Source organism: Rhizobium sp. Nf11,1 (assembly GCF_050587665.1).
Lineage (GTDB): Bacteria > Pseudomonadota > Alphaproteobacteria > Rhizobiales > Rhizobiaceae > Rhizobium.
On record NZ_JBOBHU010000001.1, the window covers coordinates 54,101 to 107,802 of the forward strand.

The 53,702-nt window shown below is 61.0% G+C and carries 59 protein-coding genes, 2 tRNA genes and 1 pseudogene (2 of these 62 running past the window's edge); 31 read left to right on the plus strand and 31 right to left on the minus strand.

Features of this window, described 5'->3' with window-relative positions; translation table 11 throughout:
- Positions 1–6 carry the final stretch of a TetR/AcrR family transcriptional regulator gene (locus ACQ7C1_RS00275; RefSeq protein WP_183705953.1) on the plus strand. 552 nt of this gene lie to the left of the window's left edge, so only the last 6 of its 558 coding nucleotides appear in the window; its start codon lies beyond the left edge, outside the window; the stop codon is at positions 4–6.
- A 9-nt stretch (positions 7–15) separates the two neighbouring features.
- Here the strand turns inward: ACQ7C1_RS00275 and ACQ7C1_RS00280 are convergent, their stop codons facing one another.
- The gene (locus ACQ7C1_RS00280; RefSeq protein WP_430956901.1) at positions 16–3,519 is read right to left on the minus strand and encodes a PAS domain-containing hybrid sensor histidine kinase/response regulator; all 3,504 of its coding nucleotides are present in this window, start codon (positions 3,517–3,519) and stop codon (positions 16–18) included.
- A gap of 221 nt (positions 3,520–3,740) precedes the next feature.
- Between ACQ7C1_RS00280 and mscL the strand changes: the two genes are divergently transcribed.
- The 5 genes from mscL to ACQ7C1_RS00305 all read left to right on the plus strand — a co-directional run bounded on the left by mscL (position 3,741) and on the right by ACQ7C1_RS00305 (position 9,079).
- Positions 3,741–4,178: a large conductance mechanosensitive channel protein MscL gene (gene mscL / locus ACQ7C1_RS00285; RefSeq protein ID WP_183705949.1), complete on the plus strand. Its 438-nt coding sequence runs from the start codon at positions 3,741–3,743 to the stop codon at positions 4,176–4,178.
- Between the two features lie 120 nt (positions 4,179–4,298).
- A complete protein-coding gene (locus tag ACQ7C1_RS00290; RefSeq protein WP_183705947.1) occupies positions 4,299–5,465 on the plus strand; it encodes a pyridoxal phosphate-dependent aminotransferase in 1,167 nt (388 codons plus the stop codon).
- A gap of 202 nt (positions 5,466–5,667) precedes the next feature.
- Positions 5,668–6,702: a UDP-glucose 4-epimerase GalE gene (galE, locus tag ACQ7C1_RS00295; RefSeq protein WP_183705945.1), complete on the plus strand. Its 1,035-nt coding sequence runs from the start codon at positions 5,668–5,670 to the stop codon at positions 6,700–6,702.
- Positions 6,703–6,847: 145 nt separating this feature from the next.
- Entirely contained in the window at positions 6,848–7,900 is a 1,053-nt protein-coding gene (locus ACQ7C1_RS00300; protein WP_430956902.1) for an enoyl-CoA hydratase/isomerase family protein, read from the plus strand.
- 240 nt (positions 7,901–8,140) lie between these two features.
- Entirely contained in the window at positions 8,141–9,079 is a 939-nt protein-coding gene (locus tag ACQ7C1_RS00305; protein ID WP_430956903.1) for an MBL fold metallo-hydrolase, read from the plus strand.
- A 47-nt stretch (positions 9,080–9,126) separates the two neighbouring features.
- Here ACQ7C1_RS00305 and ACQ7C1_RS00310 read toward each other — a convergent pair whose 3' ends face one another.
- Entirely contained in the window at positions 9,127–11,187 is a 2,061-nt protein-coding gene (locus tag ACQ7C1_RS00310) for an ATP-dependent helicase (RefSeq protein WP_430956904.1), read from the minus strand.
- A 96-nt stretch (positions 11,188–11,283) separates the two neighbouring features.
- Positions 11,284–11,559, minus strand: coding sequence for a hypothetical protein (locus tag ACQ7C1_RS00315; RefSeq protein WP_430956905.1), 276 nt, complete (start codon positions 11,557–11,559; stop codon positions 11,284–11,286).
- A gap of 143 nt (positions 11,560–11,702) precedes the next feature.
- On the opposite strand from ACQ7C1_RS00315, the gene ACQ7C1_RS00320 reads away from it, so the two are divergent.
- Positions 11,703–11,966: a hypothetical protein gene (locus ACQ7C1_RS00320; RefSeq protein ID WP_430956906.1), complete on the plus strand. Its 264-nt coding sequence runs from the start codon at positions 11,703–11,705 to the stop codon at positions 11,964–11,966.
- A gap of 224 nt (positions 11,967–12,190) precedes the next feature.
- Here ACQ7C1_RS00320 and ACQ7C1_RS00325 read toward each other — a convergent pair whose 3' ends face one another.
- The gene (locus tag ACQ7C1_RS00325; protein ID WP_430956907.1) at positions 12,191–12,433 is read right to left on the minus strand and encodes a DUF982 domain-containing protein; all 243 of its coding nucleotides are present in this window, start codon (positions 12,431–12,433) and stop codon (positions 12,191–12,193) included.
- 260 nt (positions 12,434–12,693) lie between these two features.
- On the opposite strand from ACQ7C1_RS00325, the gene ACQ7C1_RS00330 reads away from it, so the two are divergent.
- Entirely contained in the window at positions 12,694–13,095 is a 402-nt protein-coding gene (locus ACQ7C1_RS00330) for a hypothetical protein (RefSeq protein ID WP_430956908.1), read from the plus strand.
- Between the two features lie 176 nt (positions 13,096–13,271).
- On the opposite strand, the gene ACQ7C1_RS00335 is transcribed toward ACQ7C1_RS00330, so the two are convergent.
- Positions 13,272–13,346 (minus strand) — tRNA-Thr (locus ACQ7C1_RS00335).
- 156 nt (positions 13,347–13,502) lie between these two features.
- Here ACQ7C1_RS00335 and ACQ7C1_RS00340 point away from each other — a divergent pair.
- The 10 genes from ACQ7C1_RS00340 (at position 13,503) to ACQ7C1_RS00385 (ending at position 19,589) form a co-directional block, all read left to right on the plus strand.
- Positions 13,503–13,697: a hypothetical protein gene (locus ACQ7C1_RS00340; RefSeq protein ID WP_085776872.1), complete on the plus strand. Its 195-nt coding sequence runs from the start codon at positions 13,503–13,505 to the stop codon at positions 13,695–13,697.
- Between the two features lie 92 nt (positions 13,698–13,789).
- On the plus strand, positions 13,790–15,082 hold the full coding sequence (gene murA / locus ACQ7C1_RS00345) for a UDP-N-acetylglucosamine 1-carboxyvinyltransferase (RefSeq protein ID WP_085776873.1): 1,293 nt from the start codon (positions 13,790–13,792) through the stop codon (positions 15,080–15,082).
- Between the two features lie 157 nt (positions 15,083–15,239).
- Positions 15,240–15,671 (plus strand): DUF2948 family protein, encoded by a 432-nt coding sequence (locus ACQ7C1_RS00350; protein ID WP_085776874.1) that lies wholly within the window; start codon positions 15,240–15,242, stop codon positions 15,669–15,671.
- 57 nt (positions 15,672–15,728) lie between these two features.
- Positions 15,729–17,024 (plus strand): histidinol dehydrogenase, encoded by a 1,296-nt coding sequence (hisD, locus tag ACQ7C1_RS00355; protein WP_430956909.1) that lies wholly within the window; start codon positions 15,729–15,731, stop codon positions 17,022–17,024.
- Positions 17,025–17,032: 8 nt separating this feature from the next.
- Positions 17,033–17,506 (plus strand): UPF0262 family protein, encoded by a 474-nt coding sequence (locus ACQ7C1_RS00360; RefSeq protein ID WP_085776876.1) that lies wholly within the window; start codon positions 17,033–17,035, stop codon positions 17,504–17,506.
- On the plus strand, positions 17,503–17,988 hold the full coding sequence (locus ACQ7C1_RS00365) for a low molecular weight phosphatase family protein (RefSeq protein ID WP_097600272.1): 486 nt from the start codon (positions 17,503–17,505) through the stop codon (positions 17,986–17,988). The genes ACQ7C1_RS00360 and ACQ7C1_RS00365 overlap by 4 nt, the downstream gene beginning before the upstream one ends.
- A 123-nt stretch (positions 17,989–18,111) precedes the next feature.
- Positions 18,112–18,330: a translation initiation factor IF-1 gene (gene infA, locus ACQ7C1_RS00370; RefSeq protein WP_003545338.1), complete on the plus strand. Its 219-nt coding sequence runs from the start codon at positions 18,112–18,114 to the stop codon at positions 18,328–18,330.
- A 36-nt stretch (positions 18,331–18,366) separates the two neighbouring features.
- Positions 18,367–18,987 carry a Maf-like protein gene (locus ACQ7C1_RS00375; protein ID WP_085776877.1) on the plus strand — a complete coding sequence of 207 codons (621 nt, stop codon included), beginning with the start codon at positions 18,367–18,369 and terminating at the stop codon, positions 18,985–18,987.
- 133 nt (positions 18,988–19,120) lie between these two features.
- The gene (gene yacG, locus ACQ7C1_RS00380; RefSeq protein ID WP_085776878.1) at positions 19,121–19,333 is read left to right on the plus strand and encodes a DNA gyrase inhibitor YacG; all 213 of its coding nucleotides are present in this window, start codon (positions 19,121–19,123) and stop codon (positions 19,331–19,333) included.
- Positions 19,334–19,513: 180 nt separating this feature from the next.
- Positions 19,514–19,589 (plus strand) — tRNA-Phe (locus ACQ7C1_RS00385).
- 453 nt (positions 19,590–20,042) lie between these two features.
- Here the strand turns inward: ACQ7C1_RS00385 and ACQ7C1_RS00390 are convergent.
- From ACQ7C1_RS00390 to ACQ7C1_RS00435, 10 genes are all read right to left on the minus strand, one after another.
- Positions 20,043–20,591 (minus strand): DUF1643 domain-containing protein, encoded by a 549-nt coding sequence (locus tag ACQ7C1_RS00390; protein WP_430956910.1) that lies wholly within the window; start codon positions 20,589–20,591, stop codon positions 20,043–20,045.
- Positions 20,588–20,740: a hypothetical protein gene (locus tag ACQ7C1_RS00395; protein WP_430956911.1), complete on the minus strand. Its 153-nt coding sequence runs from the start codon at positions 20,738–20,740 to the stop codon at positions 20,588–20,590. Before ACQ7C1_RS00395 ends, ACQ7C1_RS00390 begins: the two co-directional genes overlap by 4 nt.
- A gap of 67 nt (positions 20,741–20,807) precedes the next feature.
- Positions 20,808–21,749: an acyltransferase family protein gene (locus tag ACQ7C1_RS00400; protein WP_430956912.1), complete on the minus strand. Its 942-nt coding sequence runs from the start codon at positions 21,747–21,749 to the stop codon at positions 20,808–20,810.
- Between the two features lie 59 nt (positions 21,750–21,808).
- Entirely contained in the window at positions 21,809–22,492 is a 684-nt protein-coding gene (locus tag ACQ7C1_RS00405; protein WP_176536332.1) for a methyltransferase family protein, read from the minus strand.
- Between the two features lie 113 nt (positions 22,493–22,605).
- Complete coding sequence (locus ACQ7C1_RS00410; protein ID WP_430956913.1) at positions 22,606–23,139, minus strand: hypothetical protein; 534 nt, start codon at positions 23,137–23,139, stop codon at positions 22,606–22,608.
- A gap of 340 nt (positions 23,140–23,479) precedes the next feature.
- Positions 23,480–24,301 (minus strand): hypothetical protein, encoded by an 822-nt coding sequence (locus ACQ7C1_RS00415; protein ID WP_430956914.1) that lies wholly within the window; start codon positions 24,299–24,301, stop codon positions 23,480–23,482.
- A 286-nt stretch (positions 24,302–24,587) separates the two neighbouring features.
- Complete coding sequence (gene nhaA / locus ACQ7C1_RS00420; RefSeq protein ID WP_430956915.1) at positions 24,588–25,769, minus strand: Na+/H+ antiporter NhaA; 1,182 nt, start codon at positions 25,767–25,769, stop codon at positions 24,588–24,590.
- Positions 25,770–25,957: 188 nt separating this feature from the next.
- Positions 25,958–26,578: a YceI family protein gene (locus tag ACQ7C1_RS00425; RefSeq protein WP_430956916.1), complete on the minus strand. Its 621-nt coding sequence runs from the start codon at positions 26,576–26,578 to the stop codon at positions 25,958–25,960.
- 38 nt (positions 26,579–26,616) lie between these two features.
- Positions 26,617–27,462, minus strand: coding sequence for an arylamine N-acetyltransferase family protein (locus ACQ7C1_RS00430; RefSeq protein WP_430956917.1), 846 nt, complete (start codon positions 27,460–27,462; stop codon positions 26,617–26,619).
- Positions 27,463–27,519: 57 nt separating this feature from the next.
- Entirely contained in the window at positions 27,520–27,981 is a 462-nt protein-coding gene (locus ACQ7C1_RS00435; RefSeq protein WP_430956918.1) for a cupin domain-containing protein, read from the minus strand.
- Between the two features lie 99 nt (positions 27,982–28,080).
- Here ACQ7C1_RS00435 and ACQ7C1_RS00440 point away from each other — a divergent pair, with 99 nt between their 5' ends.
- The 6 genes from ACQ7C1_RS00440 to ACQ7C1_RS00465 all read left to right on the plus strand — a co-directional run bounded on the left by ACQ7C1_RS00440 (position 28,081) and on the right by ACQ7C1_RS00465 (position 32,039).
- The gene (locus tag ACQ7C1_RS00440; RefSeq protein ID WP_430956919.1) at positions 28,081–28,974 is read left to right on the plus strand and encodes a LysR family transcriptional regulator; all 894 of its coding nucleotides are present in this window, start codon (positions 28,081–28,083) and stop codon (positions 28,972–28,974) included.
- 84 nt (positions 28,975–29,058) lie between these two features.
- A complete protein-coding gene (locus tag ACQ7C1_RS00445; RefSeq protein ID WP_430956920.1) occupies positions 29,059–29,289 on the plus strand; it encodes a hypothetical protein in 231 nt (76 codons plus the stop codon).
- 241 nt (positions 29,290–29,530) lie between these two features.
- Positions 29,531–29,818, plus strand: coding sequence for a BufA1 family periplasmic bufferin-type metallophore (locus ACQ7C1_RS00450; RefSeq protein ID WP_085776890.1), 288 nt, complete (start codon positions 29,531–29,533; stop codon positions 29,816–29,818).
- Between the two features lie 60 nt (positions 29,819–29,878).
- Complete coding sequence (bufB, locus tag ACQ7C1_RS00455; RefSeq protein ID WP_430956921.1) at positions 29,879–30,766, plus strand: MNIO family bufferin maturase; 888 nt, start codon at positions 29,879–29,881, stop codon at positions 30,764–30,766.
- A gap of 2 nt (positions 30,767–30,768) precedes the next feature.
- Positions 30,769–31,545, plus strand: coding sequence for a DNA-binding domain-containing protein (locus ACQ7C1_RS00460; RefSeq protein WP_430956922.1), 777 nt, complete (start codon positions 30,769–30,771; stop codon positions 31,543–31,545).
- Positions 31,542–32,039 (plus strand): DoxX family protein, encoded by a 498-nt coding sequence (locus ACQ7C1_RS00465; protein WP_430956923.1) that lies wholly within the window; start codon positions 31,542–31,544, stop codon positions 32,037–32,039. Before ACQ7C1_RS00460 ends, ACQ7C1_RS00465 begins: the two co-directional genes overlap by 4 nt.
- 244 nt (positions 32,040–32,283) lie before the next feature.
- Here ACQ7C1_RS00465 and ACQ7C1_RS00470 read toward each other — a convergent pair whose 3' ends face one another.
- From ACQ7C1_RS00470 to adhP, 3 genes are all read right to left on the minus strand, one after another.
- Positions 32,284–33,252, minus strand: a complete 969-nt coding sequence (locus ACQ7C1_RS00470) for an ABC transporter transmembrane domain-containing protein (protein WP_430956924.1) — start codon at positions 33,250–33,252, stop codon at positions 32,284–32,286.
- A gap of 130 nt (positions 33,253–33,382) precedes the next feature.
- The gene (locus tag ACQ7C1_RS00475) at positions 33,383–34,105 is read right to left on the minus strand and encodes a CBS domain-containing protein (protein ID WP_430956925.1); all 723 of its coding nucleotides are present in this window, start codon (positions 34,103–34,105) and stop codon (positions 33,383–33,385) included.
- A 371-nt stretch (positions 34,106–34,476) separates the two neighbouring features.
- Entirely contained in the window at positions 34,477–35,550 is a 1,074-nt protein-coding gene (gene adhP, locus ACQ7C1_RS00480) for an alcohol dehydrogenase AdhP (protein ID WP_430957241.1), read from the minus strand.
- Positions 35,551–35,768: 218 nt separating this feature from the next.
- On the opposite strand from adhP, the pseudogene ACQ7C1_RS00485 reads away from it, so the two are divergent.
- Positions 35,769–36,751 (plus strand): annotated as a pseudogene (locus ACQ7C1_RS00485) (zinc-dependent alcohol dehydrogenase family protein).
- Here the strand turns inward: ACQ7C1_RS00485 and ACQ7C1_RS00490 are convergent.
- The gene (locus ACQ7C1_RS00490) at positions 36,708–37,052 is read right to left on the minus strand and encodes a hypothetical protein (RefSeq protein ID WP_430957255.1); all 345 of its coding nucleotides are present in this window, start codon (positions 37,050–37,052) and stop codon (positions 36,708–36,710) included. The pseudogene ACQ7C1_RS00485 and the gene ACQ7C1_RS00490 overlap by 44 nt on opposite strands.
- Before the next feature lie 176 nt (positions 37,053–37,228).
- Here ACQ7C1_RS00490 and ACQ7C1_RS00495 point away from each other — a divergent pair, with 176 nt between their 5' ends.
- Positions 37,229–37,528: a hypothetical protein gene (locus tag ACQ7C1_RS00495; RefSeq protein ID WP_430956926.1), complete on the plus strand. Its 300-nt coding sequence runs from the start codon at positions 37,229–37,231 to the stop codon at positions 37,526–37,528.
- Positions 37,529–37,645: 117 nt separating this feature from the next.
- Here the strand turns inward: ACQ7C1_RS00495 and ACQ7C1_RS00500 are convergent, their stop codons facing one another.
- Positions 37,646–37,966, minus strand: a complete 321-nt coding sequence (locus ACQ7C1_RS00500) for an ATPase inhibitor subunit zeta (RefSeq protein WP_430956927.1) — start codon at positions 37,964–37,966, stop codon at positions 37,646–37,648.
- Between the two features lie 165 nt (positions 37,967–38,131).
- Positions 38,132–39,388: an arsenic transporter gene (locus tag ACQ7C1_RS00505; RefSeq protein WP_430956928.1), complete on the minus strand. Its 1,257-nt coding sequence runs from the start codon at positions 39,386–39,388 to the stop codon at positions 38,132–38,134.
- Positions 39,389–39,600: 212 nt separating this feature from the next.
- On the opposite strand from ACQ7C1_RS00505, the gene ACQ7C1_RS00510 reads away from it, so the two are divergent.
- Positions 39,601–39,828, plus strand: coding sequence for a hypothetical protein (locus tag ACQ7C1_RS00510; RefSeq protein WP_430956929.1), 228 nt, complete (start codon positions 39,601–39,603; stop codon positions 39,826–39,828).
- A 76-nt stretch (positions 39,829–39,904) separates the two neighbouring features.
- Here ACQ7C1_RS00510 and ACQ7C1_RS00515 read toward each other — a convergent pair whose 3' ends face one another.
- Positions 39,905–40,498, minus strand: a complete 594-nt coding sequence (locus ACQ7C1_RS00515; protein WP_430956930.1) for a TetR/AcrR family transcriptional regulator — start codon at positions 40,496–40,498, stop codon at positions 39,905–39,907.
- 132 nt (positions 40,499–40,630) lie between these two features.
- Between ACQ7C1_RS00515 and ACQ7C1_RS00520 the strand changes: the two genes are divergently transcribed.
- Positions 40,631–41,023, plus strand: coding sequence for a RidA family protein (locus ACQ7C1_RS00520; protein WP_430956931.1), 393 nt, complete (start codon positions 40,631–40,633; stop codon positions 41,021–41,023).
- A gap of 40 nt (positions 41,024–41,063) precedes the next feature.
- Here ACQ7C1_RS00520 and ACQ7C1_RS00525 read toward each other — a convergent pair whose 3' ends face one another.
- The 9 genes from ACQ7C1_RS00525 to ACQ7C1_RS00565 all read right to left on the minus strand — a co-directional run bounded on the left by ACQ7C1_RS00525 (position 41,064) and on the right by ACQ7C1_RS00565 (position 50,383).
- Positions 41,064–42,002, minus strand: coding sequence for a dihydrodipicolinate synthase family protein (locus ACQ7C1_RS00525; RefSeq protein ID WP_430956932.1), 939 nt, complete (start codon positions 42,000–42,002; stop codon positions 41,064–41,066).
- 10 nt (positions 42,003–42,012) lie between these two features.
- Positions 42,013–42,966 carry an ABC transporter ATP-binding protein gene (locus tag ACQ7C1_RS00530; RefSeq protein ID WP_430956933.1) on the minus strand — a complete coding sequence of 318 codons (954 nt, stop codon included), beginning with the start codon at positions 42,964–42,966 and terminating at the stop codon, positions 42,013–42,015.
- A complete protein-coding gene (locus tag ACQ7C1_RS00535) occupies positions 42,963–43,982 on the minus strand; it encodes an ABC transporter ATP-binding protein (RefSeq protein ID WP_430956934.1) in 1,020 nt (339 codons plus the stop codon). The genes ACQ7C1_RS00530 and ACQ7C1_RS00535 overlap by 4 nt, the downstream gene beginning before the upstream one ends.
- 8 nt (positions 43,983–43,990) lie before the next feature.
- Positions 43,991–44,908, minus strand: a complete 918-nt coding sequence (locus ACQ7C1_RS00540) for a dihydrodipicolinate synthase family protein (protein ID WP_430956935.1) — start codon at positions 44,906–44,908, stop codon at positions 43,991–43,993.
- Positions 44,909–44,927: 19 nt separating this feature from the next.
- Complete coding sequence (locus ACQ7C1_RS00545) at positions 44,928–45,803, minus strand: ABC transporter permease (RefSeq protein ID WP_430956936.1); 876 nt, start codon at positions 45,801–45,803, stop codon at positions 44,928–44,930.
- 3 nt (positions 45,804–45,806) lie between these two features.
- Positions 45,807–46,766, minus strand: a complete 960-nt coding sequence (locus ACQ7C1_RS00550) for an ABC transporter permease (RefSeq protein ID WP_430956937.1) — start codon at positions 46,764–46,766, stop codon at positions 45,807–45,809.
- Positions 46,767–46,862: 96 nt separating this feature from the next.
- Positions 46,863–48,449, minus strand: coding sequence for an ABC transporter substrate-binding protein (locus tag ACQ7C1_RS00555; RefSeq protein ID WP_430956938.1), 1,587 nt, complete (start codon positions 48,447–48,449; stop codon positions 46,863–46,865).
- Positions 48,446–49,177 (minus strand): FadR/GntR family transcriptional regulator, encoded by a 732-nt coding sequence (locus ACQ7C1_RS00560; RefSeq protein WP_285193419.1) that lies wholly within the window; start codon positions 49,175–49,177, stop codon positions 48,446–48,448. Before ACQ7C1_RS00560 ends, ACQ7C1_RS00555 begins: the two co-directional genes overlap by 4 nt.
- Positions 49,178–49,375: 198 nt before the next feature.
- Complete coding sequence (locus tag ACQ7C1_RS00565; protein ID WP_430956939.1) at positions 49,376–50,383, minus strand: LacI family DNA-binding transcriptional regulator; 1,008 nt, start codon at positions 50,381–50,383, stop codon at positions 49,376–49,378.
- A gap of 325 nt (positions 50,384–50,708) precedes the next feature.
- Between ACQ7C1_RS00565 and ACQ7C1_RS00570 the strand changes: the two genes are divergently transcribed.
- From ACQ7C1_RS00570 to ACQ7C1_RS00580, 3 genes are all read left to right on the plus strand, one after another.
- Complete coding sequence (locus ACQ7C1_RS00570) at positions 50,709–51,695, plus strand: sugar ABC transporter substrate-binding protein (protein ID WP_430956940.1); 987 nt, start codon at positions 50,709–50,711, stop codon at positions 51,693–51,695.
- 153 nt (positions 51,696–51,848) lie between these two features.
- Positions 51,849–53,384, plus strand: a complete 1,536-nt coding sequence (locus ACQ7C1_RS00575; protein WP_430957242.1) for a sugar ABC transporter ATP-binding protein — start codon at positions 51,849–51,851, stop codon at positions 53,382–53,384.
- A protein-coding gene (locus tag ACQ7C1_RS00580) for an ABC transporter permease (protein ID WP_097600296.1) crosses the window boundary here: on the plus strand, positions 53,368–53,702 show its 5' portion. 688 nt of this gene lie beyond the right edge of the window; 335 of the gene's 1,023 nt are visible here — the first part of the coding sequence; the start codon lies at positions 53,368–53,370; the stop codon falls past the right edge of the window. The genes ACQ7C1_RS00575 and ACQ7C1_RS00580 overlap by 17 nt, the downstream gene beginning before the upstream one ends.

Sequence of the window (53,702 nt, forward strand, 5' to 3'; positions counted from 1 at the left end):
GGCTGAGCTTGCCGGCTATTCCGCAGCCGCGCGTTTGACGCCGGATATCTGGGTGATATAGGCGCGCAGCGCCGCCGGCCGTACCGGTTTGTGCTGAACGGCGATATCGTGCCGCTCCGCCTCGCTGCGCACTTCAGGCGTGCGGTCGGCAGTAACAAGCAAGGCGGGGATGTCGATGCCGAACTGCCGGCGCAGATGCAGTATTGCGGCAAGGCCGGTGCCGTCGTCGAGATGATAATCGGCGATGGCAAGATCCGGCGGCCCGTCCCGGCCGTCCATGGCGATCACGTCGGCAAGGCAATCAAGCGCCGTCACCTCGCAACCCCAGCCGCTGAGCAGCAGCCGCATGCCTTCGAGGATATTCGGCTCGTTGTCGATACAGAGGATTTTCAGTCCCTTGAGCGGCTGCCCCGGGCGGTCGGCGGGGGTGACGGCTACCGCAGCCTCGGCCGGGCGTGAGACGTCGAGCGGCATGGAGATGCGAAATTCAGTGCCCCTGCCATGCGTCGAGAGCAGCTCGACCGGATGGTTGAGCACGCGGGCGATGCGGTCGACGATCGAAAGGCCGAGCCCGAGGCCGGAGGCAGTCTTGGCGCCTTCATCCAGCCGCGCGAATTCCTTGAATACGGTGCGGAATTTCGATGGCGGAATACCGATGCCGGAATCGATCACCTGAATGATCACCTGGTTGCCGCGCCGCCGCGCCCCGACCAGCACCTTGCCGGTGATCGTGTATTTTATGGCGTTGGAAACGAGGTTCTGCACCAGGCGGCGCAGGAGGTTCGGGTCTGAGCGGACCCTGAGCGATGTCGGCATGACCACCAGCTTCAGCTGTTTCTCACGGGCGATCGGGGCAAAATCGGTCTCGATTCGCTCCAGGAGGTCGGAAAGCGCGACCGAAGCGAGCCGCGGCCGCATGGCGCCGGTATCGAGCCTGGAGATGTCGAGCACCGCGCCTAGGATGGTTTCGACCGATTCTAGTGCCGAATCGATATTGCGCACGATCGGGCTGTTGTCGGATTGCGCCATGCGCTCGACCAGCGCCGAGGAATAGAGCCGGGCGGCGTTGAGCGGCTGCAGAATGTCGTGGCCGGCGGCGGCGAAGAAGCGGGTCTTGCCGATATTCGCCTCGTCGGCGGCCGCCCGCGCCTCGGCAAGTTCGCGGTTGACGCGGGTGAGTTCCGCCGTCCGTTCGGCGACGCGCTGCTCCAGCGTTTCATTCGCCTGCTTCAATGCCTGGTCGGCGCTGACGCGCTGGGTGATATCGGTGAAGGTGGCGACGATGCCCTTATCGGGCATGGCGTTGGAGCGCACCTCGATGATCCGCTCGCCGCCGCCGAGCACCAGGGCGAAGGGTTTGTCGAGCGTCAGGAAATGCCGCACCGTCTGGTTGAGATCGCCGGGCGCGATGTCCCCGCGCTGGCTGAGTGTGGTAACGATCTCCGACAGGGGAAAGCCGACCTGGCCGGCACTCTCGGGCAGCTCAAGCAGTTGCCGGAAGCGTCGGTTCCAGATCGTCAGCCGGTTGGAACTGTCGAAGACGGCAATGCCCTGATCCATCTGCGACAGCGCCGTCTGCAGCATGTCCTGGTTATATTGCAGCGCTTCGCTTGCCTGGTCGAGCAGCCATGCGGTGTCGGACGAGGCGTCCTCGATCTTCTGCAGAATCAGCGATAGCACCAGCCTTGCCGAGGACGAGCCGATGGCGCTGCCGAGCAACTGTTCGCTGAAATGGATCAGCGCCATATCGGCCTGCTGTTCGTCCTCCAGCTTGCGGCCGGAACTTTGCTCATAGGTCGTGAACGAGCGCTGCATGCGCTCTTCACCGAGATAACGCGAGATTGCCGCCTTGAGATCGCCGACGCTGATGCGGGTCTTCCAGCCGCGCGTTGCAAATTGCGATCGCGAATGCCGCTTGACGAAGATGCCGGCCTGGATGCGCTCCAGCGGTCGGGCATTGCGAGTGAGCGAGCCGACGATGAAGAAGGCGGTATTGACGAGCAGGCTCATGACCGTCGCATTGACCAGCGGGTCGGCGTCGGGCGCGGTAAACAGCGTCGCGCCCGGAAAGATGAAGCCGAGCACGGCGCTCGCCACATAGGAATAGTCGGGACCGCCGAGCGACGGCAGGAACAACAGATAGACCCAAATGGTGAAGCCGGAGGTCAGGCCGAGGACGGCGCCGCGCGCATTCGCCCGCCGCCAGATCAGCCCACCAAACAGCGCAGGCGCGATCTGCGCGATCGCCGCAAAGGACAGCAAGCCGATCGAGGCGAGCCCGGCGGTGCTGTCGGTCGAGCGGTAATAGGCATAGCCGAACAGCAGCACGGCGAAGATGGCGCTGCGGCGGATGTTGAGCAGCGTCTTGGCGAAATCGTCGCGCTGGCCGGCGCGGCCGGCAAGTTTGCGCCGAAGGAAGATCGGCATGATGATGTCGTTCGACACCATGATCGACAGCGCCACAGAATCGACGATGACCATTGCCGTTGCGGCGGAGAAGCCGCCGATGAAGGTGATGAGCGAAACCACCGGCATCTGGCCGGCAAGCGGCAGCGACAGCATGTAGAAGTCGGCATTGCCAGTGCCGCCGAAGGTCAGGAGGCCGCCGATCGCCACCGGGAGCACGAAGAGATTGATGGCGACGAGGTAGCTGGGAAACAGGAAGCCCGCGAGTTTCAGCTGCTTTGCCGTTCGGTTTTCGACGACGGTGACGTGGAATTGCCGCGGCAGCATGATGATCGCGAAGGCCGACAGCACGATCAGCGTGATCCAGCGGCTGATCGGCGTATGATAGCTAAGCGCCGACATGACTAGGTCGTTCTCGACGGTTTTGCTCCAGAGGTCCGCCGGGCCATCGAAGAGAAACCAGATGACGCAGACGCCGGCTGTCAGGAAGGCGACGAGCTTGACGACCGATTCCATCGAGACGGCGAGGATGAGGCCGTCCTGATGTTCCGTCGCATCCGTATGCCGCGTGCCGAACATGATGGCGAAGCAGGCAAGCACCAGGGTGGCTATGAGCGGCAGGTCGAGGAAATAGAGATTACCGCTGCCGATGCCGTAGTCGGACGGATTGACCATCGCGCTGACGGTGCTCGAGATCGCTTTCAACTGCAAGGCTATATAGGGAATGGTGCCGATCAGCGAGATCAGCGCCACGATCGTCGCGACCGTCGGATTCTTGCCGTAACGCGCGGCAACGAAATCGGCGACGGAGGTGAGCTTCTCCGCCTTGGCAAGCTCGATGATGCGGCGAAGCAGCGGCATGCCGAAGGTGAAGACGAGGATGGGGCCGATATAGATGCCGGCAAATTCCAGGCCGCGTTGGGCGGCAAGCCCGACACTGCCGAAATAGGTCCAGGAGGTGCAATAGATCGCAAGGCTGAGCGCATAGACGACGGGCCATCCGCCTTCGAGCGCGTCAGGACCGCGGTTCTTGCGGTCGCCGTAGCTTGCCACGGCGAAAAGCAGGAGCAGATAGCCGAAGGCAGACGCGAATATGACCCAGCCTGGAAGCATTAGTCCTCCGCCGGCGAAAAGCCGCCGGCACCTCCCGCAACGAAGTCAGCTTAAGGCATTTCAGGTGCCTTGAAAATTCCCGTCCATCTACACCTTAAGTCAAAGGCCTGGTGGCGACTTCACCAGATAATTGCGATTTCCAATTGATTAATTGCAACGAAAATGTAGCTAATCGAAACAACGGCATATCTCTGAAATGGGATCGAAGGGAGACGGATCCGATGCTCAATGAGTTCAAGGCCTTTATCGCCCGCGGCAATGTCATGGATCTTGCGGTCGGCGTCATCATCGGCGGTGCCTTCGGCGGCATCGTCAAATCGCTGGTCGACGACCTTATCATGCCGATCGTCGGCGCCATTTTCGGGGGCTTCGATTTTTCCAATTATTTCCTGCCGCTCTCGTCGGCCGTCAACGCGCCGACACTTGCCGCCGCCCGCGCCCAAGGGGCGGTCTTCGCCTATGGCAGCTTCCTCACCGTTCTCATCAACTTCCTGATCCTTGCCTGGATTATCTTCCTGATGGTCAAGGCAGTGAACTATCTGCGCCAGCAGGTCGAGCGTCAGGAAAAGCAGGAGCCGGAACAATTGCCGCCGCCGCCGGCCGACGTCCAGCTGCTGACCGAGATCCGCGATCTGCTGGCCAAACGCCCGGCCCTCTGATCGGTCTTCGGCCCGCTGTCGGGCGGGCCGCCATTCATCACGAAAATCGATATGCGATCACTTGTTATCATGGGATTTGCCGGCGCAAATCCGCTATGAAGGCGGAAACCGGAGATATGCATGTCGATTGTGAAAAGCCTCAGCCCGCGCGCCATAGCGGCGCCCGAAAGCGGGATCGTCGAAGTCGTCAATTATGCACGCGGCCGCGAAGGCCTGTTGCCGCTCTGGGTCGGTGAAGGCGATCTGCCGACCCCCGATTTCATCAGCAGGGCGGCGATGGAAGCGCTTGCATCAGGCGAGACCTTCTATACCTGGCAGCGCGGCATTCCGGAGCTTCGCCGGGCGCTGTCGGATTATTACGACAGGCATTTCGCCGTCCGTCTTCCGGCCGAGCATTTCTATGTCACCGGCTCCGGCATGCAGGCGATCCAGATCTGCGTGCAGGCGCTGACTTCGCCTGGCGACGAATTCGTTTATCTCACCCCCGCCTGGCCGAATATTGCCGCAGCCCTCGAAATAGCAGGTGCCCGCTCCGTCGGCGTCCCGCTGCAGTTCGAAGGCGGCAAATGGACGGTCGATCTCGGGCGTGTCGAAGCCGCCATCACATCCGGGACCAGAGGCATCTTCATCAACACCCCTTCCAACCCGACGGGTTGGACCGCGACGAAGAAAGATCTCGGCGATATCCTGGCGCTCGCCCGCAAGCATGATCTCTGGATCATGGCGGATGAAATCTACGCGCGCTATTACTTCGCCGGCGGCCGCGCCGCCTCGTTCCTCGACGTGATGGAGCCGGACGACAAGATCGTCTTCGTCAATTCCTTCTCGAAAAACTGGTCGATGACGGGTTGGCGCGTCGGCTGGATCGTGGCACCCCCCGAAATGGGCCAGGTGCTCGAAAATCTCATCCAGTATTCGACCTCAGGCGTGGCGCAGTTCATGCAGAAGGGCGCCGTCGCAGCCCTTGATCAAGGCGATGATTTCGTCGCCGCCAACATCGCCAAGGCGGCGCGGTCGCGCGATACCCTCTGCGATGCGCTGATTGCCACCAATCGCGTCGAGACGCTGAAGCCCGACGGCGCGATCTATGCGTTCCTGAAGATCGACGGCGTTGCCGACAGCCGCAGCGCCGCCATCGATATCGTCGACAAGACAGGCGTCGGCCTTGCTCCCGGGGCTGCCTTCGGCGCCGGCGGCGAACTCTTCCTGCGTGCCTGTTTCCTGCGCGACCCCGCCCAGGTGGCGATCGCGGCCGAGCGGCTCTGCGACTATATCGTCAAGCGCTGAGAGGGCGCGGGGCACACCGTGCGGGATGATTTCGTGCCGGAATCGGCCGATCGATAAAACTGTAGCGAAGAGCGAAATCGGCCTCTAACCACGACTCCAAACATACCCGTTCAAAAGACTAACAACGGCGCCGTGATAAGAAAATTGGAAAGAAAACCGGCGCCTGATGCCCCTGCTTATAAATTGAAGCGGGGTGTGGGGCATGGCGGTTTTGGTGACGGGCGGCGCCGGATATATCGGCAGTCACATGGTTTGGGCGCTCATCGATGCCGGCGAGGATGTGGTCGTGCTCGACCGTCTCTCCACCGGCTTCCGCTGGGCGGTGGCGCCGGAGGCGCGTTTTTATCTCGGCGACGTCGCCGACCCCGACATCCTGAAGAAGATCTTCATCGAAAACGACATCGAGGCGATCATCCATTTCGCCGGCTCCGCCGTCGTGCCGGTGTCTGTCGCCGATCCGCTCTCTTATTACGACAACAATTCCGGCAGGACCCGTGCGCTTCTTTCCGCCTCGATCAGGGCCGGCATCCGCAACTTCGTCTTCTCCTCGACGGCCGCCGTTTACGGCCAGCAGCAGAGCGATCTGCCGGTGAAGGAGACGGCTCCCCTCAACCCGGAAAATCCGTACGGTCAGTCGAAGCTGATGACCGAAATCATGCTGCGCGATGCCGCCGCCGCTTACGATTTCAACTACGTCGCCCTCCGCTACTTCAACGTCGCCGGCGCTGACCCGCACCACCGCACCGGCCAGTCGACCTCCGGCGCCACGCACCTCATCAAGGTTGCCTGCGAGGCAGCGCTCGGCAAGCGCGACAGCGTCCATGTCTACGGTATCGACTATCCCACCCATGACGGCACCGGCGTGCGCGACTACATCCATGTCAGCGATCTCGCCGATGCGCATCTGAAAGCGCTGCAGCACCTGCGTAGAGACAAGGGCCCGCTCGTCGCCAATTGCGGTTATGGCAGCGGCTATTCCGTGCTCGACGTCTTGAACATGGTCACCCGCCTGCACGGGCATTCCTTCAAGATCCACATGGCGCCGCGGCGCGCCGGCGATTCGGCAAGCGTCGTCGCCGACGCTTCGCTCGCCCGGCAGGTGCTCGACTGGAAGCCCCGATACGACTCGCTTGAGACCATCGTCCAGAGTTCGCTCGATTGGGAACTCTTCCTGTCGAACAGAAACGTCGACGACCTGAACAGCATCCACCGCGCACTTGCCGCCGCATCCTTCTGAGCGGTGTCTATGCGAGCCGCTGCGAAGCCGCAGCGTCAGCCCGAGGGTCCCTGTCGGCCTGAGCAGTCGATCGGTGCCGGGCCTGAAATGCTCTGGAGCGATGGCGCATCCTCGTCTATGCATGGTGCAGCAGATGAGGTGAACCATGCAGCACGGCGAAGTGATCATCGAACGGCGGGGCACTGCCGGCATCATCCGGCTCAACCGGCCGCGGGCGCTGAACAGTCTGACGCTGCCGATGATCCGCGCGCTCACGGAGGCCCTTCATGACTTTGCCTCCGAATCCGATGTGGCAAGCGTCGTAATCACCGGCGAAGGCGAACGCGGCTTCTGTGCCGGCGGTGATATCCGTGCCTTGCATGAAAGCGCCCGCGCCGGTGATGATCTCGCCGGAACCTTCTGGCGCGAGGAATTCCGCCTCAACCATAAGATTGCCGTCTATCCCAAACCCTATGTCGCGCTGATGGACGGCATCACCATGGGCGGCGGCGTCGGTCTGTCCTCACACGGCCGCCATCGCATCGTCACCGAGCGTACGCGGCTTGCCATGCCCGAAACCGGCATCGGCTATGTCCCCGATGTCGGCGCCACATGGCTGCTGCCCAAGGCACCCGGCGAAGCCGGAACATGGCTCGGCCTGACCGGACTCGACATTGGTGCTGCGGATGCGATCTATGCCGGTCTTGCCGATGTTCAGATCGCTTCGTCGCGGCTCGACGCGGTGATCGATGCTCTTTGCGACCTGCCGCGCGCCAGCGCGTCGACTGAAGTCGATGCCCTGCTGCAGGGATTTTCCGAGCCACTGGGGGAAAGCCGGTTGCGGCAGAACGCCGATATGATCGACCACACATTTTCCTTCGACAGCGTCGAGGAAATCCTCGGGGCTCTCGCCAAGGAAGAGGGCGAGTTTGCCGCCGAGACGCGCCGGGTGCTGCTCAGCCGGTCGCCGACCAGCCTGAAACTCGCTCTGCGGCTGCTGAGGGCCGGCCGGCGCAGCGCTTCGCTCGCTGAATGTCTTCGCCGCGAACTCGGCGCCTGCCTGCAGATGCTGGATAATCCCGATTTCTTCGAAGGCATCCGCGCCGCTGTCATCGACAAGGACCGCAATCCGAAATGGTCACCGGCATCAGTCGAGGCCGTGAAGACGGAAACGGTCGAACGTTTCTTGGAACCGGCCGACCCGCCGCTTTCACTCTGACGCTGTCATCCTCTGAATGCCCAATGCGCGGCACCGTGCGGCTGGTGAGAGCCTTTTGCTTCCTGTTGCCAGTCTCTTCAATACCAAATCTCCGGCGCGACACGCCGAAACCATAGGCCGCCCTGTCCTAAAGCCTAGCTTTCTCTCTCCCTTGACCTGATCGACCGCCAGATACGCTTCGGCATAGTGTCCGCGACGTGACCCATAACGGACATCTCTCGATCAAAACAGGAGCGCATCATGTCGCAGGCAGAAGCAAGAACCCGAACGACTGGTCAGCAGGAGCCTGGCAGTCCGAAACATGAAGAATTGGTTCCGTCGCGCTACGCGGTACGGATCGGCGAAATCGAAGTGCTGATCATCAGCGATGGTGTGCTGCCGCTTCCAACCGCGATGCTGGGACACAACGCCGACGCGGCCGAACGGGCGGTCTGGCTGGATGATATGTTCCTGCCGCAGGACGCTTTCGACTGGGCGCTGAACGTGGTCCTGGTGCGCAGCGGCGGCCAGACCATCCTCATCGACGCAGGCTTGGGGCTGGATCCGGACTTGAACTTGCCGCGCGCGGGTCAGTTGATCAAGCGACTGGAAGGCGCCGGCATCGATCTGGCATCCGTGACCGACGTGGTGCTGACGCACCTGCACATGGACCATATCGGCGGGCTGCTGGTCGAAGGGGTCAAGGACCGACTGCGCCCGGACCTCAGGATTCACGTGGCGGCTGCCGAGGCGAAGTTCTGGGAAGCGCCCGATTTCAGCCACGTGTCCATGCCGCCCGGCTTCCCTGATGCGCTTCGGGCGATGGCAAAACGTTTCCTGAGCGAGTACGGCAGTCATCTGACGCTGTTCGACGAGCAATCCGAGGTGGCGCCTGGTGTGGTGGCCCAACGCACCGGCGGCCATACTCCCGGACATAGCGTGGTCCGCCTGGCGTCCGGCGGCGACAGGTTGACATTCGCCGGCGATGCCGTGTTCGCGGTCGGGTTCGAGCACCCCGACTGGTACAATGGTTTCGAACATGATCCCGAAGAAGCGGCTCGCGTTCGCCTCGATCTTTTGCAAGAGCTGGCCGCGACCGGTGAACAGCTGGTGGCCACGCACCTGCCGTTCCCGTCCGTCGGCCGGGTGGCGGTGGACGGCGAAGCCTTCCGTTGGGTGCCGGTCTTCTGGGACTATTGAGCGCCGATCCAAAAAGCGTTGCATAGAGCCGATCTATGCAACGCACTCTATCGCCACATGCCGCGCATGCGGGCGCCGACGTCGATGCGCACCTGGCGCGCTTGCGCCTGTGCGGCGGCTTCCGACTTCACCTGCGGCCAGCTGCAGGCCTCGAAAAACTGCAGCAGCGTCGCGGGAATGAAGCGGCTGCGCGAGGCATAGACGTGCCGGTCGCCCTGGGCGTTCTGCCCATAGGTGAAGAAGCGTTGCGGCACGACAAGGTCGAGACCGTCGCGGGCGCGCGTCATCGCCACATAGAGCAGCCGGCGTTCTTCCTCGATTTCGGCGGTGGCGCCGACGGCGAGATCGCTGGGGATGCAGCCGTCGACGACGTTCAGCATGAAGACTTTCGTCCATTCCTGGCCCTTGGCGGAATGGATGGTCGACAGGATGAGATAGTCCTCGTCGAGAAGCGGCACGCCGGCCTGATCGCTGGTCGCATCCGGCGGATCGAGCGTGAGCTCGGTGAGGAAACGTTCGCGGGAGGCATAACCCTCGGCGATCTGCTCCAACTGCAACAGATCGGCCTGCCGTGTCGAAGCGTCCTCGTGCAGCCGCTCCAGATGCGGCGCATACCATTGCCGCGCCAGCCCAATTTCCGCCGGCCAGCCGGCCTTGCCGGATTTCAGCTGCTGCAGCATCGAAACGAAGGCGGTCCAGTCCTCGCCGGAGCGTGGCGGCGCCGGCATAGACGCCAGAGCAGACAACGGGCTCGCATCCTCGGCCATCAGATCGAGCGCCTTCTGCGCCGTCGACGGCCCGACCCCCGGCAGGATCTGCATCAGCCGGAATCCCGCCACCCGGTCGCGCGGATTTTGCGCAAAGCGAAGGGCGGCGAGCATATCCTTGACATGCGCGCTATCAAGAAACTTCAAGCCACCGAACTTGACGAAGGGAATGTTGCGCCGGGTCAGCTCGACCTCCAGCGGCCCGCTGTGATGGGCGGCGCGGAAGAGCACGGCCTGCTGCTTGAGCTTCAGGCCTTCCTCGCGATTGTCGAGCACCTTGTCGGCGACATAACGCGCCTGCTCGGCCTCGTCCCGCACAGAAACCAGGCGCGGCCGCTCCGCCGATTGCCGCTCGGTCCAGAGATTCTTGGTGAAGCGCTCGGAGGCGAGATCGATGACGGCATTGGCAGCCGCCAGGATCGGCTGCGTCGAGCGGTAATTGCGATCGAGTGTGACGATATCGGCGGCCGGGCTGAAGGCGGCGGGAAAATCAAGGATATTGCGCACCGTCGCCGCGCGGAAGGAGTAGATCGACTGCGCGTCGTCACCGACGACCGTCAGCCCCTGTCCCTGCGGCTTGAGTGCTAGCAGGATCGAGGCCTGCAGCCTGTTGGTGTCCTGATATTCATCGACGAGCACATGGTCAAAGCGGCTGCCGATATCCTCGGCAATCACGCTCTCGCCGACCATCTGCGCCCAGTAGAGCAGGAGGTCGTCGTAATCGAGCACGTTCTGAGCCTGCTTCGCCTCGACATAGCAGGCGAAAAGCTCACGCAGCTGTTGCTCCCATGTCGCGCACCAGGGAAAGGCGTCGCGCAGCACCTGATCGAGCGCGGTCTCCGAATTCACCGTCCGGCTATAGATGGCAAGGCAGGTGCCCTTGGACGGAAAGCGGCTTTCCGTCTTCGAGAAGCCGAGATCGTGCCGGATGAGGTTCATCAGATCGGCGCTGTCTTCGCGGTCGTGAATGGTGAAATCGGCATCGAGGCCGATCTGTTGGGCATAATCGCGCAGCAGCCGCGCGCCGATGCCGTGGAATGTGCCGGACCAGTTGAGCGCATCGGCCATGATGCCGGCATTCGAACCCAGCACATCACGGCAGATGCGCTCGACGCGCCGCGCCATCTCGGCGGCTGCCCGGCGCGAGAAGGTCATCAGCAGGATGCGGCGCGGATCGGCGCCCTTGACGATCAGATGGGCGACGCGATGTGCCAGCGTGTTCGTCTTGCCGGAGCCGGCGCCGGCAATGACCAGCAGCGGCCCGGCAATATGACTGCCGTCGGTGAGCGTGCCGTGCTCGACGGCCATGCGCTGCTGGGGATTGAGCTTTTCGAGATACATCCAGCCGTCCGGTCGGGCTCCCGCAGAATCACTGCGAGAAGATTAGATGTTCCTTGAATGTTCGCGATTTCAGCCGCTGTCAAGCGGCACGGGACCTCAATCGGGGAAATCCGGGCCGATCACGCGCCGCACCAGTTTCAGGCTGCGGTCCGGCTGGAGAATATAGGTTTCCTCCACACGCTGGCCCGTCTCATTGTAGAACTGGTTGTAGACGGCGCTGCCGACCGGCGACTTGGTGAGTTTGGTACGCGGCTGGCCGCCATAGGTGATGCTGCCGGGAATGGGTTCGAGCGCGGCCGTATCGGCCGAGGAGCAGCCGGCCAGCAATGCCCCGGCAAACAAGGCGGACAGAAACGCTTTCATCGCAGTCATCCCTCTTCAGACTGCCGATAGATATGGAAAGCGCGGCCTCTTTCGCCAAGGGCTGCCCGATGCGCAGTCGCCTGCTGTGGCGCTGAGGGAACCAAAGCGCCCTCCAGGTGTTGAAATGCCGGACCTGAACGCTGGAGACCATCATGCAGACGCTTCTTCGCCTCTGGGCGTCCACCCTGATCATCGGCTGCGGCGTCTTTGCCGGCCCAGCCTATGCCTCGCTCGAAACCGGCATGGATTATTCCGCTTTGCCGAAGGATCAGATCGCCCTTAACGAATATACCGGCAGCGTCGCTTGTGAGCCGGCAGAACCGCACTACCTGCCGTCCTTCATCCGCGCGGCTGACGGCACGATCATCGGTGTGGGATATATCGAGATGGAGAATGAGGCTGGCGCGGATTGCTGAAACCGATCCGCTCAAACGAGGCTCGCCTGCGTTTCCGGATGACGAGCCTCTGACCGTCATCATGACGGCTGGATGTTTTCTATCGAAACAGCTGCCTCAGGCGCAACGCCCTTTGCGCCCAAACCCGGCGCCTGCTCGATGCAGGGTTAAGTGAAAATTAAACAATGTATCGTCCCGGCACAGTTTTACTGACCAAACTGAAAAAGGCCGGACGCCCTGCCGCGTCAATGCAGCTTCAGCTTCGCCTCTTCGGCCGCTGCCAGGAACTCGGCTCTTGCCTCCTCCACACTTTTGCGACCGTCCAACGCTGCCCGGCAGGTGCTGCGGGCCTTGATGTACCGAAGCCCGCGCGAACTCGGCCAGAAATCTGCCAGGCATTTCAGGGCATCGAACGGCCCGTTGACCGTTCGCGCATCGGCTCCCTCGAAACCGACCGTGACCGGGCTGTTCCATCGTTCAGTTGCCATCGATACTCCTCCACGATTGTCGACAGAAACAGGGTGCGACGCCTCCCATTCGCAGGACGGTCGCCGCCATCATAGGCATTCTAGCGCGATTTTTGCCGTCAACAATGGTGAATCGTCTGTTGCTGATAGGCGGAATGCCGACTTGAGTGAGGCGAATCGCCTGGGTGTGCACGCCCGGAGGAATTTTTGAGCAGTCGCAGATAAGTTGTATGGCGCTTGCGCGCTGCTACCGCTACCATGCTCGGGAAAGCTGACTCGATATGGGGTTAGATGGAAATTTGATCCAGGCTGCTTTGCTCTGCGGGGCGCTGGCAATGCCGGTTTTAGCCTACGGCGCAGAGAGGGCCGCTGAAGAGGCTTTCCTGGCGCGCCCTTCCACTGAAGTCGTCCCAAGAATGCAGCGGGAATATATGCGGGTTAGGCTGCCATCATTGGGAATCGATATCGCTTCCTATTACGCACGGATAAGTCTCAATCGATGGTACGTCGAGGGCATATTCGAGCCAGATGAAGATCTCGTGATAACTGCCGAACGGATGGAACGCTGGGAATTATCCCCGTTCCTGCCTTATTATCTCGAAGAGGCTGAAATTCCCGATTGTGCTGCAATGCTGTCCTCTTCGTGCAGATGGCTGCCCCTCACCCTCACCCTCTCCCCGTAAACGGGGCGAGGGGACGTGCCACGCGAGAGCTTCGCGAGGGACGGAGGTTGCGGCATATCCTCTCCGCCCGGCAAGCGGGCCGAAGGACGGGTCGAGACCGTTGGCTCGACCAGCTCGGTGGCGGCAGCCGGATGAGGGCAGTCAGGCGCGTAAGAAAATGGTGTCCGAAAGAAAACTGGTGCTGCCGAGTGGGATTGAACCACCGACCTCACCCTTACCAAGGGTGTGCTCTACCACTGAGCTACGGCAGCAGGACCAGATCCGCGCGGAGCCGGGCGGCTCAATTGCGGGAACGGGGCGGCTATTGCCACAGCTTGACGACAAGCGCAAGCCGCAAAATCCAACTTCGCGTGGATAGAGATGCAAGGGACTTTTGGATCGGCGCGAATTCGGCTAATTCTGTTGACATGAACGACAAGACCGAAGCCGGCCAGAAGAGCCGTAAAGAGGCGATCGAGGCACAGGCGAAACTGCGCCGCGAGCGCGCCGCCGAAAAGCTCAGGGAAAATCTTTCCAGACGCAAACAGCAGGTGCGCGCCCGCCGTTCCGGCCAGGCCGACGAAACTAATGGGCTGCCCGCCGCAAAAATGGACGAATCGTAATGTTCCGTCCCGGGCGAATTGAAGCCTCTTCATAAATCCCCTAAACACCTCACTCCTTCTTTCAAGGCAGAACTTTCAGGAAGTAAGCGCACATGGATCGTATCAGAATTGTCGGCGGTAATGAGCTGAATGGCATCATTCCGATTTCCGGCGCCAAGAATGCCGCACTGCCGCTGATGATCGCCTCGCTTCTGACCAGTGACACGCTGACGCTGGAAAACGTGCCGCATTTGGCAGACGTCGAGCTTCTGATGCGCATCCTCGGCAATCACGGCGTCGATGTCGCCGTCAACGGCCGCCGCGAGCGCCAGGAGGATTCCTACGCCCGCACGATCCATTTCACCTGCCGCACCATCGTCGATACCACCGCTTCTTACGAACTGGTCTCGAAGATGCGCGCCTCCTTCTGGGTTATTGGGCCGCTCTTGGCGCGTGAGGGCCATTGCCGTGTTTCGCTGCCGGGCGGTTGCGCCATCGGCACGCGCCCCGTCGATCTCTTCATCGACGGCCTGACGGCACTCGGTGCGACCATGGAGATCGATGCCGGCTATATCAATGCCCGGGCGCCCGACGGCGGGCTGATCGGTGCGCGCTACACCTTCCCGAAGGTCTCCGTCGGCGCCACCCATGTGTTGATGATGGCCGCGACCCTTGCCCGCGGCACTACTGTCATCGGCAACGCCGCCCGTGAACCCGAAGTCGCCGACCTCGCCAACTGCCTGAACGCCATGGGCGCCAAGATATCAGGCGCCGGCACCTCGACCATCACCATCGAAGGCGTCACCTCGCTGTCGGGCGCGCGTCATCGCGTCCTGCCGGACCGCATCGAGACCGGCACCTACGCCATGGCCGTCGCCATGGCCGGCGGTGACGTCGTGCTCGAAAATACCGATGTGGCGCTGCTCGAAACCGCGCTGGAAACCTTGCGCCGGACTGGCGCTGACATCTCCGCGACCAATAACGGCATGCGCATCAGGCGCAACGGCGCCGGCATCAAGCCGGTCGATATTGTCACCGATCCTTTCCCGGGGTTCCCCACGGATCTGCAGGCACAGTTCATGGCGCTGATGACCCGCTCCTCCGGCATCTCGCATGTCACCGAGACGATCTTCGAAAACCGCTTCATGCACGTGCAGGAGCTTGCCCGGCTCGGCGCCAGGATCACGCTCTCCGGCCAGACCGCGAAGATCGAGGGTGTCAAGCGCCTGCGCGGCGCGCCCGTCATGGCGACCGATTTGCGCGCCTCCGTCTCGCTCGTCATCGCCGGCCTCGCCGCCGAGGGCGAAACCACAGTCTCCCGCGTTTACCACCTCGACCGCGGCTTCGAGCGGCTCGAAGCGAAGCTGACCCGCTGCGGCGCCGTCGTCGAGCGCATCAGCGAGTAAGAGAGACCTTCATTCCGGTTGCGTAATCGGTCGCAGCATCTTATTTCCCTTGTCTGACGCATCGCCATTCCGGCGATGCCCGTTAAATAGCAAAAGCATGATGTCGCCCGAAAACTGCTCGCACTTTTCGGCATCCTGCTCTGGGGATTGAGACTGAATGACCGACCTGAAGCTTGTTGCGCTTGATGACGAGGACCTCGCGATCATTTCTGCGCATATGCAGGATAGCGTCTTCAAGGTCGGCGACATCGACTGGTCGCCGCGCGGTGCCCAGTTCGCGCTTGCCGCCAATCGTTTCGTCTGGGAAAGTGCCGCGCGCAAGCGCAAGGGTTTTGAGCGCCGCCGCGCCGCCCTGGTGTTCAAGCGCGTGCTTGCCGTCCGTTCGCTCGGCGTCGATCGCGGCAAACGCGATGAGGTGCTGTCGCTGCTGGCGCTGCGTTTCGAGAAGAAGGGCGAGGGGCCGGATGGCACGATCGAGCTGGCGCTGTCTGGAACGGCCTCGATTGCGCTCGACGTCGAATGTATCGAGGTGCAGATGGCCGATATCGGCGGCGCATGGCAGGCGGCTTCCAAACCCCGGCACCCCTAAAGGGCTTGATGCCTGAAGTTTGAACATCGCGGTTCGAGTTGAGAAGGAATATAGCTCTTGGCAATCTGGCTGGATCAGGCATCGGAAGGTTTCGAGCAGCATTTTGCCGCCTTTCTGACGACGAAGCGCGAAGTGTCCGAGGATGTGAATTCAGTCGCCCGTGCTATCATCGATGATGTCAGGGCGCGCGGCGATGTGGCGCTGGCCGAATATTCGCTGAAATTCGACGGCATCGATTTTGCCACCGTGCCGATGCGCGTCACGCCTGAGGAGATTGACGCCGCAATCGAGGCGGTGCCTGCCGAAGTGCTGGGCGCGCTGAAGCTCGCGGCCTTGCGCATCGAGAGCCACCATCGCCGCCAACTGCCGAAGGACGATATTTACGAGGACGACATGGGCGTCGGTCTCGGCTCGCGCTGGACGGCGATCGAGGCGGTCGGGCTCTATGTTCCGGGCGGCACCGCGAGCTATCCGAGCTCGGTGCTGATGAATGCGGTGCCGGCCAAGGTCGCCGGGGTCGACCGCATCGTCATCGCCGTTCCCGCCACCGGCGGCGCTGTCAATCCGGCGGTGCTCGCCGCCGCCAGGCTTGCCGGCGTCACCGAGATCTACCGTGTCGGCGGCGCTCAGGCGATCGCCGCTCTCGCTTATGGCACCGAGACGATCGCACCGGTCGCAAAGATCACCGGCCCCGGCAATGCCTATGTCGCCGCCGCCAAGCGCCACGTCTTCGGCACCGTCGGCATCGATATGATCGCCGGCCCCTCCGAGGTGCTGGTGATTGCCGACAAGGACAACAATCCCGATTGGATCGCTGCCGACCTTTTGGCGCAGGCCGAGCACGATGCCAGCGCCCAGGCGATCCTCATCACCGACGATGCCCTATTCGGCAAGGCGGTGGAGCAGGCGGTGGAACGCCAGCTGAAGACGTTGAACCGCGCCGAGACGGCAGCGCCAAGCTGGCGCGATTTTGGCGCGGTCATTCTCGTTGCCGATCTGAAGCAGGCCATTCCGCTTGCCAATCGCATCGCAGCCGAACATCTCGAGCTCGCCGTCGCCGATCCCGACCGGCTGCTCGACGGCATCCGCAATGCCGGCGCGATCTTCGTCGGCGCTCATACGCCCGAGGTCATCGGCGATTATGTCGGCGGTTCGAACCATGTGCTGCCGACGGCGCGTTCGGCCCGCTTTTCCTCCGGTCTATCAGTGCTCGATTTCGTCAAGCGCACCTCGATCCTGCGCCTTGGGCCGCAGCAGTTGCGCACCCTGGGCCCGGCGGCGATCGCGCTTGCGGTCTCCGAAGGCCTCGATGCCCATGCGCGGTCGGTCGCGATCCGCCTCAACCTCGATTAGGTGAGGGGATGGCGGCGGGCGAATTCCGGCTTTGCGACGTCGTCCTGGACGATACGATCGGCCGTTCGACGCCCGATGTCGAGCATGAGCGCGCCGTCGCCATCTTCGATCTGATCGAGGAGAACAGCTTCGAGCCGCTCGGCCATTCCGGCGGCCCTTATCGGCTGAACATCTCGCTGGTCGATTCGAAGCTGGTCTTTGCCATCAAGACGGAAGAAGGCGGCGATGTCGCCACTCACATTCTGTCGCTTACCCCCTTCCGGCGGATCGTCAAGGATTACTTCATGATCTGCGAAAGCTATTACGAAGCGATCCGATCGGCGACGCCAAGCCGTATCGAGGCGATCGACATGGGCCGGCGGGGCATCCACAATGAAGGCTCGCAGACGCTGAAAGACAGGCTGGCCGGCAAGATCGAGGTCGATTTCGACACCGCCCGGCGGCTTTTCACGCTGGTCTGCGTGCTCTACTGGCGTGGATGACGGCGATGGAGCTTGCCGGCGATGTCGAAGACGCGAAGAGGCCGGGCGCGATCCTCTTCATGTGCGGTCTGAACGCCATCCGCTCGCCGATGGCCGAAGCGATCGCCCGTAGCATTCTGCCGTCCAATACCTATATAAGGTCGGCCGGCGTTCGCGCCGGCGAGCGCGATCCCTTCGTCGATGTCGTGCTTGAGGAAATCGGGCTTTCCCTTGGGCGCCGCCAGCCGCAGACGCTTGATGAACTCGAGGACGATTATTTCGATCTGATCATCACGCTTTCGCCGCAGGCCCATCATGCTGCGCTGGAACTGACGCGGTCGAACGCGGTCGACGTCGTCTATTGGCCGACCATGGATCCGACGGTCGTCAGCGGGACGCGCGAACAGATATTGGACAGCTATCGCGAGGTCCGCGACCACCTGGCCGGTCTCATCGAAAGCCGGCTGCTCAGACGAAATGGCATTGCCGCGCAATCGGCATGAAAACAAATAAAGGAAAGCCTGATCAACAAGGTTCACAAACCTGCGTTGATTGTGTAGTTTCCGCCCAAATTTTAAAGGCGCGCTCTGCGCTGCCTCTGCAACACACAGGAAGAAAACCACTATATGCCGAAAGAAGAAGTCCTCGAATTCCCGGGAATCGTCACCGAACTTCTGCCGAATGCGACGTTTCGCGTGAAGCTTGAAAACGAACACGAGATCATCGCCCATACCGCTGGCCGCATGCGCAAGAACCGCATCCGCGTTCTGGCGGGCGACAAGGTGCTTGTGGAAATGACGCCCTACGATCTGACCAAGGGCCGCATCACCTATCGTTTCAAGTAAGTCTGCCCGCTCCCGTCCGCCGATGGTCGAGGTTTCATGGCGCTGAAATACAAGCTCATTCTGGCCTCGGGCTCGCCCCGTCGCGTCGACCTGCTCAACCAGGCCGGCATCGAGCCTTCGCGCCTGATGCCGATGGATATCGACGAGACGCCGAAGAAGTCGGAGCACCCGCGTTCGCTCGCCCGAAGGCTGTCGGCCGAGAAGGCCGAGGCCGCACTTGCCGCCATCAAGGGTGATATCACCTGGAAGGGCAGCTATATCCTCTCCGCCGATACGGTGGTCGCCGTGGGTCGGCGCATTCTCGGCAAGGCTGAATTCGCCGACGAGGCGCTGAGTTCGCTGCACCTCCTCTCGGGACGCAACCATCTCGTCTATACCGGCGTTTGCCTGGTGACGCCCGAACGCAAGATCCGCCAGAAGATCGTCGAGACCAAGGTGCGCTTCAAGCGGCTGTCCGGCTTCGAGATCGAGAACTACCTGGCCTCCGGCCAGTGGCGCGGCAAGGCGGGCGCCTACGGCATCCAGGGTCTCGCCGGCACCTTCGTGCAGAAGATGGTGGGCTCCTACACCAATGTCGTCGGCCTGCCGCTTTATGAAACCATTCTGCTTCTGACCGGCGAGGGCTTCGATGTGCATAGCCGGTGGCCGGAGGGCTGACCGACGGCCGACGCTTAAAGCGCGTCACGATCTCTCAGATCTCCGTGTCGCCCTTTAAGGCTTTGTTTTTATTCATGTTGCAGTCGCAAAGCCGCTGACACTTTTGCGCGCCATGCTATAGGACGGACCGATCATGCCCGAAGACAAGAAAGCCGCCGCCAAGGTCGAACCGCTGCGCAAGACGCGCCCTTGCCCGGAATGCGGCAAACCATCGAACCGCGAACATTACCCCTTCTGCTCCAACCGCTGCCGCGAGCTCGATCTCTCCCGCTGGCTGACCGGCTCTTATGCCATTCCGGTGGCCGACGACGAAACGAAAGCCGATTATCCTGACGAGGAAAACTAGGAGATTTCCTCTCCGAAGTTCTTATTTTTCCACATGAATCCGCAAAACCGGCAAGACCGTCAAAAAAGAGTCATTTGACGCTTGCCATGGCCGAACAAGATGCTATAACCCCGCTCGCTTCCGGGGCGAACCAAGGCCCCGCGGTTCTTTTCATCAAGAACACCGTAGCGAAGCGGGTTGGCCCAGGTAGCTCAGTTGGTAGAGCAGCGGATTGAAAATCCGCGTGTCGGTGGTTCGATTCCGCCCCTGGGCACCATCACGATAATCAGCATTGATACTGTTTGATTTTCCAGCCTCAGTGTCCTGATATTATGCATGAACGAAAATCTCCGGACACATTTGTTCACGCTGCATGCCGAATTTAGCTCTCGTCATCGCCCTTCGAAACCAGCTCGATCGCACCTTTCGCAAGCCGCCTCTGATTGGCGGCTTTAGGCTCTGGAGATTGCATTGCCGCGCGGGCCGCAGACCCTTCGGGCTGGACGCCAACACCTACTGCGACAAGACCGCTCCAATCTATTGGCGTGAATTAGGGAATGAATTGCGCCCCGAGGGATGCGCCGATCAGGACGCTGCTTACTGGCCATGACGACCCCTCAATTGTGAAATGCGAGCGGGGCTTCCGGCAATCGCTCCACGAACATGTTTCCACAAACCACAAACGTCCGCCCGCGGCCGTTTGTCGAGGTTATCGGATGTCCGCTGCTCATCACGCGACCTCCATCGCTCTCTGGAATATGACCGGCTGCTGGTCGCGCGGAATGCGGTGTTGGCCGCGCGCCATCGGGTGTTTGGGGAAGCCGTCTTTTGTCAGGCCAAGGCAGATGATGTCGACGAGCTGCTGGCGGGCGCGGTGCTTGAACCACGTGTCACGGCTGAGGTAATCGCCACCATTGCCCCATGCTGCCAGCACCGGCGTGTTCTGGTGACGGGCAATGATAAGGGCGTGATCGATGAAGTTGTCGCAGCGCGGACCGATCGAGTCCTTAGCCTTCATCATTTCCTTCGGGGATGGCGAGCGCCAGGCGTGAAGGTTGACGATCAGAATGCCGCCATAGCCCCAGAGCTTGGCAAACCAGATGAGCACGAGCACCGTCGGGTCATTGCGTCGGTGATCGGCGTCGGAGGGGTTGAGCATGCAAACGACGAGGATGGGCTTGCCCGCATCCCAAACGCGGCGCAGCTCGTCACGGTAGAAGGTGCAGTCGGAGATGGCAGCGCTCATCCGCATCTCGGTTTTGAAGAGATCGAGGCTCATCGGCGCTGCTTCCCAGTGATGACGAAGAGGGTGCCGCTCTGCATGTTCAGCTGGACCGGATCGCCGCGTCCGATGCGGGTGAAGATCGCCTCGAGGTCGCCCTCGGCGGTATCCGCAGCTGAGCGATACTGAAGCACCGACTTGTACAATGCGCTTAACACCTATCTGACAGCGATCGCCCCGTAACTACGCCGCGGGGCAATCGGTTGAATAGTCTCAGGAGCGGCTTTTCGACCTTCTCGTGAATGCGCCAGCAGAACAGCAGGGAGACCGCGACACCGATCGCGATGATGATATCGGGCGGCAAGGGATAGAAATCCACAGCGTCAGCAGTGCCGAAATCGGGACGGTGTGAAAGAGATAGAGCGTGTAGGAGGCCTCTCCGAGGTAAGCCCAGACGCTCTTTCCGACATTGATCTGCATCGTGCCGAAAACGATCAATCCGGCAGGAATGCCATAAACTGCCACGCGCTGCATAGCATCCTGACCGATCAGGAAGTCCAGCGTATCGCCGTGGGGTGCCATGCCGAGCGAGCCGGCGGCGAGAATTGCGATTGCGCCAACCGGTATGCCCCATCTCGCGCCTTTGACTGCCGGCGCGTACACCAAGGCGACACCTATCATGAATTCGAGGATGATGGGGTTGCCGAGGAATTGGAACACCGGCGCTGTCGATCGGAACGTCAGCGACACCGCGAAGATCCCGAGGATCGCCGGCAAGTAACGCCGGTCGAGGAGGACAAGCGTCGCCGCCCCATAGAAGAGCATTTCGAAACAGAGCGTCCATGCGGCAGGCAGGACGGGCGCTGCCATCTGATCCAACGCCGGCCACAGGGTTAGCGTCGCGATTGTCTCCCGCCAGCCGAAGCCGGATTTTGCGGCGATGAATGCTGCCGGGATAGATGCGAGATAGTACATCGGGAGAATGCGACGAATTCGTTTCCACGCGAATTGCTGCCATGTCAGGCCGCGCGCTGTCCGGGTGATGATGACCCCGGAAATGACGAAGAAAATATCGACGCCGGCGGTGCCCGCAACCTGGATCATCGGCGGGAAAATCCCGCTTGATCCGGTGGCTTGGTAGGCCGTCAGCGCCGCATGCAGGTAGACGACCATCAATGCGGCGATGAAACGCAGTACCTGTAGCGACCAGACCATGATTGTCCGTCAACCCCTCGATCACCAAGCCTGGGCGAGAAAAGAGCATTCACAAGCCGTCACGCAGTGGTCGTGGCGCGTTTGCCGCGCATGGGCAGAAACGGAACCACCCTGGGGACGCGCTCGGCATATGATCGGTAGTCTGGAAATGCCGCCCGGAGAACCGTCTCTTCGTTAATCATCCGGCGAAGTTGCAGGCACCAATGCACGATTCCGAGAAATACCGTCCACGGAGAAAAGCTGAACAGGATCATCCCGATAACGAATATCTCCTCGGTCAGATAGAGCGGGTGGCGGACGATAGAATATGGCCCCGTTGTGACCAGAGCTCTTGCACCCGGTGCTATGCTGAAACTGCGGCCGAGGATCGCAAGCATATATGCCGATGAAAGGCAGCCAGTGATCATCAAAACCGTTGCGGCAAGACGCACAGTATCTGGCAATACCATTGGCGGCGGCAGGAAGGCGATCAGCAGGAAGAGGAAGGTGCCTGCCATTGCCGTCAGGTATGGTTCAACGCCGCGCGCAGACCGCACTTGGGGCATTCTCGTTAGGGTCACGACACACATCATGCCGATAAATAAGATCGCAGCGATCTCAGCTATTAGGAATACGACGCCCCTGGACGGATAGTCGCCGGTCGTCATCATCCGTGTGATCTTCGTCCACACACCTAGTATTGAATAGGAGCAGATTCCAATACGGCCGATAATGTCTGCAATAATCAAGTGTCGATTGCTCATTGGTACCCCCGCGTTGTTTGAACGCATCTTCGCACGGTTGCGAGAAATGGCAATCGCAACTGATTAAATCGGTAAATACCAACTATTGGGGATGTGACTTACACCGGCGTCCGTCAATGCAAGGACACGCGATGCTCCAGCAGCCGATCAATGCAGGCCCGGATCCGGATGCCTCGGATGATTTCGGCATGAGTAGAAAGGCACGCGAGGGCGGCCAGGATGATCAACGCGGTTCCGAGGAGCGCGGTAGGCAACGGCAGTGACCAGTCGACATAACCGGGGAGTGACGTCCCGATGCGACCTGCTTCAGCTGTGCTTGCAGCCGCATTGGCAAGCACCAAACCGATCAGCGCAATATGAGCATGAACGAAGCGTGCCCTAAGAAACCGTTTCGGATGAAAAGAAAGATAGACGCCGAAAATCGCCATCGATGCAAACGCCGCGAGAAGCTCCCACGCTCCCATCCCCGCCACGCTAAGTAACATAAGGGGTAGGCGCAACACCGGCAGCAAAGTCAGGTAAAGCGCCCAAGCAAACGGGCGTGATGGATACATCGCCAGCAGTAGCATGCTGGCGGCAAATATTGCGCCGATGGCATAGACCAAAGCAGGTCCGAGACGAACAACAGTCAGAACCAAGACACGCATTCGCTTTTCTCCTTCGGCAGGCATCGTGGTTCTGGGCAGAATATTCGCAGCTGCTTGAGCAGGGCTTGCCGCTCGATCGGCGCCCGCATGAATGACTCCGGCTGCGGAGATTTGCAATCTTCTACAAAACTTATCCACCTTAACGAGGCGATTTCATGGACATCGACGACACGCCGCTGCGGCCGTCGCCGTCCGCGGCGTTCGGAACCTGATCGCGGCTTAACCTCAGCCACGCGGGCACCCTAGCATATCACATGAAGCGTGTAGGTCCGGGCAGGGCGGCCGAGACTATCTGTGCCGTTCTTCAAAAACATTCGCCGGCGCGATCACAGGCACGCATCTACTCGATACTCGCCAAAACCTCGGAGATAACCGAGAATTTCGTGGCCTGCCAGCGTCTGTAGTCGAGGACGAATCGCGCGGAAATCCAGCAATCTCCGCTCATTTGGGTAGCCTGCCATCCCAGCAATCCTTGAGTTCGCGCGGCCGCCAGCAATCTGCTGGCATGACTGCGGGAAATGACATATTCGGCTGCGGTCAATTGAGCGGAGACATCGCCCACCCAGGTTCGTTCACCTACGACCGGTGCCAGTGGCACACGCGACATGAGGTCGTGCAATATGTTGCTTCCGGATTCGGACCTCACGAACAGCGCAATGCTTTCGGGCGGGCTGTACCAATCCGGATGGTTAAACAGTCGACGTGCAATACGCGGCTGAGCGCGATACAGAATTGTCTCATCCGCTTCCGACCACCGACAGCGATCTCCCGCATCCATGCCGTCGAGCGAACGAAGGTGCCCCTCGAACCATTGCCGGATCAAGGCTTCAGCATAGGCGCTCGCTTGTAACGGTTTGGCGCGCCGATCCGTCGTCTCCACCGGCTCGAATAATTTGTAATACGCCATCTCCTTCATATGCGAGACGACGGTGTTGTGGCTGGCGATGTGGTTCTCAACGAGAAACTTTGCGAGGTTGGAAGCGGTCAAAGGGGGGCAGGACGGGTTGAGTTTCCGCTCAAAATGCAACGCCAATGCCGCCTGGCTGAGCAGCCACTTCTGCAGATCGGCCACATAACGCACTATTCTGGGAGCTCTGCGATGAATTGCCAGTAACTCGGATGCGGATTCGCGCAGAGCTGCAGCAAAGGAGGCGTGCGCCATGAGATCTTCAACACTGTAGCTGCGGCATCTATTCTGCAGTGAGGTTGAACGTAAAGGTACCGACATTTAAAACCGAAGTGTAATCGATGCTGGCTCGGGATAATAAAATAGCGAATAGACAAAAGTCACGGCTAGGCCAGCGACGGGCCGACCTTATCCAAAATTTGCGCACAATTCGAGCAGGCTTTTCTTGTAGATGTTTGATTCCAAAACGGGACGTCTCTTCCGGCCGAAACAAAGGACGCCATCGGCCGGGTTCTTCATGGAGACCTGCAGCCCCGCTCTCTCAGGATCGGCGATTGAATGTTGCGAGCATCGCCGCGCCGACCAGACCGGACAGCAGAGACCCCAGCAGGATACCCATCTTCACATGGTCCTGGACGTCGGGATCGTTGAATGCAAGCAGCCCGATGAAAAGGCTCATGGTGAAGCCTATGCCGCAGAGGGCGGCCACACCGGTCATCTGCCCCCAGCTCGCCTTTGCCGGGAGGTCGGTGAGACCGAGTTTGACGAGCAGGAAGACGGTGCCGAGAACGCCGACCAGTTTTCCAAGCAACAGGCCTGCCGCTACGCCGAGCGTCAATGGCTCCGTCAGCGTGGCTGCCGAGACGCCGGAGAAGGAGACACCGGCATTGGCGAAGCCGAAGATCGGAACGACGATGAAGGCAACGGGTTTGTAGAGGACGTGCTCGAGATGGTGCAACGGCGACTGGTCGTGGCTTGCTTCGGGTGTTCCTGGCGTCACCTTCAGCGGAATCGCAAGAGCGAGAAGAACGCCGGCCAGTGTTGCGTGGATGCCGGATGCGAAGACGAGCACCCAGAGCACGGCGCCGAGCAGCAGATACGGCCAGAGCTTCAGAATACGGGCACGGTTCATGCCGTAAAGCGCCCCGAGCACCGCCGCGGCCCCGGCAAGCGCCAGAAGATTGAGATCGTTGGTGTAGAACAGCGCAATCACCACGACCGCCCCCAGGTCGTCGATGATCGCCAGTGCCGCTAGGAAGATCTTCAACGAGGCAGGCACGCGCGGGCCGAACAGCGAGATGACGCCGAGCGCGAACGCGATGTCCGTCGCCGTCGGTATCGCCCAGCCACGCAGGGCGGCCGGGTTTTCCCGGTTGAACAAGATATAGAAGAGGGCGGGGAACAGCATGCCTCCCAGTGCCGCCGCACCCGGCAGAATGCGGCGGCTCCAGCTGGAGAGTTGGCCGTCCAGCATTTCGCGCTTGATCTCGAGCCCGACGAGGAGAAAGAACAGCGCCATCAGCGCGTCATTGATCCAGTGCAGCAGGCTGAGCGGCCCCAGATAGATGTGAAGAGCGTGGAAGTAACCCTCTGCAAGCGGTGAGTTCGCCGTCACGATTGCCGCCAAGGCGACTGCCATCAACACGAGACCGCCCGACGCTTCGCTATCGAGGAACTGGCGAAGGGTGGATCGGATGAGACCTGGAGAGATAGGCTGCGACACCGGTCAGCGCTCCCTGTGTTTTGGAAGGTTGATCTTCAGTCTCCGTCGATTTCGGGAAAGCCCGCGGCGCACGCAGCACACGCCATCGTGTGCAAGATAAAGGGGTCGCGTCGCCATTTCCAGCGAAATCGGCTCCGATCCACCGCAGGCGGCGCAGGTCCGGTTGGACCTGCCGCTCGCCTTGCTTCTCACTGGAATGAGTAATCAGCCGGCACCATCTGCGTTTCTATCGCGAAGGTGACGATGTCGCCGAGTTCGGGGATTGCAAAATCCAGCCCCCAATCGCTGCGACGGATGCTGCCGGTCGCCGAGAAACCGATCTTCGGGACGCCCATCATCGGGTGCTCCGCCATCGAGCCGTTGAAGGTGACGTCGAGTTTTGCCGGGTGCGTCTCGCCGCGCAAGGTCAGGAGGCCTTCGACGGTGCCGGTCTTCTCGCCCGTCACATGGATTGCCCTGGAAACGAAGGTGATCCGCTTGGCTGCAAGGAAGCTCTCGTCTCCGCCGATCTCCGCATCGAAGTTGACCTTGTCAGGCCATGGATAATCGGTGCGGACCGAAAGCGGATCGATGGTGACCAAAAGCGTGGAGGCTTCAGGTTTTTCGGGCTTCCAGTCGAGCCGCGCATCGACCCCGGTAAAGCGCGCGGTGTAGTGGGACAGGCCGGAATGGTCGAATGACCAATTGAAGCTCGAATGCGAGGGATCGGTCTTGTAGGCCCCACCCGGCGCAGGATCGGTTGCGGTGGCAAGGGCAGCGAAGGTCGTGCTCAAGGTAAGAGCAAGGGCGAGTGCAGTTGTGCGAAGCATTGATGGTTCCTCGGATGGGAAATGATGAGGTTGTCTGCTCAAGCAGCCTTGTCGCGGCGGATCGTCTGGAGGCGCTCCCAGACGCGGTCGGACCGGGGAATGTCGAGATCGAAGACTGTCTCGAACGTGTCGCCGAGATGGGCGGCGCTCGTAATGGGCTCCTCGCTGAGGCCGTTCGCCGTCACGCGGCGCAGACGGTCGTTCTGGAGGGCGACGTAGCCGTCCGCCGTATGCCGCAACACCGCGAGCGCATTGGTGAAAGGAGAACCGGGATCTTGCATCAGCCAGCCATGTGTTGCGGCCATCGCGGCTTCGTCGCTGTGGTCGAGCCGGAAATCGAAGCTTTTCGCGATGCCGAGAACATGATTATTGAAACGCAGCCAGCTCCCGTCGGCCGGCATGATGGAGAAATCGAAGCCGCGTTGGCTGATCGGCCCGGCCACAAGCGGCACCGGCTCGATGATGGCGTCCGCTATGCCGACCTCGGCGAGATAGGGACGGTCGAGATCGACACGCAGCGTCAGATGATTGCCGATGGCGATGTCGCCAAGCTTCTCCCGGTCCACCGCGCCGCAAAGGCGCGTCACACGGAAGCCCAGTGCAGCAAGCGCGGCGCCGAAGAGGCCGTTCATCTCATAACACCAGCCGCCGCGCCGCCTCTCGACCATCTTGGCGAATGCCGCAGCCGGGCTGACCGCGGAGGGCCATCCCATGAAAGCGTCCAACGCCTCCCATGTGAAACTCAGGAGATGGGCGCGATGCAAGTCGGACAAGCTGTCGATATCTAGGCGGGATGGCCGCTCGACGCCTATCCGGGCCAGATAGGCATCGAGCTGCGGGGCTGTCAGGGGCATTGCGTTTTCGTTCGAAGGTGCATGTGTCATCGTTCGGTCTCCTTTCAAGTGGACCGTTGCTCATTATCGAGACGTGGTTGCGTTGGTTCAGGCGACCTTGCGATCGTCCTCGGGTGGGAAGGTCAGGCCGAAGCCCCTGGCGATCGAGGCGATCTGCTCGGGCGTTTCCGGCTTGCAGAGTTCGACGATCGGAAAGAAGCTTTCGAACCCGCCCGGCGTGACGACGACCATGAGGCGGCCCTCCGTCTGCCCCACATTGCGGAACCGGTGCGGCACACCGCGCGGCAAGGCGATAGAGCCGCCTTCCGTGAGTTCGACATAATCGCCGGCGCACCAGAAGCCGAAGCGGCCGGAAAGAACGCGGAACAACTCGTCCTCGCGCTCATGCACGTGCAGTGGCGGACCTTCGCCAGGCAGCACGCATGCTTCGAACAGGCCGAGCGAACCGCCTGTGTTGGCGGCCATTATGCGGATGACATGCCTGCCGAATGCCCTTGCCAGCGTCCCACACCCGGACGGCGAGACCGCAGCTTGGGTGAATGTCGTCATGTCGGGTCTCCTTTGCTTGAGTACACCCCACCGATTACTTTGCGCCCTCTCCCATGATAAGAGGGATAAACCGACATCATTGTATGGATAATTGCACTCATGAGAACGCTTGATCCGCTAGACGGGATTGCCGCATTTCTTACGGTTTCCACGCATCTGAGCTTCACGAAGGCGGCCGAGGAACTGAGCATGGCGCGGGCGACGGTCGGCGCCCAAGTCAGGCAACTCGAGGATCGCCTCGGTATCCGCCTCTTTCAAAGATCGACGCGCAAGATCGCTCTGACGGAGGCCGGGGCCGCCTACAGGCAAGCGCTTTCGGGAATCCTGCCGCAGATAAGAGAGGCCGAACGGGCCGCAATATCGTTTCAGAAGGAGGCTGTCGGGCGATTGCGGGTGTCGGCGCCCCCCGACCTCGGGCACCTCGTGATCGTGCCGGCAGTTTCGGAGTTCCTCAAGCTCAATCCGGCTGTGTCCGTCGAACTCGACCTGTCACATCGGCCGGTGAACTTGGTCGAGGATGGCTTCGACCTTGCAATTCGAGGCCGCCTTGAGGTCGATATCAATCTCATCACCCGACAACTGGCGACGTCGTCAATCGTGATTTCCGCTTCACCGGCCTATATTGCCGAACACGGGGTGCCAATGACGCCGCATGACCTCGCTCAGCACGCCTGCCTCCACTTCGCCGAACTAAGATGGGGGCGGATTTGGCCGTTCAGCAGGGATGGTGAGGAGTTTCGCATTCCCATCGTGCCTCGCCTGGAACTTAATCATAGTCTTGGTCTTCGCGACGCCGCCGTGCTGGGACTCGGCATCGTCCTTCTGCCCGACTTTATCGTCGGGGAAGACCTCAGGCAGGGCCGATTGGTCCGTCTTCTCCCCGATTGGGATATCAGTACGATACAGTTACAAGCAGTCTATCCTGCCAATCGCCATATCGCGGTAAAGGTCCGACGTTTCGTCTCGTTCCTGGCAGGCAAACTGCGACCATAGACGAGGTCCCAATCGGATGAATCGCGGGCGGCGAAGGAGTGATCAGGGCTGCGGCAGCAGGTGGACAGACGATCAAGGCCAGTCATGAGCCGTGTGCGCCGATTGGGCGCTTTCCCGCATTTGCCGATGGCGATGACGGCCGGCGCACGCATGCCGGAGATCAAGGACAATCTCGAGACCCGGCTCTTGCTGTTGCGCCGTCGGCTCGAAGAAAAGCAGGCGCCCATCCGCCTCGCCCGCGTCGGCAGGGGCCGTGTCAGGCTGGAGGCGGAAGGACCGCTGGTCCTTGAAGCCGTCACAGGTGAATACCCATAAGCTCAGTTTCCCCATTTTCAGCACGGACGAGTTCGAGCTTCGACATCTCATCCAAAGACATGCGTGAGGGGCCGTTTGCAGTGCCGGCTCCAACATTGTGTCATCGCCCGCAGCAGGCGTCTTTGAAAAGGCCGATCACCAATTCGTGTTCGTCGTGGCTGTAACAAGCGGGATCGTCGGCTCGAAAGAGGGATTACGCGGCCGATGATCGGTACGCGGACCTTTCAAGAGGAGATCATCCATGAACCGTTCCACTCTGACCCTTGCCCTCGCAGGCTCGCTTGCCACTGCGATTTCATCCGCTGCCTTCGCCGCACCGCTGCCGGCGGAGAAAATGGTGGGCAAGGAGAAATGCTATGGCATCGCGCTCAAGGGTCACAATGATTGTGCCGCCGGTGCCGGCACGACCTGCGCAGGTACGTCGACGATGGATTATCAGGGGAACGCCTGGAAGGCAGTCCCAGCCGGCACCTGCACCAGCATGAATGTCAAGGGGCACATGGGTAAGCTCGAGCCGACCAAAGGCTGACCCTAAAGGGAGGCCCGATGCTCGGGCCTCCATCTTTTCTCGCCAAACCGGGAGAATGCGATGACTGCTTCGACAACCCGACCTGTCCTGCTGCCTGCACGGGGCGGCCTCGGCCTAAAGCCCGAGCATTATGAGACTATTCTGGCCGATCTGCCGGATGTCGGCTTCTTTGAGGTCCATGCCGAGAACTACATGGGCGCAGGTGGGCCGCCGCATCGCTATCTCCAGGCCATCACGGAACACTATCCGCTGTCGCTGCACGGTGTCGGTTTGTCGATCGGCTCGCCGCGTGGGCTCGACAAGGCGCATCTGAATCGACTTCGCAGCTTGATCGACCGCTATCGGCCGCAGAGCTTTTCCGAACATCTGGCCTGGTCGACGCATGAAACGGGATTTCTCAACGATTTGTTGCCGCTACCCTACACGGAAGAAACGCTGGCACGCGTCGTCGACCATGTCGATGAAACGCAACAGGCGCTCGGGCGACAATTGCTGCTGGAAAACCCTTCCACCTATATACTGTTCGCCGACAGTACGATCGATGAAGTGGATTTTCTCGGGGCGATCGCGCAGCGGACGGGCTGTGGCCTTCTGCTCGACGTCAACAATGTGATGGTCTCGGCGGTGAACCACCGGCTCGATGCCGCCACCTATATAGATCGTTTTCCGGTCGAGCTCGTCGGCGAGATTCACCTTGCCGGCTACGACGAAACCGTCGACTCCACCGGCGACCGGCTGCTGATCGACGCGCACGCGACGGCAGTGAAGAGCGATGTATTGGCGCTCTACGCACATACCCTCGCGCGCACCGGCGCACTCCCGACGCTGATTGAATGGGACAATAATGTTCCGGATTTCGCCACACTGTATTCAGAGGCGAAACGCGCGGATGCGATGCTCGCCGCCGAAACGTTTCGCCGCGGCGGGCGCCGGACCCGGGCGGCGTAACGATGGATTTCGCAACCCGCCAAACTGCCTTCGCCGATGCCTTGCTGCATGCCGAGCGGCCGGTGCCCGACGGCGTCATCAACGCACGCGGCAAACCCGACACGGTGCGGTTTGCCGTCTACCGCAATAATGTGTTCGTCGGGCTCACAAAGGCATTAGCGCAACGCTTTGCGGTGACGGAGAGGCTCGTTGGTTCGGAATTCTTTCTGGCCATGGCGCGCGCCTATGCCCAGGATCACAAGCCGTGCTCACCGCTGATCATGCAATATGGCGACGATTTCCCGGATTTCATCGCAGCTTTTGAACCTGCAAGAGCGCTTGCTTACCTGCCCGATATCGCCCGGCTCGAGGCGGCCTGGACAGACGCTTACCACGCCGCCGACAGCGCGCCTCTCGATCTTGCGGCATTCAAAGCCGTGACGCCGGAGATGCTTTCGGACTTGCGGCTCGTCCCGCACCCATCGGCGCACCTGATCCAGTCGATTTTTCCGGTTGGTTCGATCTGGAGCGCACATCAAGAGGAGATGGTTTCGCCGGTCTTCGATTGGCGTGGGCAAGCGGTCCTCGTCGCACGACCGGAAATGTCGGTCAATGTTCATGTCCTGCCACCGCGGGACGCCATCTTTGCAGCCGCCTTGTTCAACGCCGCCACTCTTGGCGAGGCGGCAAAGGCGGCATTTGCAGCTGCCCCCGGATTCGATTTCGGAACGGCGCTGGTCGGTCTTGTCGGTCTCGGCGCGTTCAGCGCCCTTCAACAGTATAAAGGAAACTCCACATGAAAACCGAAGTGGCCCCTTCGCACGGCTTTGGTGCTGCCGCTGCCTCCTTCGTCACACGCGCTGAAGCGCTGCTCGCTTCCGTTCCCAAGTCGTTGCCGCTGCTGGCATTGCGTTTTGCGCTGGCTATTCCTTTCTTCAAGTCGGGGCTGACGAAATGGGACGGCTTCCTGACGCTTTCATCGGGCGCACGATATCTTTTCGAGGAGGAGTTCAAGCTTCATATCTTCGGTAGCGCAGTTGCCTACCCGTTTCCTCTGACGATGGCGACGGCCGCCGGAATTGGAGAATTGGTCCTGCCAATTCTGCTGATCCTCGGCCTGGCCACACGCTTTGCTGCTCTCGGTCTGCTGCTGATGACGGCGATTATCCAGCTCACCATCCCGGATGGCTGGGCGAATTTTCATTTGCCCTGGGCGGCAATGGCGCTGGCATTGGTTGTCTTCGGCGGAGGCAAGATCGCGGTTGATCCGTTTGTCTTGCAGCGCCGCAAATGATTTAGCGTTCGCCACATATCCATATGTGTTTTGACATATCCATGTCGATTGGCGGCCAATTCACTCCGATCCTGAACGCTAAAGTGTCGATATCGCTCAGGACCAGCTCGGCGAAGGACGCCCACCAACACTCTGCTTCCGTTTGGCACCCCGGCTGGTCTGCTCAAGGCATGTCAAAGCGCAACTTCGAGCAGCACGACGCTTTGCGCCGGACGGGAAAGATGCTGCCGTAGTGCTGCCCGTTTCACGCCTCAAGGGCGTCAGCCGCTGCCGTATCCTCGACCATCTCCTGCAATCTTGCGGCAGTACTTGCATCACGGATCATGGCATACTTCACCTGCGTGACCCTCAGGTCGCGATACCAGTCGACAAGTTCTCCCCACGGGTCTCGGATTTTGGAGAGGCCGGAGATAAAGGCGACGACGGTTCCGATTTCAGTCCGACCGGTGACGACATAATAGCCGCCCAAGGCGAAGATGCCGGCATAACCCAGCTGAGTCATCAGGTTCATCATGAAATTCATCGTGAATTTAATCCTGTAGACGCTCATGTTCAGCGAGAAGAGCCTCTCAACCCGATCATCCTGGGCATCGAGCGCATCATTGGTGACAACGTGCTGGACCATGCTCTGGCTGACATGGCGCATGACGGTGATCTTGGTTTCGACGCGGCGGTTGATGGCGGACTGCATCAGCGGCACGAAGCCGATCTGCGGAAGGAAGACGACGGCGACGGCAAGGGCCATCAGGGGCTGCAGGAAGATCAAATAGCCGCCGACGGCGACAAGAATGCCGGCCTGCAACAGCGGTTCCGAGATGCTGGTCCCGACAAAACCGCCGACCGGTTCGGCTTCGGCGATGATGATCGACAGCTGCACGCCTTCGGCGATCGCATCGAGAGGACCCTCGGCCGAGCGTTCCGAGGTAGCAAGCGCCGACTTACGCAGCCAGCGGACCGCGACCTCGCCGATCCAGCCACGATAGATGTTGAGCATCAGCTTGGTCAGGCCTTCCAGCAGGACGAGGCCGAGATAGGCAAGAACGAGAATCAGAATGGCCTGATAGGGGGTGCCGTTTGTGGCCGCATTGATGATGCGCCTCTGGACCTCCAGCGGCGCGGTGCCGGCGAGGAAGAGAACGATCGAAAGGGCCGCGATCGCGATCTGGTGATGGCGCCCAATTAGGAACACGAATCCGAACAGACTTCTCGGCATTTCAGCGTCATGGCCTCGTATTTGTGCTTCAGAATAGCCGGCGAGGCACCGCGCGACGGGAACGGACTTCCACCTTGTTGGGCGCGCCCTCCTGCCGGCTGGCCATTCCATGATTTGCCTCCCTGACTTTTCACGCCTGTCTCATCTCGGCATCCGGCGGCGGCAGTGCGATGCCGTAATAGGGATCGACCCAGACGAGCAGGTCCCTGACCGACGTCACGCCTGCAACGTTCTCGACCGCGACCCTTGCGGCCAGGCGCTCGCGTTCGTCGAAGATCGTTCCGGTCAGTTCGGCGACGCCACCGGCGACGTGGCAATGGATGAAGCCGTTACGGCTCCAGCTCTGTTTTGCAAGTTCCGCTTCGATTGCTGCCTGGATCTGAGCGTCCCCGGCCGAAAGCGCCGCCGCCGGTAGCGCCCGAGACAAGGCCCGCAAGAGATCGGAGCGCGAGATGATACCGACGAGCCTGCCGTTCTCCACCACGGGCAGACGCTTGATATCCTGGTGTTCCATCAATCTGACGGCGTCGGAAATGGAGGCGGTCGGCGCGATCGTGCTGACCTCCGCGGTCATCACCTCCTCGATCCGCCGCCCATGGGTTCGGACATATTCGGCGGCGATCTTTCCGGAGCCCGTCAGCCATTCGAGCAGCCACGACCGCTTACGTTCTGTGTTCAATTCGCTGCGGCGCAGGAAGTCCCCTTCGCTGACGACGCCGACCAGCGCTCCGTTGGCATCGACGACCGGCAGACCGCTGATCCTGTTGTCGAGCATCAGCTTGGCGGCTTCGGCGACGGAACAGGATGTCGTCGTAGTGATCGCCGGCGATGTCATGATGTCTTGAACGAGCATTTTCGACTCCTGATGTTTCGCATCCTCTCGGCAAAACGTGACGCGCGAGAACCTTGAACAGACCGGCATTTTGCCGGCGTAATCGATGGCTGGGTGCCGGCCTTTGCAGCAGGCAAGCAACACTTTGGGCTAGTGGGAACAAGGTAGTGGCGATGAAGCCGGGACGCTTTGACCAACGTCAACAATGGAAGGAACTCGAAACGCAGCCGGATCGTTTTGAATTCCTTTTCGGCCCAGCGCTTCGCTCTCAGCCCCAGCCGGGGGGCGCCTTGCTCCACGTACCGGATCGGCCGGGACGAGGCGCTCTGGTTTTCGAAGCGAAGGTGTCTCCGCCGCTCCTCCCGGCGCGGCGGAGAGGCGCAGCGCGCCAGCTATGCTGCGGACTGGTCCCGCGCTGCGAAGATGCTCGCCTCTCCTGCGATATCGAGCACTGTGCGGCCCTCGATCGTTCCCGCTTTGAGATCGGCAAATATATCGTTGATGTTGTCGAGCGGCGCCTTGGAGATTTCGGCGCGAACCTTGCCATCGATGGCGAAAGCCAGCGCTTCGTCGAGGTCGCGGCGCGTGCCGACGATCGAGCCGCGTACGGTGATGCGTTTCAGGACGACGTCGAAGATCGGTGTCGGGAAGTTGCCCGGCGGCAGGCCGACGAGGCTGACGGTGCCCTTGCGACGCACCATGCCGAGCGCCTGCGAGAAAGCGGGCGGCGAGACGGCGGTGACGAGAACGCCATGCGCACCGCCGCCAGTTGCCTTCAGTACCTTTTCGACGGTGTCTTCGGCGCGGGCATTGAGCGCGAGATCGGCCCCGACCTGGCGGGCAAGGTCAAGCTTGGCGGCAGCGACATCGAGAGCGACCACCTTAAGACCCATCGCTTTGGCATATTGGATCGCAACATGGCCGAGGCCGCCGACGCCCGATATCGCCACCCATTCGCCGGGCCGCGCTTCGGTTTCCTTCAGCCCCTTATAGGTCGTGACACCGGCGCAGAGGATTGGCGCGATCTCGGCAAAGTCGACGTCTGCGGGAAGGCGGGCGGCGAAAGCGGCCGAGGCAATGACATATTCGGCAAAGCCGCCATTGCAGCTGTAGCCGGTATTGTGCTGGTGTTCGCAGAGGGTTTCCCAACCGGCTTCGCAATATTCGCAGCGCAGGCAGGCATCGTGCAGCCAGGCGACGCCGACGGCATCGCCTTCCTTGAATTGGGTGACGCCGGGACCGAGAGCAGCAACGACCCCGGCCGCTTCGTGACCGGGAATGAAGGGCGGCAGCGGCTTGACCGGCCAATCGCCGTCGGCGGCATGCAGATCGGTGTGGCATACTCCGCAGGCAACGACCTTCACCAGGATTTCACCTGGACCCGGCACAGGCACCGGCACGCATTCGATCGCGAGCGGCTTGCCGAACTCCCGAACCACTGCCGCCTTCATCAACTTGCTCGTCATGATCTTCGTCCCTTCACGATGATTGTCCGGCGCGGATAGTGCTGGCATCGCACACTCCGCACATTGACCCATCGCAAAGAGCAGTTCCGTTGACCGGATCGCGTTTGAATTTTGCGGCCATCGACGCCGATGCCCATGCAGGTGCAGTCTTGGCTTCATCCCGTCGGAAGAAGAGGGTAACCTGACGCATCTGCGGGAGGCGTTCGGAGGAAGACCTGATGAAAGCAATGGTTCTCGAAGCGGTCGGATCCCCTCTGCGTCCGGTCGATCGGCCCGATCCCGTCGCGCTAAGCGGGCAACTGATGTTGAGAGTGGAAGCTTGCGCCGTTTGCAGGACCGATCTTCACGTGTGTGACGGCGATCTTTCCGAGCCGAAGCTTCCGCTCATTCCCGGCCATGAGATCGTCGGCGTCGTTGAGGCAGTGGGGGAGGGGGTGCCTACATCGCGCGTCGGACAGAGGGTCGGCGTTCCCTGGCTTGGTCACACTTGTGGCTGCTGTTCTTTTTGCCGGAGCAAAGGGGAAAACCTTTGCGATCAGCCGCAATTCACCGGGTATACGCGTGATGGCGGTTTTGCCACGCATGTCGTTGCCGATGCTGATTACGCCTTTGTGCTGGATCAGCAGGCCGATCCGGTAGCGCTTGCGCCGTTGCTGTGTGCCGGTCTCATAGGGTGGCGTTCACTGAAAAAGGCCGGCGACGGCTCCAGGATTGGGTTATACGGTTTCGGTGCGGCCGCCCACATCATCGCGCAGGTCTGCCGTTGGCAGGGGCGCGAAGTCTATGCTTTTTCACGTCCGGGCGACACTGCGGCGCAGCGTTTCGCGCTCGAGCTCGGTGCCGTCTGGGCCGGAGGTTCGGATCACCGCCCGCCCGTCACGCTCGACGCGGCGGTCATCTTCGCCCCGGTCGGCGAACTCGTGCCGGCTGCTTTGAAATCGGTGCGGAAAGGGGGCAGGGTCGTCTGCGGCGGCATCCATATGAGCGATCTTCCGGCAATGCCCTATGCGCTCATCTGGGGCGAACGAAGTCTTGTATCGGTGGCAAATCTCACGCGGCAGGATGCCGAAGAGTTCTTTCCCGTCGCTCGCCAGCAAGGGTCAGGACCCACACGATCACCTATCCACTGATAGACGCCAATAGGGCGCTCGACGATCTCAGGACCGGCCGCTTGAGCGGCGCAGCCGTGCTGACGCCATGAGCAATGTGTTAACTGCCTCGGCCCGAGGATCGAGACGGTGTCGTTGATCGATCGCCAAGTTCATTGAAAGGGTGATCCGCTGTCGGTTGGACGTCATTGCGGCCTCTCTCATCGAGCGCAGCAATGGTGCGTTTCTCTGATCGGGCTGCATTGCTGATTTGATCAGCGGGACGCTGAAGACAGTGGCTAATATGAGAATGAGAACGATCGGGTTCGATCGCTTGGGCGGTGAGGTTTGATTAGCACGCATCAGCCAGCTGTGGCGAGAAGGTGATTTCTGCTCACATTTGATCCGGATCATGGCGGAAGACGCCGAAGGTCGTTTCTGTGAGATTTACCGGATCAGGTTTCGCTACGGCATCTCCGATGTTCGCGCTTACCCCGGCGGTGGAAACAGTTTCCGGACGGGCCATTGATAACAGGTGGGGGTGACGGGGTTATTCATGAGGTGGTTGCGTTCGAAGGAAAGGAGAAGCTATGAACCACATTTTCTCTCGGATCGCCGAGGCGGCGTTGATCGGTGCAGCAAGCTCCGATCAACCGCCCTGCAGCATTGACTTTCGTCTTGAGCGAATGAGCAATCATGATTGGCAAATTTCGGCAGTATCGCCGCACGCCCACGCCTGGGTGCGTGATGAACTCTGCTCTCCCTTTGCACAATGCTTCAACGACGTCATACAGGCAGATGCGCTCAGCGCGAATTCCTTTGTGAAGGAGGCGCATGAAAAGGGTTTCCGGACTGAGTTCGTTGGACGAAACGGCAAGGACGTCTTTTAGCGTGCGGACGTGCAGATAGGGATCGACCGCCTAACGAATGCTGGGGAATGGGAACGGTCATGAGATGTCTCCGGCACGGAAGTGCCGCCAGCCGTGCGCACGTCACCCGGAAAGGCTCTAGCCGGTCTCGTCGAGGGACCTTGCCGCTTCAAGCAGAAGCTGCTTCATTTTCTCGCGAACCGTCTGAGCGCTGATAGCGACGTCTGCATATTGCAGGTCGCTGAGAATCTTTCTGAAGACGTTCTCATCGCCTGACTCCAGCAACCCGGCGGAAATGACTTCGTCGAAATAGACGTCGAAGTCGGTTCGTCCGATGAGCTCGGCCGCCCAGCGTGCCAGCATCCGGTCGCGCCTCGCCTGGATATGGAACGAACGCTCAAGCTTCACGATGTACTCTTTCTCGAGTGCTTCTTCACGCTCGTCGATGATGCCCATCATCGATCCTCCCGCTGAATGGCCGTCAGGCGTTCGAATGTGTCGCATTCGCTGCGCAAGTAAATTCTTGCTCCGGAAACTGCCTGCATGAAGGCCGCTCGCGCCATTTTAGCAGATAATTGTGTAGATCCAAAAGGTTAGAGCGGCATGCGTCTCGCCTGTAGGCACTCAAAACAGGAAGAGCGACCCCAGAGACATAATGAGTGCGGGGAACATGACGACGGTTCCGAGTTTTAGAAAGGTCCAGGCGCCGATATGCAGGCCTTCGCGGCGCAGGGCAGACAGCCACAAGATCGTCGCCAGCGAGCCTGTCACCGACAGATTGGGGCCGAGATCGACGCCGATCAGCACGGCGCCGGCAATCTTGTCGGAGACACCGGCGGCCTGCACCACGCTGCCGGCAAGCAGGCCGGCCGGAAGATTGTTCACGAGGTTGCAGATTACGCCGACGAGCAGGCCCGCCACGCCGATCGCCTGCGATTGCGAGAACGAGGCAAGCGCAGCCAGCTGATCGGAGAGAATGTTCGTCAAGCCGGTGTGATCGAGCGCTTCGACGATGACGAACAGGCCGGCGACTAGCGGCAGAACGCTCCAGCTGATGCCCTTCATCGTCTCGGCCGGGCTTTGCCGCGTCAGCATCAGAACGATCGCGGTGGTGATCGTGCCGGCGACAAAGGTCGGCACGCCGAGATCCACATGCATGGCCGAGGCCGCGATCAGAACAATGGCCGTCAGCAGGATTCCCCATCCTGCCAGGCGGGCGCTGCGGGAGAGGGGTGGCCGCTGCGTGTCGGCGGCAAGAGTGTCTTCTGCAAGGGCGCGGCGCTGCGTCCAGTAGAGGCAGAGGAACGTGGCGACGATCGAAATGATCGACGGCAGCATGAATGTCGACAGCCAGCGGGACAGCGGCGGCATGTCACCGCCGGCAAAGATCACCAGATTGGCGGGGTTTGAAATCGGCAGGACGAAGCTTGCGGCATTGGCGATAAAGGCGCAGATCAACAGATAAGGCATCGGATCCTTCACCCGCGCCGTCCGGCAGGCGGCATAGACGGCCGGCGTCAGAACCACGGCCGTCGCATCGTTGGAAAGAAAGACGGTGACAACCACGCCGACAAGATAGACGAGCACGAAGAGGCGCCGGGGTGATCCTTGGGCGTAGGCGATTGCAATGGCGGCGATCCAGTCGAACAGGCCTTCGCGGCGAGCAAGTTCGGAGAGCAGCATCATGCCGATCAGAAAGAGATAGACGTCGCCGCCCTTGGCAACGCCCGCCAGGGCATCATGGGGTCCGAGCAGGCGGAAGGCGAGCAGGAGCAGGGCGCCGAAGACGGCCCAGATCGCTTCCGGCCACCGAAAGGGACGGACGACGACGCCCATTGCAGTGAGGCCGGCGATCCCCCAGGTCATGGCATGTTCAGTCATTTGCAAATCGCGTTCGGTTGGGGCGCGGCAGAACAGCCGCCAAGGTTGATGCAAGAGCTTTTCGGCGATCGAATACATGTTTGGCCGGGCAGTGACAAATCCGTTTATCCTGAAAAGCCGCAAATGCCAGAAGCAGCAGCTCAATCGGCCAACGGAACAATCACAGCAGGATCTGGTTTAACTCGCACCACGTATCTCCGGCGGAGGTGACGATGTGGGCAGTTCTAATTGGTGCCGCTCTCATAATTGGTGGCCTTGTTTTTCTCTTGCGGCCGACGCTTCGCCGAAAGCCGAGTGATCCGCACCTGATGCCGCAAGGCGGCGCCACGCTCGAACCTCGGCGCCAAGGCCTGAGATTTCTCAGCTTGGCGCGGAACTGGCCGGCGCTGGTTGTCATTGCGGTCGGTGCTGTTTTTCTGGTTTCCGGGAGCTACTGGTGACAGACGACAGTGTTGGCCCACTCCGCACTGCTCTCTTCCATCAAGATTCCCGATTTGCCGCCAGTATATCGCAAGCTTATGCGGACGCCTTGAGAAGGCCTGCGGCCAAGGCGCCGAAGGCTTCGACAGCTTTCGGTAGCACATGTTCCGGCTCGTCACTGGCAGCGATCCAGAGGGCGGCATTGAGCGCAGCGCCGTTGAGCAGCCGGGCGGCTGCTTCCGCGTCGACCGGCTTGAGGGCGTCCTGCGCGATAAGGCGCTCGATTGTCTGCCTGGTTGCCTGAAGACAGCTGCTTTGACTCGGCCATTGTGAAGGATCACCGAGGACAGCAGGCCCATCGAGCAGGACGATGCGCTGGACTTCCGGATCAAGCGCCATTTCGATATAGGCGGCGCCCTCGGCGAGCAGGCCCTGCCAGTCATCGCCCGCACGGGTGCCGATCTCCTTTGCGCGCGACGCCATTTCCGTGTCGATCTGATCGACAACGGCCGCAAGCAGCCCGCGCTTGTCTCCGAAGTTGTGATAAAGCGCTCCCCGGGTCAGGCCGGCTTCGGCAGTCAGCTCATCCATCGAGGCGGCCGCGTATCCTTTTTCGGCAAAGGCTTTTCGCGCGGCCGCGATCAGCTTCACGCGATTTTCCTCCATCGTCTCGCTGCGTTTCTTTGCCATCTCATCTCCAATTCTCACATACGAGACGTATATGAATTTGACATACGATGCGTATGCGGTTTACTACACATACGCACCGTATATCAAATGACGAGGCGGTGTCGAATCAACGATAAGGAAGCGAGATCGACAATGACCCGACGCGAAGCAATATTTCCGGCAGACAGGCATGCTCTTTACGAGAAACACGGCTATTCGGCCGCCATTCGAACCGGCGATCTTCTGTTCGTCTCCGGCCAGGTCGGCAGCCGTTCCGATGGAACACCTGAACCGGACTTCCAGCGCCAGGTCCGGCTGGCTTTCGAAAACCTCAAGGTGACGCTGGAGGCTGCAGGCTGTACCTTTGACGACATAGTAGATGTGACGACGTTCCATACCGATCCCGAGAACCAGTTTGAAACGATCATGGCCGTCAAGCAGGAGCTTTTCAGCAAGCCGCCCTATCCGAACTGGACCGCGATCGGCGTGAACTGGCTGGCGGGCTTCGATTTCGAGATCAAGGTCATCGCCCGCATTCCGGCATGATGATCCTGCAGAGCATCCCGTTCGGTCGGCGCCTTGTCCTCTACCGAGCGAAGAGCTCGGGGATAATCATGCGCGCGCGATCGCGCAGACTTGCCGCTTCTTGCTCATCAATAAAGCGGTAAGGCCAGCGCAGCCTTGTGGTGACCGGACCCCAGTCGCCGATCACAGCGAGCAGTTTGTCGAGCGCGGCATTGGAATAGCCACGGTCACGGCGAAACGGGACGATGTGATTGTCCATAAAGGCGCAGATGCGGCTTTCGATATCCAGCGCGGCGTCCATATCCCCATGCATCAGCTCCGTCCAGGCCTGGGCGCCGCGGGGATGAAGACAGGCAACATTGGAAAACGCCCCGACAGCAACGTCCTGCTTCATGCCGGTTGCGAGATGGTGGCCGGGAATGAACAGCGAAAATTCGGAAAGATGGGCTCGTGCCTGCGCATACCAGCCAGCGTCTCCATCGGCGATCTTCATCCCGACCACTGACGGGCAGGGGCCGCAAACGTCACGAAGCTCGGCTGGTGACAGGACCCGCTTCGCATGCGGCGGATTGTAAAGAATGAGCGGGGTTCCTTCCGCCGCCTCCGACGCGCGCCTCAGGAAATCGGTGGCTTCGAGATTGGTGAGCGGCCACCAGTCGGGAAGGATCACCTGGATCGCCAATGGCTTATGAACGGTTGCGCGGCGCAACCGATCGAGCATGAGGATCGGATCGGGCTGGCAGGCGCCGATGACGAACGGCATTCCGGCCGAGCGGCATCGCGACGCCAGCACGTCCTGAATTCGCTCGTACTCGGCTTCCGTCTGATTGTGGAATTCTCCCGCCGTTCCGTTCGAATAGATGCCGTCGACTCCGGCGGCGATCAGTACGTCGATTTCCTCGGTCAGCCTTTCGAAATCGATGCTGTCGTCGTCGGCGATCGGTAAGAGCAGGCTTGCCCAGTTGCCCGCGATCGGGTGGCGGCGGGTTGTGGTGGTCATCGCACGTCCTTCAGTTCAGGTCATCACGGATGCAGGCCTTGAAATGCCCGGGCTGCATTTCGCGCAGCTCCGGCACGGTCTCGCCGCAGGCGGGCAGAGCATTCGGACAGCGCGTGCGGAAGACGCAACCGCTCGGCGGATTGGCAGGGCTCGGGATATCGCCCTTCAATATCTGGCGGTCGCGTCGCGCATCGGGATCGGGTGAGGGGATCGCGGAAAGAAGCGCCCGCGTATAGGGATGCAGCGGCCTGGCATAAAGCGCGGCACTGGGCGCGATTTCCATGATCCGGCCGAGATAGAGCACGATCACCCGGTCGCAGATATATTCAACGACGGCGAGGTCGTGGCTGATGAACAGCATGGTCAGGCCGAGACGTTGCTGCAGGTCGCGCAGAAGATTGATCACTTGCGCCTGGATCGAGACGTCGAGCGCCGAGACCGGCTCGTCGGCGACGATGAATTCCGGTGCGAGCGTCAGCGCGCGGGCGATGCCGATCCGCTGTCGCTGGCCGCCTGAGAACTCGTGGGCGTACCGGTTGACGGCCTCCGGCGGAAGATCGACCTGTTCGAGTGCGGCGCGGGCGCGCTCCAATCTCTCTCTTGCCGTCCCGAGGCCCTGGATCCTCAACCCCTCAGTCAGGATTTCGCCGATTGTCATGCGCGGCGACAGGCTCGCGAACGGGTCTTGAAAAATATATTGCATCCGGGGGCGCAGACGCCGCATTTCGGATGAGGACAAGGTGGTGAGTTCGATGCCGTCGAAGCGGACGCTGCCGGCCGACGGCTCGACCAGCCGCAGGACCGACCGGCCGATCGTGGTCTTGCCGCTGCCGGATTCGCCGACCAGCCCGACCACCTCGCCCTTGCCGATATCGAAGGATATGTCCTGCAGGATGCTCAGCTTGGTCCCGCGGGACGTATAATGTTTCCCGAGGTCGCGGACGGAGAGAAGTGGCTCGCTCATCTGACCTCCTGCCAGCGAATGCAGCGGCTCTTGTGGCGCGGATTGACGTCGGCAAGCGGCGGCACAGCCAGGCGACAATCGTCGATGGCAAATTTGCAGCGCGGCTGGAAGGCGCAGCCGGCGGGCATGTTCATCAGGCTCGGCACGATGCCTGGTATGGCCGCCAGCCTTTCACCCGCCTGCTTCATCCGGCTGGCATCGCCGAGCTTCGGCATCGAGGCCAGCAGGCCGATCGTGTAGGGATGTCTCGGATTGCGAAAAACCTCGCCCACCGGCCCGGTTTCGACGATCCGCCCGGCATACATCACCGCCACCCGATGCGCGATCTCGGCGACGACCCCGAGATTATGGGTGACGAAGAGCATGGCCATGTCGCGTTCGCGCTGCAGCGTCTGCAGGAGAGCCAGAATCTGCGCCTGGATGGTAACATCGAGCGCTGTCGTCGGCTCGTCGGCAATCAGCAGCGTCGGGTCGCAGGCAAGCGCCATGGCGATCGTGGCGCGCTGGCGCATGCCGCCGGAGAGCTCGTGCGGATATTGACCGGCGCGGCGCCTGGCATCGGGAATGCCGACGCTGTCGAGAAGGGCGACGGCCGCATCCATTGCGGCCTTCCGGTTCGCCCCGCGATGGATGCGGATCGGCTCCGAAATCTGGTCGCCGATCGTGTAGACGGGGTTTAGGCTCGACATCGGCTCCTGAAAGACCATGCCGATATCATTGCCGCGAATGGCGCGCATGTCCGGTTCGTCGAGCGAGACAAGGTTGCTGACCGTACCATTCTTGCGCTTCAAATGGATGCTGCCGGCGGCGATTGCACCGATATTGCGGGTCAGAAGCCGCATGACCGAAAGGCTGGTGACCGATTTTCCCGAACCGGACTCGCCGACGAGAGCAAGCGTCTCGCCGGCAGCCACCGTCAGATCGATGCCATTGACCGCCGTCACTTCGCCCGAGCGGATGCGGAAGACGGTCCGCAGCCCCCTGACGTTCAGAATGGTGTCGGCGGTCTGTTGCATGGCATCCATCAGGAAAGCAGGCCCGTCGCGCGAAGAATTTCGTCGATCCTTGCCGTTTCGACCTCGTTAAGAGCCGCGCGCGGACGCGGCATCAGCGCCGTATCGATGATCCCGAGGCGCTTCATCGCCGCCTTGAAGGCGCCGATGCCGGCGGCGCCGCCGCTGACGCGGCCCGCGCCGACCGAGACGATCTCGAACAGCCGGCAGAGGCGCTCCTGCTCCTTGCGGGCCGCGACCCAGTCGCCGCGCTGGGCGGCATCCCAGAGCCTGACGTAACCGTGCGGATCGACATTTGCGATGCCGGGCACGACGCCATGGGCGCCCATCTGCAGCGCCGTATCGACGACGATTTCGGAGCCGGTCATCAGGAAGACGTCCTCGTTGTCGGCGAGATCGAGCAGCACGTAACGGAAATTGCCGTCGTCGCCGCTCGAATCCTTGATGCCGATGATCGTTCCCTCCTTGGCAAGCGTTACGTTGGTCTGGCGCTGCAGTTTCACATGCACGCAGACGGGGATGTCATAGGCGATCAGCGGCACGTCGACAGCATCGCGGATATAGCGGAAGTGATCGATGATCTCGGCCTGGCTGGTGACCGTGTAGAACGGCGCCGTGACGACAACCGCGTCGGCGCCGGCCGACTTCGCGGTCCTGGCATGGTTGATGACCCGGTCGGTGGTTGGATCGATGACGCCGACGATCAGCGGCACGCGACCGTTGATGACTTTGGCCGAATGCTCGATGATGTCCTGCCGGGTCCTTTCGTCGTGGAAGATCACCTCGCTGGTCGAGCCGAGCACGAAGAGGCCATGGCATCCGGCCTCGATCAGATTTTCGAGCACCCGTGTATAGGACCGGTAGTCGACCGTGTAATCCTTGTTCAGCGGGGTTATGACGGGAGGAACGACACCCTTGAATTTGCTCATTTTCGCTTTCTTTCGATCGTCAGTTTAATTCGGCGCGAGGGTCGAAGGCGTCGCGAAGACCATCGCCAATGAAATTGATTGCAAGCACGGCAAGCACCAGGAACCCGCCGGGAAACAGCCACTGCCAGAGGTATTGTTCGAGCACGGCGGTGGAGCGGGCGGCATTCAGCATGTTGCCCCAGCTTGCCGCAGGCGGCGCAATGCCGAGCCCGAGGAAGGAAAGGCCGGCCTCGAGCAGGATGGCATTGGCGATCTGCAGGGTCGCGAAGACGACGAGGATGTCGATCGAGTTCGGCAGTCCGTGGCGGAAGAGGAGATGCGGCAGACCCGCCCCCATGCCTCTCGCCGCCATCACAAAGTCGCGTTCACGAAGTTCGAGCAGCCGCGAGCGCACCATGCGCGCCAGCAGAGGCCAGGAGAGAAGGGAGATGACGAAGACCGTCGGCCAGATGCCGGTGCCGGCGATCGAGGCGAGCACCAGCAGGAAGATGACCGGCGGCAGCGTCATGACGAGATCGACGAAACGCATCGTGACTGCGTCCGCCCAGCGGCCGGCAAGTGCCGAGACGGCGCCGACCAGGAAACCGATGATGGCGGAAATGACGGTCGAGGTGAGCGCCACCAGCAGCGAAATGCGGCCGGAGTCCATGACCCGGGCGAGGATGTCGCGGCCGACCCCGTCGGTGCCGAACCAGTGTGTCGGCCCCGGCTGCGCATTCATCGCGATGAGATCGATGTCGTTGGGCTTGAAGCTCCACCACAGCGGATAGGAAAGAATTGCTACGATCATCAGCGCGATGGTGCAGAGGCCTAGCAAGGCGGTCCGGTTGAGCAGGAAGCGATGCAGGGAGCGTACGATCGGGCCCGGGCTGCGGGCAGGGCTTCGTGCCAGCATCTCTCAGCCCACCTTGATCCGCGGATCGACCACCGCATAGGCAAGGTCGGTCAGAAGATTGACGACGATCACGCAGGCGCCGATCACCAGCGTCGAGCCCATGATGACCGGATAGTCGCGGCCCTCCACGGCATCGACCATGAGCAGGCCCATGCCGGGCCAGTTGAACACGCTTTCGATGAAGATCGCGCCACCGATCGCAAGGCCGATGGTCGAGCCGATCAGCGTGATGACGGGAAGCAGCGCATTTCGCAAGGCGTGTTTGGTGATGACCCAGAATTCGAAGACGCCCTTGGCGCGCGCGGTGCGCACATAGTCCTGGTTCAGGACCTCCAGCATCGTAGCGCGCATGTAGCGCATGATCAGGGCTGTCTGCGCGACGGCCAGCAATGTCGCGGGCAGGATGAGGTGATGGAGAAGGTCGGCGACGGAAAATTCCTGGCCGGGCGTCAGCATGCCGCCTGATGGCATCCAGTTGAAATAGACCGAAAAGAAGTAGAGGCCGACAAGAGCGCTGAGGAAGGGTGGACTGGAAATACCGGTGACTGCGAAGACTGAAAGGGACAGGTCGGCGACGGAATTGCGGCGAATCGCACCGACAATGCCGGTGGCGATGCCCGCAACGATCGCGATCGCAATCGCCGATCCCATCAGGAGCACTGTCGGGCCGACGCGCGAGAGGACGAGGCCGAGCACCGGCTGGTCTGGCCGCTTGATCGAATAGCCGAGATTTCCCGTCAGCGCCTGCCGCAGCCAGCCAAGATACTGCACCGGCAGCGGCTGATCGAGTTCGAGCGTGGCGCGCAGCTCGGCCAGATCCGACGACGACATCGGAATATTAGGATCGATATAGGCGTCGATCGGATCGCCCGGCGTGAGGCGCAGCATGGCGAAGATCAGCACGCTCAAGGCAAGCAGCATGCCCACTCCGATCAGCAGACGCCGGAGACTGTATCTCAGCATGAAATCCGTTCCCGTGCGGGCGGGCCACTGCGCCTCGAAAGACGCGTGGCGCTGCAGTGACCCGGCCGCCCTTTGCTTCTCAGGATGCGTGACGCCCTATTCGGCGATCGCCCATTTCTCCGGATGCGCCTGGTAAGGGCCGCCGCCGGGAGCAGGCGTCCAGATGAAGTCCTTCAGCCTGGCGGAGGCGACACCATAGCGTTTCGCCACCCACAGCGGACCCCAGGGCAGTTCCTTGTTCATCACCTTGCAGACCTCCTGGTAACGAGCGGTGCGCTTTGTGGCATCCGTCTCGCCAAGCGCTGCGTCGAGAGCAGCCGTCAGCACCGGCATGCGTACGCGCGCGACGTTCGGGCCGGCCGGCGGGATCTGCTTCTCGTTGAGGCCGACATTGATGCTGCCCGGGTCCGGGCCGTTCTGAAGGCCGGCATAGACCATCTGGAACTGTGCGACGTCAGGCGTCGGGTTGAGCACGATGCTGTTATAGGTCGGGGTGTCGACGGCGCGCGGCGTGACGTTGATGCCGACCTGGGCGAGCATCGCCTGGACAGCCGCCATGACATTGGCGGCAAGCGGCGTCGTGTAATAGGTCAGAAGGGTGATCGGCTTGTTGCCGTTGATCTCATCCCAGCCGGCTTCCTTCAGCAGCTGTTTGGCCTTTTCCGGATCATAGGCATAGGTCTCGATGCCTTTCGGCACCACCTGATCGGCGACATAGGCGCAGTTTGCCGGTTCGGCGGCGCCGCCGTAAAGGCTCTGGATGATCGCATCACGATTGATCGCGTACATCACCGCCTGACGGACCCGAACATCCTTCCAGATGGGTGAGTCGTGGTTGAAACCGAGATAGTTGACGACGAAGGAATTGCCTTCGATGACGCGGAAATCCTTATTGTCGTTGAAAGCCTTCAGATCGTTGGAATCGACATAGGTGAACTGGATCTCGCCGGCGCGCAATGCGGCGATCGCCGCTGCCGGATTGGCGAAATAGCGGTTGATGATCTTTTCGAGCGCCGGTTTGCCGCCCCGGTAGTCGGTGTTGGCGACAAGTTCGACATATTGATCGGTGACATATTTGCTGAACTTGAACGGCCCGGTGCCGATCGGCGCCGTGGACCACCACGTATTCTTGGCGAGTTGATCGGCTGGGATCTGCGAAAGCGCGTGCTCCGGCAGCATCATCACCTTCGTCAGCGTGTCCATCAGGCTTGCGGACGGGGCCGAGAGCTTGATGACCAGGGTCTTGTCGTCCTTGGCCTCGACCGAGGAAACGGCATTCAGCCGCGCCGCCAGAACGGAGCCGGTCTTGGCGTTCTTGGCGAGCTCGATGGTGAACTTGGCGTCCTTTGCCGTAAAGGGCTTGCCGTCATGCCATTTCGCATCGGCGAGCATGAAGGTGTAGGTCAATTGGTCGGGATTGACCTCGTAGGACGAAGCGAGCTGGCCGACGACCTTCTCGAGCTTCTCGTCATAGGCCACTAGCGGCTCGAAATAGACGCTGAGCCATGTGAAGCCGCCCGTCGCGGCGAGCGGATTGAAATTGCCCTGGAAACCACCAGGCCCGACATCGAAGCCGCCCGACAGCGTGGCCGCCTGCGCGGCGCCGGTGAAGGCTGGGGCGACGGTCGTCGCCATCAAAGCAGTCAATGCGATGGCCGATGATAGTCTTTGCAGTCGTTTCATTGTGCTCCTCCCAGATTTGCACTTTTCTTATTGGCTGCGATCACCCGGGAAATGCCGTCATAATGGCGATCCAGGCGCTTCTGCGCTTCCGCAACGTCCTTCGCCTCGATGGCGTCGACGATCGCCGCGTGATCCCTCCAGGTGGCGACGGGGTCGACATTGTCGAGGTTGACGAAATCGGACGCCTTGTAGAAGGCGAGCCAGAACACATCGATCAGCCGGGCAAGCGTCACGTTGTTCTGGCAGCGGAAGAGCAGGGTATGAAAAAGCTGGTCTTCGTCGGCAAAGGATTGTCCACGCTCCGCATGCACCCGCATGCGCTCCACCGTGGCGCGCAGTTCGGCGATATCGTCGTCGCCGATCATTTCAAGCGTCTTGCCGATCAGCCCGACTTCGAGGGTGCGGCGGATCTCGATCACTTCTTCGATCTGACGCAACGCGCCGCCGAGGCCATAAGCGAGATTGTCGAGCAGCGGCTCGAATGAGAACGCCTTCACGAAGATGCCGACACCACGGCGCGATTCCAGCACACCGAGCGATTCCAGCGCCTTGATGCCTTCGCGCAGGGAATTGCGGCTGACACCGAGCTGGTTTGCCAAGTCGGATTCAGCCGGAAGCAGCGTGCCCGGCTTCAGCCCGTTGTCGCTGATATAGGCGCGCAGGCTTTCCTGCACGGAGACGTGAAGAAGAGGCGCACGGGTAAGCGGCTTCATGGATTTCAGCGGCATGCCTTGTCATTTCCGTCTGCGATGAAGACGCCACAGACATATCCACTTGTAGGATATCCGTCAAATGAATTCGTCCGCTGCTGGGAGTGTCAGCGGTAGGCATGGTGGTGATCGGAGGATTGCCGCCCGTTGCGACAGATCCGCGGCTTATGTCCGAGTGAGTGGCGGAAAACTAAACGAACGGCCTGCCGCCGACCCTCAGTCGGGTTGCGGTGGAGCGGTCGTTTCCCCCTGCGAAAGCGTGCAGGCGAGCAAGATGGGATGTCCGATGCCGGGCGTCGGTTGCTTGTTCAAAAGAACTGCGACTGCCGCAGCAGCGATCTTTTGGATCGGCTGTTTGACGGTGGTCAGCCGCGGCGTGGTCATGCTCGCGAGCGGGATGCCGTCGAATCCGACGATGGAAAGGGCTGCGGGTATCGGTATTCCCAGATCATGTGCCGCTCTCATGCAGCCGATCGCCTGCTGATCCGAACTTGCAAAGATCGCGGTCGGCCGTTCGCTGCGGGCGCGTGCCAGCAGATAGTTTCCCGCCGATCGTCCGCTTTCATAATCGAAAGCCGCCTCGGCAATCAGCGGCGACCCTATTTGTCCGCCGTCGTCGGGCTGCCCCATGGCGTCGAGGTAACCTTTGAGGCGATCGTTGGCAGGCACGGAATGTCTGGGGCCCGAGATGAAGCCGATGCGGCGATGACCAAGCTGCAAAAGATGCTCGACGCCGAGACGTACGCCCGCGCGGTGGTCCGAGGCGATGCCGGAATATCCGGGCATGAGACGGTCGACGACGACGATCGGCAATCCCTTCGGCAGCTTGAGCCTATGGAAATCATTGCTGGGAACGAGGATGATGCCGTCGACTTTCCGGCTTGTCAGCTGCCCGATCCGGTCTGCTTCCTTGGCCGCATCGTCAAAAGACGTCATGACGATGATGTTGTAGCCATGGCTTGCCCCAGCCTGTTCGGCGGACTGCACGAGTTCCGAGAAGAACGGATTGGTGAGATCGGGAATGACGATGCCGATCAGGCGGCTGACCTTGCTGCGCATGCTTCGCGCCGACGGGTCGGGCATATAGCCGAGCTCGTCGATGATGCGTCTGACGCGTGCCCTCAGCTCATCGGTCACGGCGGGGTGGTCATTCAGGACTCGCGAGACGGTCCCGGTGGAAACGCCGGCAAATTTGGCAACGTCTCGAATTCCGACCTTTGGCATAATGGAAGAACATGTCCCTTCATTTCAGTCTCGGGGACGTGGAGGCACCCGATCGGGCTTCAGCTAATGGTCTCCATCGCCTTCGTCAAAGGGCCGCAGTCAATTTGACGGCGCCTGCATAACACGAGAAACGCCGGCATTCAATGGAAACGGTTCACCGTTGATTCTCGAGAAGGTCAGGATTGCTGCCGCTTCCGCCAGTTTCTGCCCGTTTTCGGCCACCTTGACAATCTTGCGGGCCGTTGTTACCCAAGTGGTGTTGGAAACGGTTCATTAGCGAAGGCACTCAGGTGAGGATAGGCCCGGAACCGTTCGGAGGAGAGAAATGTCCCAATATACGAAGCGTGATTCCGTCCTGATGCGTGCGCCGCGCCGTGCGGCATTGAAGCTTGGACTTGCCGGCACCTTGGTGCTCGCACTGTCTTGCGGCGTGTCGCCCGCTTTTGCAGCTGGCAAGCCGAAGGTCGGCCTGATCATGAAGTCTCTGTCCAATGAGTTCTTCAAGCAGATGAAGGCCGGCGCCGACAAGTATGCGGCCGAGAACAAGGACAAGTTCGACTTCAAGGCCGTCGGCATGAAGGACGAGCGCGATTTTGCCGCCCAGGTCGATGCCGTCGAAAACTTCGTGACGCAGAAATACGACATCATCGTCGTCGCCCCGGCCGATTCGAAGGCCATGGCCACGCCGCTGGCAAAGGCCGTGAAATCAGGCGTCAAGGTCATCAATATCGACGTGCCGCTCGATGCCGATGCCAAGAAGGCAGCCGGCATCGATCTGGCATTCTTCGGCCCGGACAACCGCGAAGGCGCCAAGCTCGCCGGCGAGGCGCTGGCCAAGGATCTGGGGGCGGGCGCGAAGGTCGTCATTCTCGAGGGCAATCCTGAGGCCGACAATGCCAAGGAGCGCAAGGAAGGCTTCATGGACTCTGTTAAATCTGGCAAGCTTGAACTACTCGACAGCAAGACCGCCCATTGGGAGACCGAAGAAGCCAACACGGTCATGACGAATTTCCTGACGAAATATAAGGATATCCAGGGTGTCATGGCGGCCAACGACTCCATGGCGCTTGGTGTCGTCAAGGCTCTCGATGCAACCGGCCAGGCCGGCAAGATCAAGGTTGTCGGCTTCGATAACATCCCGCCGGTGCAGCCGCTGATCAAGGACGGCAAGATGCTTGCCACCGTCGAACAATATGGCGCGCAGATGGCGGTCATGGGCATCGACTATGGTATGCGGGAACTTGCCGGCGAAAAATTCACCGGCTGGGTCAAGACCGACATCAAGCTCGTTACGTCAGGCGACCTTAAATAATCGACATCGCCGACGAGTTTAAGCGAAAGGAAGCGCCGGCCGCCGCCGGCGCTGACCGCTGCCACCCGACTGCATGGTGATCACCCGATGGCGCTCGTTGCGGGCTTTTGGAGTGCGCATGTGTGGGTGATGGCCAAGGAACTCAAACGGATCATGCACGAGGTGGACGTGTCGGACGTAGCAGATGACCACATCCTGAAGCTGGAGGGGATCGGCAAGCGCTTCCCGGGCGTCGTCGCGCTCAGGAATGTTTCCATGCGGATTGGCCGCGGCAAGGGCCACGTCCTGCTCGGCGAGAATGGCGCAGGCAAGTCGACCCTGATCAACCTGCTGGGCGGTGTGTTCAAGCCGGACGATGGCCACATTTCGTTCGACGGCAAGCCCTATCATCCTGCCTCGCCGCTGGAGGCCTTCAAGGCCGGCATCCGCGTCATCCACCAGGAACTCCACCCCCTTTCCAATCTCAGCGTCGCTGAAAATCTGCTCTTCGAGCATCTTCCGCGTCGATACGGGCTGGTGGATTACAAGCAAATGAACCGTCGGGCGGCCGAACTGCTGGCGGAAGTCGGTCTCGATGTGGCGCCGACGACGCTCGCCAGTCGCCTCAGCGTCGCGCAGTTGCAACTGCTCGAGATCGCCAAGGCGCTCTGCTATGAAAGCAAGCTGCTCGTTCTCGACGAGCCGACGGCAACCTTGACGTCCAAGGAAGTCGATCGGCTATTCGAAATTCTGAAGCGGCTGAAGGCGCGCGGTGTGACGACGCTCTATATATCGCACAGGCTCGAGGAGATTTTCGAAGTCGGAGATGACGTCACGGTGCTGCGCGATGGCCAGCATGTGATCACGCGTCCCCTGTCCGGATTGGCCATCCCCGACATCGTTGAGCTGATGGTCGGGCGAACGCTCTCGGATCATGGCGTCTTTCGCAGTGACAGCGCGGTGTTCGGCGAGGCGCTCGGTGTCTCCGGTCTGAAAGTGACACGAAACAGCCCGGAATTGTCGTTTTCGGTGGCCAAGGGCGAAATCGTCGGCATTGCCGGCCTTGTCGGCAGCGGACGGACGGAGGCGGTCCGCGCCATATTCGGCGCTGACGTCAAAGCCGGCGGCGAAATCCGCATCGACGGAGAGCCGGTTGCGATCAATGCGCCGAAAGATGCGGTTGCCGCCGGCCTGTGCCTGGCGACGGAAGACCGCAAACTGCAGGGCCTGATGCTCGACATGAGCTGCGCGGAAAACACCACGGTCACCGACCTCGGCAAGATCTCCCGCAAGGGGCTGATCAGCCGCAGGATGGAGAACGAAAACGCGCAGCGTCTTGTGCGGGAGCTACGCATCAAAACGCCATCCGTCCATCAGCTGGTCAGAAGGTTTTCGGGCGGCAACCAGCAGAAGGTGGTCATCGCCAAATGGCTGTTCCGCGGTCCCAAGGTGCTGATTTTCGATGAGCCGACCCGCGGCATCGATGTCGGCGCCAAGGCTGAAATCTACGAGCTTCTCTGGAAGTTTGCCGCTGAAGGAAAGGGTGTTCTGGTCGTATCCTCGGATCTGCCGGAGCTCATCGGCATCTGCCATCGCATCATCGTCCTGTCGGACGGCAAGATCGCCGGCGAAATCGCGCGCGATCAATTCGAAGAGAGCAGGATCCTCTCACTTGCTTACAAGGAGTACAGTCGTGTCCGGCAACATTGAAACCAAGATCGAAGCGAAAGAGACAGGCTTCTGGGACAAGCTGATCCGGATCTCGATGAAAGAGGCAGGCGTTGCCATCGCCCTCGTCCTGATCGTCATCTTCTTCTCGGCGACGGCGCCCTATTTCGCGACGCCGGAGAATTTCCTGAAAATCTTCGTTCAGATTGCCATCAACACCGTGCTTGCTTCGGGCATGACCTTTGTCATCCTGGTCGGCGGCATCGACCTTTCGGTGGGCTCGCTGCTGGCCCTTTGCACGGTGATCGGCGCGACGATCATGATCGACCCCAGGTTCTCCCCCTGGCAGGCGATCGTGCT

What these genes read in the sequence shown, in the direction of transcription:
- ACQ7C1_RS00280 (WP_430956901.1), bottom strand. Translation starts at nt 3,519, where the DNA reads ATGCTTCCAGGCTGGGTCATATTCGCGTCTGCCTTCGGCTATCTGCTC.
- mscL (WP_183705949.1), top strand. Translation starts at nt 3,741, where the DNA reads ATGCTCAATGAGTTCAAGGCCTTTATCGCCCGCGGCAATGTCATGGAT.
- ACQ7C1_RS00290 (WP_183705947.1), top strand. Translation starts at nt 4,299, where the DNA reads ATGTCGATTGTGAAAAGCCTCAGCCCGCGCGCCATAGCGGCGCCCGAA.
- galE (WP_183705945.1), top strand. Translation starts at nt 5,668, where the DNA reads ATGGCGGTTTTGGTGACGGGCGGCGCCGGATATATCGGCAGTCACATG.
- ACQ7C1_RS00300 (WP_430956902.1), top strand. Translation starts at nt 6,848, where the DNA reads ATGCAGCACGGCGAAGTGATCATCGAACGGCGGGGCACTGCCGGCATC.
- ACQ7C1_RS00305 (WP_430956903.1), top strand. Translation starts at nt 8,141, where the DNA reads ATGTCGCAGGCAGAAGCAAGAACCCGAACGACTGGTCAGCAGGAGCCT.
- ACQ7C1_RS00310 (WP_430956904.1), bottom strand. Translation starts at nt 11,187, where the DNA reads ATGTATCTCGAAAAGCTCAATCCCCAGCAGCGCATGGCCGTCGAGCAC.
- ACQ7C1_RS00315 (WP_430956905.1), bottom strand. Translation starts at nt 11,559, where the DNA reads ATGACTGCGATGAAAGCGTTTCTGTCCGCCTTGTTTGCCGGGGCATTG.
- ACQ7C1_RS00320 (WP_430956906.1), top strand. Translation starts at nt 11,703, where the DNA reads ATGCAGACGCTTCTTCGCCTCTGGGCGTCCACCCTGATCATCGGCTGC.
- ACQ7C1_RS00325 (WP_430956907.1), bottom strand. Translation starts at nt 12,433, where the DNA reads ATGGCAACTGAACGATGGAACAGCCCGGTCACGGTCGGTTTCGAGGGA.
- ACQ7C1_RS00330 (WP_430956908.1), top strand. Translation starts at nt 12,694, where the DNA reads ATGGGGTTAGATGGAAATTTGATCCAGGCTGCTTTGCTCTGCGGGGCG.
- ACQ7C1_RS00340 (WP_085776872.1), top strand. Translation starts at nt 13,503, where the DNA reads ATGAACGACAAGACCGAAGCCGGCCAGAAGAGCCGTAAAGAGGCGATC.
- murA (WP_085776873.1), top strand. Translation starts at nt 13,790, where the DNA reads ATGGATCGTATCAGAATTGTCGGCGGTAATGAGCTGAATGGCATCATT.
- ACQ7C1_RS00350 (WP_085776874.1), top strand. Translation starts at nt 15,240, where the DNA reads ATGACCGACCTGAAGCTTGTTGCGCTTGATGACGAGGACCTCGCGATC.
- ACQ7C1_RS00360 (WP_085776876.1), top strand. Translation starts at nt 17,033, where the DNA reads ATGGCGGCGGGCGAATTCCGGCTTTGCGACGTCGTCCTGGACGATACG.
- ACQ7C1_RS00365 (WP_097600272.1), top strand. Translation starts at nt 17,503, where the DNA reads ATGACGGCGATGGAGCTTGCCGGCGATGTCGAAGACGCGAAGAGGCCG.
- infA (WP_003545338.1), top strand. Translation starts at nt 18,112, where the DNA reads ATGCCGAAAGAAGAAGTCCTCGAATTCCCGGGAATCGTCACCGAACTT.
- ACQ7C1_RS00375 (WP_085776877.1), top strand. Translation starts at nt 18,367, where the DNA reads ATGGCGCTGAAATACAAGCTCATTCTGGCCTCGGGCTCGCCCCGTCGC.
- yacG (WP_085776878.1), top strand. Translation starts at nt 19,121, where the DNA reads ATGCCCGAAGACAAGAAAGCCGCCGCCAAGGTCGAACCGCTGCGCAAG.
- ACQ7C1_RS00390 (WP_430956910.1), bottom strand. Translation starts at nt 20,591, where the DNA reads ATGAGCCTCGATCTCTTCAAAACCGAGATGCGGATGAGCGCTGCCATC.
- ACQ7C1_RS00400 (WP_430956912.1), bottom strand. Translation starts at nt 21,749, where the DNA reads ATGGTCTGGTCGCTACAGGTACTGCGTTTCATCGCCGCATTGATGGTC.
- ACQ7C1_RS00405 (WP_176536332.1), bottom strand. Translation starts at nt 22,492, where the DNA reads ATGAGCAATCGACACTTGATTATTGCAGACATTATCGGCCGTATTGGA.
- ACQ7C1_RS00410 (WP_430956913.1), bottom strand. Translation starts at nt 23,139, where the DNA reads ATGCGTGTCTTGGTTCTGACTGTTGTTCGTCTCGGACCTGCTTTGGTC.
- ACQ7C1_RS00415 (WP_430956914.1), bottom strand. Translation starts at nt 24,301, where the DNA reads ATGGCGCACGCCTCCTTTGCTGCAGCTCTGCGCGAATCCGCATCCGAG.
- ACQ7C1_RS00425 (WP_430956916.1), bottom strand. Translation starts at nt 26,578, where the DNA reads ATGCTTCGCACAACTGCACTCGCCCTTGCTCTTACCTTGAGCACGACC.
- ACQ7C1_RS00430 (WP_430956917.1), bottom strand. Translation starts at nt 27,462, where the DNA reads ATGACACATGCACCTTCGAACGAAAACGCAATGCCCCTGACAGCCCCG.
- ACQ7C1_RS00435 (WP_430956918.1), bottom strand. Translation starts at nt 27,981, where the DNA reads ATGACGACATTCACCCAAGCTGCGGTCTCGCCGTCCGGGTGTGGGACG.
- ACQ7C1_RS00440 (WP_430956919.1), top strand. Translation starts at nt 28,081, where the DNA reads ATGAGAACGCTTGATCCGCTAGACGGGATTGCCGCATTTCTTACGGTT.
- ACQ7C1_RS00445 (WP_430956920.1), top strand. Translation starts at nt 29,059, where the DNA reads ATGAGCCGTGTGCGCCGATTGGGCGCTTTCCCGCATTTGCCGATGGCG.
- ACQ7C1_RS00450 (WP_085776890.1), top strand. Translation starts at nt 29,531, where the DNA reads ATGAACCGTTCCACTCTGACCCTTGCCCTCGCAGGCTCGCTTGCCACT.
- bufB (WP_430956921.1), top strand. Translation starts at nt 29,879, where the DNA reads ATGACTGCTTCGACAACCCGACCTGTCCTGCTGCCTGCACGGGGCGGC.
- ACQ7C1_RS00460 (WP_430956922.1), top strand. Translation starts at nt 30,769, where the DNA reads ATGGATTTCGCAACCCGCCAAACTGCCTTCGCCGATGCCTTGCTGCAT.
- ACQ7C1_RS00465 (WP_430956923.1), top strand. Translation starts at nt 31,542, where the DNA reads ATGAAAACCGAAGTGGCCCCTTCGCACGGCTTTGGTGCTGCCGCTGCC.
- ACQ7C1_RS00470 (WP_430956924.1), bottom strand. Translation starts at nt 33,252, where the DNA reads ATGCCGAGAAGTCTGTTCGGATTCGTGTTCCTAATTGGGCGCCATCAC.
- ACQ7C1_RS00475 (WP_430956925.1), bottom strand. Translation starts at nt 34,105, where the DNA reads ATGCTCGTTCAAGACATCATGACATCGCCGGCGATCACTACGACGACA.
- adhP (WP_430957241.1), bottom strand. Translation starts at nt 35,550, where the DNA reads ATGACGAGCAAGTTGATGAAGGCGGCAGTGGTTCGGGAGTTCGGCAAG.
- ACQ7C1_RS00490 (WP_430957255.1), bottom strand. Translation starts at nt 37,052, where the DNA reads ATGATCCGGATCAAATGTGAGCAGAAATCACCTTCTCGCCACAGCTGG.
- ACQ7C1_RS00495 (WP_430956926.1), top strand. Translation starts at nt 37,229, where the DNA reads ATGAACCACATTTTCTCTCGGATCGCCGAGGCGGCGTTGATCGGTGCA.
- ACQ7C1_RS00500 (WP_430956927.1), bottom strand. Translation starts at nt 37,966, where the DNA reads ATGATGGGCATCATCGACGAGCGTGAAGAAGCACTCGAGAAAGAGTAC.
- ACQ7C1_RS00505 (WP_430956928.1), bottom strand. Translation starts at nt 39,388, where the DNA reads ATGACTGAACATGCCATGACCTGGGGGATCGCCGGCCTCACTGCAATG.
- ACQ7C1_RS00510 (WP_430956929.1), top strand. Translation starts at nt 39,601, where the DNA reads ATGTGGGCAGTTCTAATTGGTGCCGCTCTCATAATTGGTGGCCTTGTT.
- ACQ7C1_RS00515 (WP_430956930.1), bottom strand. Translation starts at nt 40,498, where the DNA reads ATGGCAAAGAAACGCAGCGAGACGATGGAGGAAAATCGCGTGAAGCTG.
- ACQ7C1_RS00520 (WP_430956931.1), top strand. Translation starts at nt 40,631, where the DNA reads ATGACCCGACGCGAAGCAATATTTCCGGCAGACAGGCATGCTCTTTAC.
- ACQ7C1_RS00525 (WP_430956932.1), bottom strand. Translation starts at nt 42,002, where the DNA reads ATGACCACCACAACCCGCCGCCACCCGATCGCGGGCAACTGGGCAAGC.
- ACQ7C1_RS00530 (WP_430956933.1), bottom strand. Translation starts at nt 42,966, where the DNA reads ATGAGCGAGCCACTTCTCTCCGTCCGCGACCTCGGGAAACATTATACG.
- ACQ7C1_RS00535 (WP_430956934.1), bottom strand. Translation starts at nt 43,982, where the DNA reads ATGCAACAGACCGCCGACACCATTCTGAACGTCAGGGGGCTGCGGACC.
- ACQ7C1_RS00540 (WP_430956935.1), bottom strand. Translation starts at nt 44,908, where the DNA reads ATGAGCAAATTCAAGGGTGTCGTTCCTCCCGTCATAACCCCGCTGAAC.
- ACQ7C1_RS00545 (WP_430956936.1), bottom strand. Translation starts at nt 45,803, where the DNA reads ATGCTGGCACGAAGCCCTGCCCGCAGCCCGGGCCCGATCGTACGCTCC.
- ACQ7C1_RS00550 (WP_430956937.1), bottom strand. Translation starts at nt 46,766, where the DNA reads ATGCTGAGATACAGTCTCCGGCGTCTGCTGATCGGAGTGGGCATGCTG.
- ACQ7C1_RS00555 (WP_430956938.1), bottom strand. Translation starts at nt 48,449, where the DNA reads ATGAAACGACTGCAAAGACTATCATCGGCCATCGCATTGACTGCTTTG.
- ACQ7C1_RS00560 (WP_285193419.1), bottom strand. Translation starts at nt 49,177, where the DNA reads ATGCCGCTGAAATCCATGAAGCCGCTTACCCGTGCGCCTCTTCTTCAC.
- ACQ7C1_RS00565 (WP_430956939.1), bottom strand. Translation starts at nt 50,383, where the DNA reads ATGCCAAAGGTCGGAATTCGAGACGTTGCCAAATTTGCCGGCGTTTCC.
- ACQ7C1_RS00570 (WP_430956940.1), top strand. Translation starts at nt 50,709, where the DNA reads ATGTCCCAATATACGAAGCGTGATTCCGTCCTGATGCGTGCGCCGCGC.
- ACQ7C1_RS00575 (WP_430957242.1), top strand. Translation starts at nt 51,849, where the DNA reads ATGCACGAGGTGGACGTGTCGGACGTAGCAGATGACCACATCCTGAAG.